The 57,671-nt window shown below is 69.4% G+C and carries 48 protein-coding genes, 1 tRNA gene and 1 other RNA gene (1 of these 50 running past the window's edge); 30 read left to right on the top strand and 20 right to left on the bottom strand.

Features of this window, described 5'->3' with window-relative positions:
- The 7 genes from PV646_RS44055 to PV646_RS44025 all read left to right on the top strand — a co-directional run.
- Nucleotides 1-615, top strand: the 3' portion of a protein-coding gene (locus PV646_RS44055) for a zinc ribbon domain-containing protein (protein WP_500349069.1). The gene continues 123 nt to the left of window position 1, outside the view; only the last 615 of its 738 coding nucleotides appear in the window; its start codon lies off the left edge, out of view; the stop codon is at nt 613-615.
- A 270-nt stretch (nt 616-885) separates the two neighbouring features.
- Nucleotides 886-3,942: an AfsR/SARP family transcriptional regulator gene (locus PV646_RS44050; protein ID WP_500349067.1), complete on the top strand. Its 3,057-nt coding sequence runs from the start codon at nt 886-888 to the stop codon at nt 3,940-3,942.
- Nucleotides 3,943-4,060: 118 nt separating this feature from the next.
- A complete protein-coding gene (locus PV646_RS44045) occupies nt 4,061-4,939 on the top strand; it encodes a hypothetical protein (RefSeq protein WP_500349065.1) in 879 nt (292 codons plus the stop codon).
- 53 nt (nt 4,940-4,992) lie between these two features.
- The gene (locus PV646_RS44040; RefSeq protein ID WP_500349064.1) at nt 4,993-6,444 is read left to right on the top strand and encodes a glycoside hydrolase family 19 protein; all 1,452 of its coding nucleotides are present in this window, start codon (nt 4,993-4,995) and stop codon (nt 6,442-6,444) included.
- A gap of 43 nt (nt 6,445-6,487) precedes the next feature.
- Nucleotides 6,488-7,873, top strand: coding sequence for a CHAP domain-containing protein (locus tag PV646_RS44035; protein ID WP_500349062.1), 1,386 nt, complete (start codon nt 6,488-6,490; stop codon nt 7,871-7,873).
- Between the two features lie 65 nt (nt 7,874-7,938).
- The gene (locus tag PV646_RS44030; RefSeq protein WP_500349060.1) at nt 7,939-8,352 is read left to right on the top strand and encodes an NlpC/P60 family protein; all 414 of its coding nucleotides are present in this window, start codon (nt 7,939-7,941) and stop codon (nt 8,350-8,352) included.
- A 156-nt stretch (nt 8,353-8,508) separates the two neighbouring features.
- Nucleotides 8,509-10,770 carry an RCC1 domain-containing protein gene (locus PV646_RS44025; RefSeq protein ID WP_500349058.1) on the top strand — a complete coding sequence of 754 codons (2,262 nt, stop codon included), beginning with the start codon at nt 8,509-8,511 and terminating at the stop codon, nt 10,768-10,770.
- A 63-nt stretch (nt 10,771-10,833) separates the two neighbouring features.
- Here PV646_RS44025 and PV646_RS44020 read toward each other — a convergent pair whose 3' ends face one another.
- Nucleotides 10,834-11,382, bottom strand: coding sequence for a hypothetical protein (locus PV646_RS44020; RefSeq protein WP_500349057.1), 549 nt, complete (start codon nt 11,380-11,382; stop codon nt 10,834-10,836).
- Nucleotides 11,383-11,483: 101 nt separating this feature from the next.
- Here PV646_RS44020 and PV646_RS44015 point away from each other — a divergent pair, with 101 nt between their 5' ends.
- A complete protein-coding gene (locus PV646_RS44015; protein WP_500349055.1) occupies nt 11,484-12,053 on the top strand; it encodes a TetR/AcrR family transcriptional regulator in 570 nt (189 codons plus the stop codon).
- 19 nt (nt 12,054-12,072) lie between these two features.
- Here the strand turns inward: PV646_RS44015 and PV646_RS44010 are convergent, their stop codons facing one another.
- The 7 genes from PV646_RS44010 to PV646_RS43980 form a co-directional block, all read right to left on the bottom strand.
- Nucleotides 12,073-12,597, bottom strand: a complete 525-nt coding sequence (locus PV646_RS44010) for a hypothetical protein (RefSeq protein WP_500349053.1) — start codon at nt 12,595-12,597, stop codon at nt 12,073-12,075.
- The gene (locus PV646_RS44005) at nt 12,594-13,520 is read right to left on the bottom strand and encodes a hypothetical protein (RefSeq protein WP_500349051.1); all 927 of its coding nucleotides are present in this window, start codon (nt 13,518-13,520) and stop codon (nt 12,594-12,596) included. Before PV646_RS44005 ends, PV646_RS44010 begins: the two co-directional genes overlap by 4 nt.
- Nucleotide 13,521: 1 nt before the next feature.
- A complete protein-coding gene (locus PV646_RS44000; protein WP_500349049.1) occupies nt 13,522-15,612 on the bottom strand; it encodes a hypothetical protein in 2,091 nt (696 codons plus the stop codon).
- On the bottom strand, nt 15,605-16,609 hold the full coding sequence (locus tag PV646_RS43995; RefSeq protein ID WP_500349048.1) for a toll/interleukin-1 receptor domain-containing protein: 1,005 nt from the start codon (nt 16,607-16,609) through the stop codon (nt 15,605-15,607). The genes PV646_RS44000 and PV646_RS43995 overlap by 8 nt, the downstream gene beginning before the upstream one ends.
- Before the next feature lie 128 nt (nt 16,610-16,737).
- The gene (locus tag PV646_RS43990) at nt 16,738-17,574 is read right to left on the bottom strand and encodes a phosphotransferase family protein (protein WP_500349047.1); all 837 of its coding nucleotides are present in this window, start codon (nt 17,572-17,574) and stop codon (nt 16,738-16,740) included.
- Between the two features lie 102 nt (nt 17,575-17,676).
- Nucleotides 17,677-18,624 carry an aminoglycoside phosphotransferase family protein gene (locus PV646_RS43985; RefSeq protein ID WP_500349244.1) on the bottom strand — a complete coding sequence of 316 codons (948 nt, stop codon included), beginning with the start codon at nt 18,622-18,624 and terminating at the stop codon, nt 17,677-17,679.
- 75 nt (nt 18,625-18,699) lie between these two features.
- A tRNA-Leu gene (locus PV646_RS43980) sits at nt 18,700-18,782 on the bottom strand.
- A gap of 59 nt (nt 18,783-18,841) precedes the next feature.
- On the opposite strand from PV646_RS43980, the gene PV646_RS43975 reads away from it, so the two are divergent.
- Entirely contained in the window at nt 18,842-19,915 is a 1,074-nt protein-coding gene (locus PV646_RS43975; protein ID WP_500349046.1) for a bifunctional RNase H/acid phosphatase, read from the top strand.
- A 2-nt stretch (nt 19,916-19,917) separates the two neighbouring features.
- Here the strand turns inward: PV646_RS43975 and PV646_RS43970 are convergent, their stop codons facing one another.
- The gene (locus PV646_RS43970; RefSeq protein ID WP_500349045.1) at nt 19,918-20,190 is read right to left on the bottom strand and encodes a hypothetical protein; all 273 of its coding nucleotides are present in this window, start codon (nt 20,188-20,190) and stop codon (nt 19,918-19,920) included.
- 48 nt (nt 20,191-20,238) lie between these two features.
- Nucleotides 20,239-20,760: an NAD(P)H-dependent oxidoreductase gene (locus PV646_RS43965; protein ID WP_500349043.1), complete on the bottom strand. Its 522-nt coding sequence runs from the start codon at nt 20,758-20,760 to the stop codon at nt 20,239-20,241.
- 174 nt (nt 20,761-20,934) lie between these two features.
- Here PV646_RS43965 and rnpB point away from each other — a divergent pair.
- From rnpB to PV646_RS43950, 3 genes are all read left to right on the top strand, one after another.
- An RNA gene (rnpB, locus tag PV646_RS43960) (RNase P RNA component class A) lies at nt 20,935-21,327 on the top strand.
- A 17-nt stretch (nt 21,328-21,344) separates the two neighbouring features.
- Complete coding sequence (locus PV646_RS43955; RefSeq protein WP_500349041.1) at nt 21,345-22,469, top strand: threonine synthase; 1,125 nt, start codon at nt 21,345-21,347, stop codon at nt 22,467-22,469.
- A 155-nt stretch (nt 22,470-22,624) separates the two neighbouring features.
- Nucleotides 22,625-24,211 carry a DUF6345 domain-containing protein gene (locus PV646_RS43950; protein ID WP_500349039.1) on the top strand — a complete coding sequence of 529 codons (1,587 nt, stop codon included), beginning with the start codon at nt 22,625-22,627 and terminating at the stop codon, nt 24,209-24,211.
- 74 nt (nt 24,212-24,285) lie between these two features.
- Here the strand turns inward: PV646_RS43950 and PV646_RS43945 are convergent, their stop codons facing one another.
- A complete protein-coding gene (locus PV646_RS43945; RefSeq protein WP_500349037.1) occupies nt 24,286-24,474 on the bottom strand; it encodes a hypothetical protein in 189 nt (62 codons plus the stop codon).
- Between the two features lie 230 nt (nt 24,475-24,704).
- Nucleotides 24,705-24,968, bottom strand: a complete 264-nt coding sequence (locus tag PV646_RS43940; protein WP_500349035.1) for a ParB family protein — start codon at nt 24,966-24,968, stop codon at nt 24,705-24,707.
- Between the two features lie 425 nt (nt 24,969-25,393).
- Here PV646_RS43940 and PV646_RS43935 point away from each other — a divergent pair, with 425 nt between their 5' ends.
- The 12 genes from PV646_RS43935 to PV646_RS43880 all read left to right on the top strand — a co-directional run bounded on the left by PV646_RS43935 (nt 25,394) and on the right by PV646_RS43880 (nt 36,529).
- Nucleotides 25,394-25,672 carry a hypothetical protein gene (locus PV646_RS43935; protein ID WP_166055575.1) on the top strand — a complete coding sequence of 93 codons (279 nt, stop codon included), beginning with the start codon at nt 25,394-25,396 and terminating at the stop codon, nt 25,670-25,672.
- 3 nt (nt 25,673-25,675) lie between these two features.
- Complete coding sequence (locus PV646_RS43930; RefSeq protein WP_355304751.1) at nt 25,676-26,152, top strand: hypothetical protein; 477 nt, start codon at nt 25,676-25,678, stop codon at nt 26,150-26,152.
- Nucleotides 26,127-28,988, top strand: a complete 2,862-nt coding sequence (locus PV646_RS43925; RefSeq protein WP_500349033.1) for an ATP-binding protein — start codon at nt 26,127-26,129, stop codon at nt 28,986-28,988. The genes PV646_RS43930 and PV646_RS43925 overlap by 26 nt, the downstream gene beginning before the upstream one ends.
- Entirely contained in the window at nt 28,985-30,850 is a 1,866-nt protein-coding gene (locus tag PV646_RS43920) for a hypothetical protein (RefSeq protein ID WP_500349031.1), read from the top strand. Before PV646_RS43925 ends, PV646_RS43920 begins: the two co-directional genes overlap by 4 nt.
- Before the next feature lie 12 nt (nt 30,851-30,862).
- On the top strand, nt 30,863-31,456 hold the full coding sequence (locus PV646_RS43915) for a hypothetical protein (RefSeq protein ID WP_500349030.1): 594 nt from the start codon (nt 30,863-30,865) through the stop codon (nt 31,454-31,456).
- A 3-nt stretch (nt 31,457-31,459) separates the two neighbouring features.
- Nucleotides 31,460-32,461 (top strand): C40 family peptidase, encoded by a 1,002-nt coding sequence (locus PV646_RS43910; RefSeq protein ID WP_500349028.1) that lies wholly within the window; start codon nt 31,460-31,462, stop codon nt 32,459-32,461.
- A gap of 75 nt (nt 32,462-32,536) precedes the next feature.
- Entirely contained in the window at nt 32,537-32,953 is a 417-nt protein-coding gene (locus tag PV646_RS43905; RefSeq protein ID WP_500349026.1) for a hypothetical protein, read from the top strand.
- Nucleotides 32,950-33,144, top strand: coding sequence for a hypothetical protein (locus PV646_RS43900; RefSeq protein WP_500349024.1), 195 nt, complete (start codon nt 32,950-32,952; stop codon nt 33,142-33,144). Before PV646_RS43905 ends, PV646_RS43900 begins: the two co-directional genes overlap by 4 nt.
- A 24-nt stretch (nt 33,145-33,168) precedes the next feature.
- On the top strand, nt 33,169-34,575 hold the full coding sequence (locus PV646_RS43895; protein ID WP_500349022.1) for an RNB domain-containing ribonuclease: 1,407 nt from the start codon (nt 33,169-33,171) through the stop codon (nt 34,573-34,575).
- 48 nt (nt 34,576-34,623) lie between these two features.
- Entirely contained in the window at nt 34,624-35,292 is a 669-nt protein-coding gene (gene npdG / locus PV646_RS43890; RefSeq protein WP_500349020.1) for an NADPH-dependent F420 reductase, read from the top strand.
- A complete protein-coding gene (locus PV646_RS43885) occupies nt 35,292-36,053 on the top strand; it encodes a helical backbone metal receptor (protein ID WP_500349019.1) in 762 nt (253 codons plus the stop codon). Before npdG ends, PV646_RS43885 begins: the two co-directional genes overlap by 1 nt.
- 50 nt (nt 36,054-36,103) lie before the next feature.
- Entirely contained in the window at nt 36,104-36,529 is a 426-nt protein-coding gene (locus tag PV646_RS43880) for an RICIN domain-containing protein (RefSeq protein ID WP_500349017.1), read from the top strand.
- Here the strand turns inward: PV646_RS43880 and pip are convergent.
- A complete protein-coding gene (gene pip, locus PV646_RS43875) occupies nt 36,526-37,467 on the bottom strand; it encodes a prolyl aminopeptidase (RefSeq protein WP_500349016.1) in 942 nt (313 codons plus the stop codon). The genes PV646_RS43880 and pip overlap by 4 nt on opposite strands.
- Before the next feature lie 18 nt (nt 37,468-37,485).
- On the opposite strand from pip, the gene PV646_RS43870 reads away from it, so the two are divergent.
- Complete coding sequence (locus tag PV646_RS43870; RefSeq protein ID WP_500349014.1) at nt 37,486-38,346, top strand: glutathione S-transferase family protein; 861 nt, start codon at nt 37,486-37,488, stop codon at nt 38,344-38,346.
- A gap of 9 nt (nt 38,347-38,355) precedes the next feature.
- Here the strand turns inward: PV646_RS43870 and panB are convergent, their stop codons facing one another.
- Both panB and PV646_RS43860 read right to left on the bottom strand, forming a co-directional pair.
- Nucleotides 38,356-39,210 (bottom strand): 3-methyl-2-oxobutanoate hydroxymethyltransferase, encoded by an 855-nt coding sequence (gene panB / locus PV646_RS43865; protein ID WP_319980072.1) that lies wholly within the window; start codon nt 39,208-39,210, stop codon nt 38,356-38,358.
- A gap of 138 nt (nt 39,211-39,348) precedes the next feature.
- Nucleotides 39,349-40,188, bottom strand: a complete 840-nt coding sequence (locus PV646_RS43860; RefSeq protein WP_500349013.1) for an alpha/beta hydrolase — start codon at nt 40,186-40,188, stop codon at nt 39,349-39,351.
- A gap of 21 nt (nt 40,189-40,209) precedes the next feature.
- Here PV646_RS43860 and lysX point away from each other — a divergent pair, with 21 nt between their 5' ends.
- Nucleotides 40,210-43,452 (top strand): bifunctional lysylphosphatidylglycerol synthetase/lysine--tRNA ligase LysX, encoded by a 3,243-nt coding sequence (gene lysX / locus PV646_RS43855; RefSeq protein ID WP_500349012.1) that lies wholly within the window; start codon nt 40,210-40,212, stop codon nt 43,450-43,452.
- Here lysX and PV646_RS43850 read toward each other — a convergent pair.
- From PV646_RS43850 to PV646_RS43840, 3 genes are read right to left on the bottom strand one after another with little or no spacing between them, the layout of a single operon-like run.
- Entirely contained in the window at nt 43,446-44,096 is a 651-nt protein-coding gene (locus PV646_RS43850; RefSeq protein ID WP_500349010.1) for a response regulator, read from the bottom strand. The two genes, lysX and PV646_RS43850, sit on opposite strands and share 7 nt — an antisense overlap.
- A 2-nt stretch (nt 44,097-44,098) precedes the next feature.
- Nucleotides 44,099-45,289 (bottom strand): sensor histidine kinase, encoded by a 1,191-nt coding sequence (locus PV646_RS43845; protein WP_500349008.1) that lies wholly within the window; start codon nt 45,287-45,289, stop codon nt 44,099-44,101.
- Between the two features lie 60 nt (nt 45,290-45,349).
- Nucleotides 45,350-47,062: an NAD+ synthase gene (locus PV646_RS43840; protein WP_500349006.1), complete on the bottom strand. Its 1,713-nt coding sequence runs from the start codon at nt 47,060-47,062 to the stop codon at nt 45,350-45,352.
- A gap of 29 nt (nt 47,063-47,091) precedes the next feature.
- On the opposite strand from PV646_RS43840, the gene PV646_RS43835 reads away from it, so the two are divergent.
- A complete protein-coding gene (locus PV646_RS43835; protein ID WP_500349004.1) occupies nt 47,092-48,654 on the top strand; it encodes an alpha/beta hydrolase in 1,563 nt (520 codons plus the stop codon).
- Nucleotides 48,654-50,177: an alpha/beta hydrolase gene (locus PV646_RS43830; RefSeq protein WP_500349003.1), complete on the top strand. Its 1,524-nt coding sequence runs from the start codon at nt 48,654-48,656 to the stop codon at nt 50,175-50,177. The genes PV646_RS43835 and PV646_RS43830 overlap by 1 nt, the downstream gene beginning before the upstream one ends.
- A gap of 3 nt (nt 50,178-50,180) precedes the next feature.
- Here PV646_RS43830 and PV646_RS43825 read toward each other — a convergent pair whose 3' ends face one another.
- Together PV646_RS43825 and PV646_RS43820 are read right to left on the bottom strand one after the other, a co-directional pair.
- The gene (locus tag PV646_RS43825) at nt 50,181-51,662 is read right to left on the bottom strand and encodes an MFS transporter (RefSeq protein WP_500349001.1); all 1,482 of its coding nucleotides are present in this window, start codon (nt 51,660-51,662) and stop codon (nt 50,181-50,183) included.
- A complete protein-coding gene (locus PV646_RS43820) occupies nt 51,662-52,297 on the bottom strand; it encodes an LppX_LprAFG lipoprotein (protein WP_500348999.1) in 636 nt (211 codons plus the stop codon). Before PV646_RS43820 ends, PV646_RS43825 begins: the two co-directional genes overlap by 1 nt.
- 41 nt (nt 52,298-52,338) lie before the next feature.
- On the opposite strand from PV646_RS43820, the gene glnA reads away from it, so the two are divergent.
- Together glnA and PV646_RS43810 are read left to right on the top strand one after the other, a co-directional pair.
- A complete protein-coding gene (gene glnA, locus PV646_RS43815; RefSeq protein ID WP_500348998.1) occupies nt 52,339-53,682 on the top strand; it encodes a type I glutamate--ammonia ligase in 1,344 nt (447 codons plus the stop codon).
- 19 nt (nt 53,683-53,701) lie between these two features.
- Nucleotides 53,702-57,232, top strand: a complete 3,531-nt coding sequence (locus tag PV646_RS43810; protein WP_500348996.1) for an FkbM family methyltransferase — start codon at nt 53,702-53,704, stop codon at nt 57,230-57,232.
- The last annotated feature ends 439 nt before the right edge of the window (nt 57,233-57,671 follow it).

Genomic DNA, 57,671 nt, shown 5'->3' with positions numbered 1-57,671 from the left:
CAGCAGGTGCGCGCGAAGCAGGACGCGCTGGTCGCCGTGGAGACGTCCCTCACGGACCTCGACCGCGACGTGAAGCGCCAGGAGACCGAGATCGACCAGGTCCGCGCCCGCGGTGAGCGCGACCGCAAGCTGATGCAGTCCGGCTCGGTCGGCTCCAAGCAGCTCACCGACCTCGAACACGAACTCGCCACCATCCAGCGCCGTCAGGGCATCCTCGAGGACGACCTGCTGGAGCTGATGGAACGCCGCGAGGCCGTCGACGCCGACGCCTCCTTCGCGCGCGTCGAACTGGACAAGGCCCGCCAGGCGCTGGAAGACGCCTCGCGCCGCCGTGACGAGGCCCTCGCCAACCTGGAGACGACCGAGACCCGCCGTGTCGCCGACCGTTCGGTGATGGCCAAGGGCTTCCCGGACGACCTGCTGAAGCTCTACGACCGCCAGCGCGAGCAGCGCGGCATCGGCGCCGCACCGTTCCAGTCGCGCCGCTGCGGTGCGTGCCGGATCGAGCTCGACCGCGGCGCCGTGTCGAAGCTGAAGGAGGCGGCGGCCGACGAGGTCGTGCGCTGCGAGGAGTGCGGCGCGATCTTGGTCCGCATCGCGGAGCCCAAGGTCTGAGCAACTCTCAGAACAGGTAAAAGGGGACTGCCTCGCCGGCCAGTCCCCTTTTTTGCGTCCGGCGCCCGCCAGCAAGGCACGAACGAGCGGGTGAGCCAGGCCCTCGACCGGATTGCTTGACAGCCTCGTGGCCGGTTCATAGTGTCGATCGGCGCTGGATGAACCACCTGGACGTGTGGGCTCATCCGGTTTTGACGGGGGAATCTGGGGGGTTCCGCCGGGAGTCCGCGTTCGCGGGCGTCTGGTGGCGCGCCCCGTCTTGGGGGGTACATGGAGTTCCGCGTGCTGGGCCCGGTCGAAGCAGTCGTGGCCGGGGAACCGGTGCCTCTCGGCGGACCGAAACCGCGCACGTTGCTGGCGTTGCTCGCCGCGCACGCCAGCAGGGTCGTGCCGCTGGAGCGACTGGTCGACGCGGTCTGGGGTGAGGATCCGCCGGAGCAGGCCAGAGCCGCGATCTACACCTACATCTCGACGTTGCGCCGCAAGCTCGCCGCGGCCGACGGTGCCGACGTCATCGTGCGCACCGGTGGTGGCTATCGGCTCGAAGCCTCGTTGGACCAGATCGACCTGCACGTCTTCCTCCGCGAGATCACGGCGGCCCGGCGGGCGCGGGCCGAGGGCAGGCTCGCCCAGGCGGTCACCCACTTCGAGAACGCGCTCGGGCTGTGGCGCGGAGCCGCACTCGGTGGCGCGCAGGGCACGTGGGCGGACAACGAACGCATGCGTCTCGAAGAACTGAAGCTGGCCGCGCTGGAAGACCGCTTCGACGCCGACCTCGCACTCGGTGGGAGGGAGTCGCTCGTGACCGACCTCGCCACGGCGGTCGCCGAGGAACCGTTGCGGGAACGCCTGCGCGCGCAGCTGATGCTGGCGTTGCACCAGGCGGGGCGGCAGGCCGACGCGCTCGACTGCTACCAGGAGGGCAGACGGGCGCTGCTCGACCAGCTGGGCATCGAACCCAGCGCCGTGCTGCGGGACGCGCACGAGCAGGTGCTGCGAGCCGAGGCGGAACCGGTGACGGCGGCGCAGGACGAGGAGAACACCGAACCGGTGCGGTCCGGCCGCACGCCGAGCCAGCTGCCGTTCGACATCGCCGACTTCACCGGACGCACCGTCGAGGTCGCGACGCTGAACCGCCGCCTGGCGGAGGAGGCGACCGGCTCGCGGCTGTGCGCGATCTTCGGCAAGCCCGGCGCGGGTAAGAGCACGCTCGCGATGCACGTGGCCCACCGCGTTCGCGAGCACTTCCCCGACGGCCAGCTGTACGTGTCGTTGCGCGGCACCAGAACCGTTCGCCCGGAACCGGCCGAGGTGCTGGCCGGGTTCTTGCGGGCTCTCGGCGTCGCGGACACGGCGATCCCGGACGAGGCGGACGAGCGGGCGCGCCTCTACCGCACGATGCTCGCCGACCGGCGGATCCTCGTCGTGCTCGACGACGTGGCCGACGAGAAGCAGGTCAGGCCACTGCTGGCGGGTGGGCACACCTCGGCCGTGCTAGTGACGAGCCGGGAACGGCTCAGCGCGCTCGACGGCGCGACGCACCTCGACCTGCGCGTGCTCGCCGAGGACGAGGCCGTGCACCTGCTCGACCGGGTGGTCGGCGGCGGCAGGGTGGCGGCGGAACCCCTTGCGGCACAGGAGATCGTGCGCTTGTGCGGCCGGTTGCCGCTCGCCGTGCGCATCGCGGGGGCCCGGCTCGCCGCACGGCAGCGCTGGCAGCTCAGCCGCCTGGCCGACCGGCTGCGCGTGCAGCAGCGCGTGCTGCAGGAACTCTCCATCGGGGACCTGGAGGTGCGCGGCAGCCTGGCGCTGAGCTACGACGGACTGCCCGAACGAGAGCGGATGGCGTTGCGGCGCCTGGGTCTGCTCGACCTGTCGTCGTTCGGCGGCTGGGTCGTCGCGCCGCTGCTCGGCTGTTCCGCGACGGACGCGGAGGACGTCGTCGAACGGCTCGTCGACGCCCAGCTGCTCGACGTGTCCACATCGGACGCCAGCGACGCGTTGCGCTACCAGATCCACGATCTCACCCGTGCGTTCGCGCGGGAACGCGGCGAGGCCGAGGAGACGGCCGAGACGATCCGCACGGCCACGGCCCGCGCCGCGGAGTGCTGGCTCGGGCTGGTCGAGGTCGCGGGGCGGCGGATGCCGCACGCCACCCTCGACTTCGAGAGGTCGGGACTGCTCGACCGGTACCTCGACGAGGCCCAGGTCGACGAGATCGTCGCCGACCCCGAGGCGTGGTTCGACGCCGAGCAGAGCGGCCTGGTCGGCGTCGTCGAACGGGTCAGCGAGCTCGACCTGACCGACGTGGCGACGCGGCTCGCGGCCGCGCTGTGCTCGTCCCGCTTCTCCGTGCGCAACCTCTTCGGCCAGTGGTACCGGACGCACACCGCCGCGCTGGGAGCCGCCCGCCGCGCGGGTGACCGCCTCGGCGAGGCCCGGTTGCTGGGGGGACTGGGCTGGCTGCGTTACGAGCAGGACCGGTTCGACGAGTCCGCCGGCTACTACGAGCAGGCGCTGACGGCCTACGAACAAGCCGGTGACCGGCGCGGTTTGGCGACCACGCGGCTCGCGCTCAGCACCGTGCAGCGCGAGCACGGCCAGCTCGCCGCCGCGCGTACGTCGCTGGAGCAGGTCCTGGCCGAGCTCGAGCTGCCGCAGGACCGGCTCGCGCTCGTCCAGACGCGGCACGGCCTGGGCCGCGTGCTGACCGAACAGGGCGAGCTCGACGCCGGGCTGGCCGCGTGCGAGCAGGCCTGCGCCGAGTACGAGGAGATCGGTGACCAGCGCGGGTGGGCCATCGCGCTGCGGTCGGTCGGCATCGTGCACCGGGCCGCGGGCCGTCTGGAGCAGGCCGAGCACTGGTCGGCGCGAGCGGTCGAGGTGCTGTCGGGCCTCGGCAACGTGCTCGCGTCGGCGTACGCGGTGCAGGCGCTCGCGAAGGTCCGGGTCCGCCAGGGCAGGGGCGACGAGCTGCGCGACGACCTGCTGGCCTGCCTCAACACCTGCAACGAGATGCAGGACGGGTTCGGCCAGGCGCTGATGCTGCGCACGCTCGGCGAGCTCGACCTGGCCGCGAGCCGGTTCGCCGACGCCCGCCGGCACCTCGATCGCGCACTGCAGTGGTGGGACGCACTCGGCCTGCCGGTGTGGCGGGCCCGCACCCTGCGCGACCTGGCAGCGACACTGGACGGTCTCGGCGAGTCCGTCGCGGCGGACCGGGCGTGGGCCGAGGCGCTGGGCGTCTTCCAGCTGCACGGCTGCCGCGAGGCGCAGGAGCCGAGGCGCGTTCCGGCGCCAGGACCTCGGATTTTGGAAGTCTTTTAGATCTTTTTTCAGATCGGCAGACGGGTTTCAGATTCCGCTTCAGGTTTCTTTGAGACCTCGCCGCGAAGCTTCTCTCATCCCAGCAACGGGAAATGACGAGGGGTCAAGGGTGAGGGTCATGAAGAAGTCAGTCGGTCGAATCGCCACCGCCACGCTGATCGCCGGAATCGCACTCGCGGGCACCCAGCTCACCGCCTCGGCGGGGGAGCTGCCCGCCGGTGCCGACCGGATCGGCGTGCTCCAGGACGGGCACCTGTCCGTCAAGCAGGGCAGCGTGTTCGCCTCCTGGTCGAGCCAGCTCGGCGACGTCACGAGGTTCGAGATCGCCGGCGACAGGGTGGGGGCCCTGGCCGCGGACGGCACGCTGCACGTCAAGGAGGGCGCGCTCGACGCCTCCTGGACCGTCCAGGCCTCCGGTGTCCGGGACTTCCGCCTCTCCGGCAACCGGATCGGCGTCCTGCGGCACGACGGCTCGCTCGCGGTGAAGGAGGGCCTGTCCGGCTCGTTCGTCGAGCAGCTCTCCGGGGTCACCGACTTCGAGCTGACGAACAACCGGATCGGCGTCGTCACCACCGCCGGAACCGCGCTGGTCAAGCAGGGTGACCTCTACTCCTCCTGGACCGAGCAGGCCTCCGGCGTCAAGGACGTCGAGCTGACCGCCACCCGCGTGGGTGTCGTGCGCACCGATGGTTCTGTCGCCGTGAGGGACGGTCTCACCGGCACCTTCGTCGAGCAGCTCACCGGTGCGCGGCAGCTCTCGCTGGCCGGTGACCGCATCGGCGTCGTGCGCACCGACGGGTCGGCCGTCGTGAAGGACGGCGTGTTCGGGGCGTGGTTCGAGCAGGGCACCGGCATCGCCTCCATCGACCTCGCCGGTGACCGCGTCGGCCTGCTCCGCGCCGACGGCACCGCCGCCGTCAGGACCGGCGTGCAGGGCGCACCCGTCGAGCAGGCCTCCGGCGTGCGGCAGATCGGTCTCGCCGCGCCCGGCGCGTGAATTCTCCCTGCTCCATTTCCCCGGTCCTCGCACAAATCGTCAAGGAGTCGATGATGCGCTCTCTCAAGAACGTGCTCGCCCGCTTCACAGCGGCCACCCTCGTCACCGGAATCGCCCTCACCACCATGCACACCACCGCCTCGGCGGGTGAGCTCCCGTCCGGCAGCCACCGGCTCGGCGTGCTCGCCGACGGCAAGCTCCAGGTCAAGGAGGGCACCCTCTACGCGGGCTGGGTCGAGGAGATGGGAGGCGGTGTCCAGAAGTTCGACATCGCCGGCGACCGCATAGGCGTGCTGACGAACGACAACAAGCTGTTCGTCAAGGAGGGCAACCTCTGGAGCGGCTGGACCGAGCAGGCGACGAACGTGAAGGACTTCCGCCTGACCGGCAACCGGATCGGCGTGATCCGGCAGGACACGACCCTCGCGGTCAAGGAGGGCGACCTCAACGCCTCGTGGGTCGAGCAGACCAGCGGCGTGAAGGACCTCGAACTGTCCGGCAACCGAGTGGGCGTCGTCCTGGACAACGGTCTGGCCACCGTCAAGGAAGGCACCCTGTACTCGTCCTGGGTCGACCAGCTGGGCGGCGTCGCGGACATCGAACTGTCCGCCGACCGGGTCGGTGTGCTGCGCACGGACGGCACCGTCGCGGTGAAGGAGTCCAACCTCTGGTCGAACTGGGTCGAGCAGATCGGCAACGTCGCCAAGCTCGAACTGTCCGGCTCGATGCTCGGCGTCGTCACGAACGACGGCCTCGCGACCGTCAAGGAGGGCAACCTCTACGCACCGTGGGTGAACCAGACCTCGGGCGTCGCCGACCTGCAGATCGCCGGTGACCGCATCGGTGTGCTGACCACCGGCGGCCTGGTGACGGTCAAGGAGGGCGGCCTGTACGGCTCCTGGGTCAACCAGTACGGCGGCGCGCAGAGCTTCCGGCTGGCGGCCGCGACCTCCAGCCAGGGCGGGAAGCACGTGTCGCAGCAGGACGTCGTGAACATCTACGGCTCCGCCTACGCCACCGACACCGTCGCGGCCGGCCTGCCCGGTCTCAACGAGCAGATGGAGGCGGCGGGCATCACCTCGCCGACGCGCAAGGCCGCGTTCGTCGCGACCCTCAAGCACGAGAGCGGTTTCCGCTACAACGCGGGAGAAGCGGGCAACGGCGCCGTCTACAAGGGACGCGGCTTCATCCAGATCACCAACGACTTCAACTACCAAGCCATCACGAACTACTTCGGCCACGACTTCATGAACCACCCCGAGGACGCGGCGAAGGCCGAGTGGAGCGCCAAGATCGCGCGCTGGTACTGGACGGTCGCGCGCAACATCAACGCCTCCGCGGACGCGTACGACATGGGCGGCGTCGGCCGCGCGATCGGTTACTCCTACGACCTCGACCCGACCGAGTCGCAGAACCGCTGCACCTCCTACAAGAAGGCGCTCGCCTACTTCAACGGCGGCTCGCTCCCCGTCGCCGAGAGCTCCATCAAGTGCCTGCGCCGCTGACCACCGCCTCCCCGCACACCTCCGACTCCCCAAGGAGCACAACGTGTCCATCAAGACCACGGCCAAGCGCACCGCCACCGCAGTCATCGCCGCCTCGTTCATGGCCCTCGGCCTGATCCCCGCCAGCGCCGACACCCGCACCGACATCCGCGACCTCGCGGCCGCGAACATCAGCAAGAAGACCTGTGACACCAACAGTCTCGGCGGTCAGGGCTTCATGGGCAGCTGCGCGGCACGACATGCCTGGTGCTCGGACTTCGCGAGATGGGTCTGGGGCAACCGCAACCTGAACGTCGACCGGCTCACCCCGTCCGCCGGAACCTTCTACACCTACGGCGAGCGGCACGGCACGTTGCACAAGGACTCCGGCTACGTCCCGCAGGTCGGTGACGCGGTGGTGCTCAACTACCAGGGCAACGCCTGGGCCGACCACGTCTCGCTCGTCGACGCGGTGTACGCCAACGGCACGATCCGCACGATCAACGGCAACTTCGGCGGCAGCGGCCCGACGAGCTCGTCGGTCCAGTACGCCACGGGTGGTGGACGCGTCGGCCAGGTCATCGCCGGCCAGACGATCTCCGCGTTCGTCAGCCCGGCGGGCGTCAGCGACGTGAAGCCGACCACCGCCCGCCTCGGCGTCCAGTTCAACAACAGCTCGGTGCACGTCAAGGAGGGCAACCTCTACGCGCCGTGGGTCGAGGTGCACGGCGGTGGAATCGCGAAGTCCGAGACGCACGGCGACATGGTGGGCGTGCTGACCACCAGCGGTGACCTGTACGTCAAGCAGGGCAACCTCTGGCAGGGCTGGCTGCACATGGCCGGTGGCGTCAAGGACTTCGCGCTGGAGTCGGAGAAGGGCCGCGTCGCCGTCCTGCGCACCGACGGCACCGTCGCCGTCAAGGAGGGCGGCCTGCAGGGCACGTGGGTCGAGCAGGCGGGCAACGTCAAGGAGGTCGAGCTCTCCGGTACCTACATCGGCGTCGTCACCAACGACGGCAAGGCGTTCGTCAAGGAGGACAACCTCTGGGCGTCCTGGACCGAGCAGCTGGGCAACGCCGCGAACCTGGAGCTCAACGCGAGCAACGGTCGCATCGCCGTGGTCCGCACCGACGGCACCCTGACCGTCAAGGAAGGCGGCCTGTACGCGAACTGGGTCGAGCAGACCGGTGGCGTCAAGGACGTCGACCTGTCCGGTGAGTACCTGGGCGTCGTGCTGGACAACGGCCTGGCCACCGTCAAGGTCGGCAACCTCTACTCCGCCTGGATCGACCAGTTGGGCAACGCCGCCAACATCGAGGTCGACGCCAAGACCGCTCGCATCGGCGTCCTGCGCAACGACGGTTCGCTGACCGTGAAGGACGGTGGCCCGTACAGCAGCTGGGTCGAGCAGACCAGCGCCGTCACCGACTTCTCGCTCACGAACTACTGATCCGTTCTCACTGAGGGGCCACTCCTGGGGGTGTGGCCCCTCAGGCCGTTTCCGGGGTAGGAACCATGAACGACATCCTCCGCCGCGCAGCCAGCTGGACCGGCGTCCCGTACTCGCAGCACGACTTCCACACCAACGAGCACGGGACCTACCGCACCGACTGCTCCGGCTTCGCCTCGATGGCCTGGGGCCTGCCCGGCAGGCCACAAGACCCCCGCGGTGGCCTCAACACCGTCGACCTGGCGGGCATCAGCGCCCTGATCGCCAAGGACGACCTCCGCCCCGGCGACCTGCTGATCACCCTGACCGGGGACCGCACCACGCGGCACGTGACCGTGTTCAGCCGCTGGGCCGACGTCACCCGCTCGCACTACTGGGCCTACGAGCAGTGCAGCGGCCACGGCACGGTCCACCGCATCGTCAGCTATCCCTACCCGCACAGCACTTCCGGCTACCACCCCTACCGCCGCCGCGACTGATCCTCCAGCCAGGGACGATCTCCACCAGGTCCGGGGCGGCCTCGACCAGGTCAGGAACCTGCAACGCTCCTGCTCGAACCGGCTCTCGTCGGCACGACCGGGAGGTACGCTCCGCGCCAGAATCGGCATGACCATGGGGGAACCGGAATGACCGGAATGAAGAGACGTCTCGTGCTGCCTGTGGCAGCGCTCCTGCTGTCGGCGCTGGCCGTTCCCCTGCCCGCTGCCGCCGCGGTCGAGCCGGTCGCGTCCGCCTACACCCCGGTGACGCCGGTGCGGCTGCTGGACACGCGCTCGGGGCTCGGTGCGGCGGGGCCGGTGGGAGCCGGGCAGAGCATCGTGCTGGACCTGTCCGCGCGGACGCCGGTCGGCACCACGGCGGTGGTGCTCAACGTGACCGCGACCGAGCCGACGTCGGGCACGCACGTGGTCGTGTGGCCCTCGGGCAGCCCGCGCCCGACCGCGTCCAACCTCAACGTCGTCGCCGGGGAGATCCGGCCGAACCTGGTCACCGTGCGACTGGACCAGAGCCGGAAGGTGAGCCTGTTCAACTCGGCGGGGTCGGTGCACCTGCTGGCGGACCTGGCCGGCCACTACACGTCCGGTGCCGGCGCGCTGTACCAGCCGCTGCCGCCCACGCGAGCTCTGGACACCCGCACCGGGACCGGTGTGCAGCCGCGGAACCCGGACGGTTCGCTGCCGTTGAGCCTCGCCGGTCTGGTGCCCGCCGACGCGACCGCCGTGACGTTCAACCTGACCGCCACCAACGTCACCGCCGGCACGCACGTCATCGCGTGGCCGCACGGCAAGCCCAAGCCGGTCGCGTCGAACCTGAACCTGGCGCCGGGGGAGACCCGCGCCAACCTGGTGACCGTCGAGCTGGGCACCGACCGCACCGTCGACCTGTACAACAACGCGGGCGGGATCGACCTGATCGCCGACCTCGCCGGCTTCTACGTGCCGGGCGAAGGCCTCGCCTACTACCCGCTGGACCCCAAGCGGGTCGCGGACACGCGCTCGTCCGCGACGATCCGGCCGGACAACCCGCTGAACCTGTGGCTCGACGCGGACGACTCCGTCCCGGCCAACGCGTCTGCGGTCGTGATGAACGTGACGGCGACCGAGGCGACGGCGAACACCCACGTCAGCGTGTCGCCCACCTGGGACTTCAGGTCGTCGACGCTCAACGTCACCCAGGGCGGCACGGCGCCGAACCTGGCGGCGGTGGTGCTCGGGATGTACGGCACGCTCAACATCAAGCCCGACGCCGGCGCCATGCACCTGATCGTCGACCTGGCCGGGTACTTCGCCCCTGCGCCGTCCACCTGCACGACCGGGTGCGTGCTGGCGTGGGGCCAGAGCAACAACGGAGCGCTGGGCTCGGGCGGTGGCCTGGGCGAGAACCAGTACTTCGGCGAGCCGACGGCGCGGCCGGTGTCCGGTCTGAGCGGCGTGACAGCCCTCGCCGGGCGCTACGCCCTGCTGGCGGACGGCACGGTGCGGGCGTGGGGCCAGAACAACTGGGGCGAGCTCGGCGCGGGATGGCACACGTACAACGGGTTCGCGTCGGTCCCGGTCCGGGTCGAGGGGCTGTCCGGCGTCACGGCGATCACCTCGTCGCGGGACAACGGTTACGCGCTGCGCTCCGACGGCACCGTGTGGGGCTGGGGCCAGAACTACAGCGACCAGGTCGGACCTCAGACGACCCCGGACCGCACTGTCGACCTGCCCATCCGCATCGCCGGCATCGACGACGTGGTCGCCATCGCCGCGACCTTGGGTACCGGCTACGCGTTGCGCCCGGACGGCACGGTGTGGTCCTGGGGGAGCAACTTCTCCGGTGAGCTCGGCATCGGCACGACGGGCGGCTCCTCGCCGACCCCGGTCCAGGTGGCCGGTCTGACGGACGTCACGGCGATCGTCGCCGGCGACGACACCAGGTACGCGCTGCGCTCGGACGGCACCGTGTGGACGTGGGGCAGCAACGCGGAAGGGCAACTCGGCAACGGCACCATGACCGGCTCGACCGGCACGGCGGCCCCGGTGCGGGACCTGACCGGTGTCGTGTCGGTGGCGGCGTCGTCCCGGACCGGGTTCGCGGTGCTGGCCGACAGGACCGTCGTCGCGTGGGGCGCCCACACCCACGGCACGGCCGGTGTCGGTCTCACCGGCGACCGGTACGTCCTCGTGCCGAAGCGGGTCAAGAGTCTGTCCAATGTCACGAAGGTCGTCGGCATGGGTGGCAACGCGTACGCGCTGCGAACCGACGGCAGCCTGTGGGGCTGGGGGATCAACGCCTGGTCCCAGTTGGGCGTCTACGGCATCTCCAGTTCTTCCGAGCCGAAGCTGATCCCCAACCTTCCGCCGGTCACGGCGTTCAGCGCGACCGGCACCGGGGCCTTCGCGATCACCGGGTGATCGCCACACCGCTCGAAGCATGAGAAATGGCGGGACGGGGCTTCGGCCCTGTCCCGCCATTTCTCATCGGGCGTCGCGACGCAGCCGCAACGCCGACACCAGGAAGAACACCCCGCCGATCGCCGCGTATCCGGCGAGGTTGCGCAGGTTCGCGTCCGGCGCTCCCGCCTGCAGGAAGAACGACGTGCCCGCGAGCGTCGAGATCGCACCGCTGAGGATCATCGGCCACTGCCCGCCGAGGCTCCGCCGCACGAGCGCGACCGCGAGCTGCGCCACGCCGGACACCACGGCCCAAACACCCCACACCTGCAACACCGCCGGAATCCCGGACGTCACCGCGAACGCCAGTCCCGCCGCCGCGAGCGTGCTGACGGCGATGTTGGCGTAGAGCGCCACCGAAGCCCGGCCCTTCCGGGACGCGCGGCTGTCGACCACGATCGCCGCCACGTCGAAGAGCGGGTAGAGCACCAGCAACGTGCCGCTGACCGGCCCGATCTCCGTCGCGGTGAGGAACAGCAGCACCGCCCACACGACCGCGAACCCGAAACGGACGAAGTAGAGCGTGCGGAGGGCGGGGGCGAGGGTCGCGGTTGGTGCTGCGTCGATGCTCACGGCATGTCCTTGAGGTAGGGAGAACGTTCTTTCTACTTCGAGACTGGCAGCGCGCCGCGAACCTGTCAAGACCGAACGTTCTCTCTGCTACCGTCGGAAGGGTGACCCGCACCGTCTCCGACGCCAGAAACCGCCTGCTGGGAACGGCCAGCCGGCTGTTCTACTCGGAGGGCCTGCACTCCGTCGGCGTGGACCGCATCCTCGCCGAGGCGAAGGTGACCCGCGCCACGATGTACCGACACTTCGCGGGCAAGGAGGACCTGGTCCTCGCCTACCTCGCCGAGGCCGACCGGGCGACCCGGGACAACGTCGAGGCCGGCGTGGCCGCGGCGACGACCGACGAGGACGCGGTGCGCGCCGTCGCGGCGGGCATCGCCGGGCACATCCAGAGCCAGGGATTCCGCGGGTGTGCGTTCCTCAACGCCGTGGCGGAGTACGCCGACCCCGAACACCCGGTCCACATCGCCGTGCAGACCCACCGCCGGTGGTTCCTCGACACCGTCACAGACCTGCTGGCCCGGGTCGGCACCGGGCCCGCCGAACTGGACGGCCGCCACTTCGCCATGCTGCGCGACGGCGCGATGGCGGCCGGCTGCCTCGCGGATCCCGGCCCGGTCGCCGACACCTTCCGCGAGGCGGTCGACGGCATTCTGCGCGCACGTTCCTCCTGAACCGTCCTGCGGCCGACGATCAGGGTTGCGAGGTGGGGAACGAGGTGGTCCATTGCGTCACGGGGGAGACGCACTCAGGGCCAGGCCCGCACTCCTCGCTGTTCCACACCAGGAATCCCGCCACGAGCAGCCCGGCGAGCAGCAACCCGTGCACGCGCTGAGTGATCGCGAGTGCCGGCAACGCCTTGCGCGCCAGTTCTTGCAGACCGTCGGTCGCCGCCATGACCACGGAACCGTAGGCGTACACGACCTCCGGTGGCACGCGGTCGAACCCGCGGCGCACCAGCTGCGCCATCACGAGATCCGGTAGCAGCAGGACGACGCGCAGCCCGTCGATGAGCCACACGACGGGTGCGACGAGCAGCGAACCCACCCAAGGCAGAACGCGCCTGGCGAGGAACCTGAGCAGGAGGTACCCGAGCACGGCGAGCAGCACGAACTCCAGGAAACCTCGCAGCCACAAGGGGAACTCGAGTTGCGCTATCGCCGTGTCGAGCAACTCGACCAGGCCACCGACCACCGGCAGCCCAGCGAACGGCGTCATTCGTCGTCCTCCTCGTCGTGTGGTTCCGGGGCCGCGAGCAGGGGTTTCGGGCCCTGCACGCCGCTGACGATCGCGGCGCCGGCGTTGTTCATGATCGAGGCGACGTCCCTGCGGTTCACGAGGTTCGCGTTGAGCAGCTTGTCGAGCATGTCCCGGGCGGCGTCGAACTGGAGCTGCTTCTGCTGCATCATCAGGTTGATCACGGCCGTGGCGTCCTCGCCGTGGCCGGCCAGCATCAGCGCCAGCACGTTCTGGTCGTCCTCGCGCAGCGCGTTGGCGTAGACGCTCATGCGTTTCGTCTTCATCCGCAGTTCGTGCTCTTCCTCGTCCTGCGCCAGAACCCGCCGTTCGCGGGCGATCTCCCGTTCACGTTCCGCCGCCTCCATCGCACGGAGGTGCTCGGTGCGGCTCGCGATGTGCACGCGTGCGTCCTCGTCGAGCTTCAGCACGACCTTGCAGCGTTGCACCTGAACCGCGTCGTCCACGGACATGACCCGATCGCCGTAGTCGAGGTTGATCTGGCGCTCGGCGTCGACGGCGTTCTCCACGTCGAACCCGCGTGCGAGTTCGCGCAACCTCTCCTCGACGTGGTGCTGGACAGCGGGTACCGGGTCGGCCAGCTTGACGCGGACGGCGGCGACCGGGTCGACGATCCGCCACGTCACGCGCACCTCCGCGGTGAACGAGAACGCCTGTTCCTTGGAGGGCAACAGGAGCGTGAACGTGTCCTGGTGCGGCGCGATGTCGACGCTGTAGAGCTCCTTCGGCGTGTTCAGCCAGATCTCACCCATCGTGAGCCTGCCGGCGCCGAGCACGTACTGGCCGCGTTTCGTGACGTAGACGATCGAAGTGTGGCCGGAGCTGACGGGGTTGAGCTTGCGCAGGCTCGCTCGGTCGATCTGCTGCTGCTGCACGACGTTCACGTCATGCCCCTCTCTGCTTGAAATACCGCAGTACCGCACGTGCGGCGTCAGCCGGCCCGTCGTGTTCGTCGCGCCAGTACTCGACGTAGTAGCGGACGCTGTCCAGCTCGCCGGCCTTCTCGCCGATGTCGAAGAGCAGCCTCGCCAAGGGTTCTCGCATGGACACGTCCTTCTGGGCGACCCTCGTCCAGGCGCGCAGCGCGAGGTAACCGCGCCTGTTGAACTCGGCCGCGATCAGCATCCGGGCGTAGAGCAGCACGATCTGCTCGCGCCGCTCCTCGTCGGTCTCCGCCTCCCAGACCAGTGCCGGCCACTTCTCCGAACCACCGTCGACCGACACGACGAGATACGCGGACGCGATCAGCACCGCCAGCAACGCCGTCTCGCGGCGCTTGGGGTGCTCCTCGTCCCGCGACCACCGCACAAGAGCACCGAGCACGGTCCCGCGGTCGTCCACGCGCGCCAGCAGGTCGGTGACGCTCTCCCCGACGGCATAGGCGATGCCCCAGTCCGCGAACCTCGCGAGCTGCCGCAGCAGGCGCAGGCACGCCGTGGTGCTCATGGCCGACGTGCTGCCCAGCGCCTGGGCCGCGGTCGTCCGCAGTTCGAGGTCGCGGCTGCGGCTCCACTTCTTCAGGACCTCGCACACCACGCGCGACATCGCCGGATGCTGCCCGGGAATGGTGAGTGCGGCGACGGCGGCCCAGCGTGCGTTCTCGTCGCCGATGGCCGCCCACGGTTCGATGAGAGTCTCGTAGATGCTGGGAAAGTCCTGCAGACTCAGCAGTCCGGCCGCCATGCCCGCACGGATGCGCACCTGCTCACCGGGAATGCCGCCGAGCCCGAACAGCCAGTCGCGCACCACCTCGTGCGCCTGGTCGTACTGCCCGCAGATGAGCTGCAGCACCCGGTAGGGATACCTGTCGTCGCGGAATCGAGCCTTGCGGACGGGCACCGCACCGAAGATCGTCTCAGCGGTGTCGTCGACGAGTTCCGCGTTCGCTTCGGTGATGCGGCTCTGCAGAGGCAGGGAGAACAGCTGCCGGGCCCGATCCGTGCGCCGCGGTATCTCGACCGCCTTGATGCGGTCGGCGAGCATGGTGGCGGCCTGGGACACGATCTGCACGGGTTCGTCGTTGAACACCGCCAGCGCGATCACGAACGCGCGCTGCTCTATGTCCGCCTGCCGGTCGAACCACTCGATGAAGTTCGCCTCACCGGCGCGGGAGAACCGTTCCTTCACCGCGTTCAGGTTGGTCCGTCCGTCCGCGACGTCCTTGAGCAGTTCGGCCAGCTGAGCGAGTTCACGACGGGGGATGTCGCCGGTGAGCTCGGCGACGATCTCCTTGACCTCGGGCTGCTCCAGCAGCGCGTCCTCGCTGAGATGCCGCCGCAGCAGCAGTTCCGGCGGCACGTGACCGAGGTCGTTGACGACCAGGTCCCCGATGTCGTGCAGTCGCAACGGCGTCGACTCGTCGACGATGACGATCAGCCGGGCGCCCTTCTCGTCCATCAGCCGGCCGAGGCGTTCGATCTGGAACGCCTGCAGTTCGCGGGCCTGGTCGGCCTCCAGCGACTCGAGCAGGTAGCCGTGGTTCTCTTCGAGGTCTTTGTCCTGCAGCGTCTTCAACGTCGCGTCGGGGTCGAGCTTGCGCACCCCGGCCGCGCAGAGCTGGTCCAGCAGCCGCAGGGCCGTGGTGGTGCGACCGGTGCCGCTGCGCATCCGGAACAGCACGACCTGCGTGCTCATCAGCTTCTGCTTGACCACGGAGTAGTGCGGGGGCTCCACGTAGGACTCGCGGATCCGGTCGAGCACGTGACGCGGGACGGGACCGCTGCGCACGACGACACCCAGGTGGTGGTTCGCCCGCTGACCCCGGTCACCCAGCTGCCCGACCGAGGTGGGCCCGAAGAACAGGTTGGCCGTGCCGCCCACCAGGGCCTGCAGAGCGATGTCGACCTCGGAGCTGCGCTTGCGCCACCTGTGCGCGTTGTCGGGGTCGCCGGCCTTCTCCTGGGCGTCCTGGCCGGGATCGGCCTCCTTCGGTTGTTCTTCCGCCTTCTCCTCCGCGGCCTCGCTCTCCTCAGCCATGGCGGTCCCCGAGGTGCTCGACCCTCGTCGGCGCGTAGAAGTTGTTGGTGGTCGTCTTCTGCGGACCCGGAGCAGGAGCCGGAGTGCTCTGGGGGCTCGGCGGTTTCAGGTAGCCACGCACGCGCACCCACCCCGTACCGGCGCCGATCGGGACGCCGACGTAGCCGCCGCGAGCGGCCTTGTGCCGGACGGCCTCGTCGAACAACCGCTGCGAGACCACGACCGCGCAGTCCGCGTTCGTGGCGAGGGCCAGCACCTCGTGCACGGACGGCTCTTCGGTCAGGCTGACGGCGTGCTGGACGTCGACGCTGCTCCAGTCCCCCTCGGCCACGGCGCCCTTGTGCACGGCGATCAGCAGGCTGGCCCCGGTGCGTTCGCCGAAGGCGTGCTCGATCGCGGGCACCAGCCGGTCGAGCACGTGAGAAGAGGAAGCCTCGATCATGCACAGCACCCTGGCGCCGTCGTGCAGGCGAGTCCCGGCCTCGACACCCGAGTCGGCCTGGGCGATGTCCAGGACCCGGCTGAGGTCGACGTCCCGTTCCGCGGCCAGCACCAGCACCGTGACGGGACGGACGGGTTCGCGCGCGTCCATGCCGAGCTTGAGCAGCAACTGCTCCACGACCTCGCCCGGTGACAGGCGTCGTCCGTCGAGGTGGCCGGTGGACTCGCGCAGGCCCGGGATCTCGGTGTCGTCGAGGCGCACCGGCAGCACGTAGTCGTCCCGCTCTCGCAACAGCCTGTCCAACGCGCTGGCGCGCTCGTGGTGCGTCCACGTCTTGCGCACGTAGTCCGCGGAGGCGAACAGCACGCAGTACCTCGATCGTTTGCGGTAGATGTCGTCCAGGTAGGTCGCGAGGTCCTTCCCCCAGAGCGTCGCCACCTCGAAGTCGTCGTAGAAGACCTTGACGCCGTTGTCGCGCAACAACCGCGCGACCTCGTCGACATAAGGCCGCTGCTCTCCGGCGAACGAGAGACAGACGTCGTACGACTCGGCCATCAGCGCCACACTCCTGATCCGATCGAACCATTGAGAGCGCCCAGAAAACGCGAACCGGGAGGCGGCTGTGCCAGTTGTCCACACACTGTCCATGAACTGGCCACAAACGACCGGGGCGCCGAGGGTTCTCAGGCGTGACCGGCGTTGATCTCCAGCCAGGGAACGATCGCGGAGACGAAGCCGTCGGGGTTCGTCATCGGGCGGCCGTTCATCGTGGCGACCAGGTGCCCGACACCGAAAAGGGCGTCCCAGGTCCGGGCGCGGTGGTACGTCGACGCGGACACGGCCCGTCGGACGTTGTCCCAGCCGTGCCAGGCCATCTGGGCCGCGTCGACGGCGGGGTCGCCGGGCATGGCCATGTCCCAGTCGAGGACGCCGAGCAGCTTCCCGTCCGAGGACCAGTGCACGTTGGCACCGCTGAGATCACCGTGCACCAACGCATCCGGCACGGGTTCCAGCGCGAGCGCGGCATCCAACCGCCGCTGCCCCTCGGCCCGCCAGCGAGCGGGCAGCCGGGGAATGATCTCCCCGGCGACGATCGCCGACCACGACGGCCCCTGCGCCCGGTCGTCCAGAACCTCCAGCAACGGATCGTCCAGCGGCACCGACCGCACGGCCTCCAGCACCTCGGCGACCTGCGCCGGATCACCGGCCCCTTCGGGCAACGCGACCCCGTCGATCCACGACACGGCGACAGCGGCCTGCTCGCCGAACATCGTCACCGGCGTGAGCGGCTCCGGCACCCGGAACGGCAGCCCCGCCCCGGAGAGCCGCCGCAACACCTCGATCCGGCGGGGCATCGACGCGGCGCCCAACGGCCTCTTGCTGACGCGGACGGCGGCGACGCCGGGGATCAGCAGCACGTGGTGGACGTTGCCGTCGGGTGCGACGAACGCGTCGTCCAGGCGCACGCCGGGGAGCAGGGCGGACGCGATCTCCCGCAGGTCCGGGGCGGCGTTGGTCATGATCGGAACCTACCCACACCCCGAGAACGGAAGAGGGACGCTCACCGGGAGCGGCCGGCACCCTTGCCGCGCGCTTCCTCGGCGACTGGGCACCGGGCTCGCTCAGGCCGGGGTCGAACTGTGGGGTCCTTCGTCTGCCAGGGCTTGGGTGATCTGGCGGGTGGTCTGCTCGGCGACGCGGGGGTTGACCGCAGCGTGGTGGACGTAGGCGTTCAGGCCGGTGGCCAGCGCCCAGCCACGGCCGCGCGTCCAGGTGGCGTCGTCCACCCCGAGCGCGGCGCGGAACGTGGCTCGAGTCCCGGCCGACAGGAGCGTGAAGGCGATGATCAGGTCGAGCGCCGGATCACCCACCCCGAACTCGCCGAAGTCGATGACGGCACTGAGCCGTCCCCCGGTCGTCAGCAGGTTGCCGGTGTGGAAGTCGCCGTGGCGCCACACCGGATCCTGTCGCGGGGCAGCGAGAGCCGCGTCCCACAGCTCGGTCATCCGCGCGCGGTCGAACGGGACCTCCGCGATGGCCGACCGCGTCGCCGCGTCCCGTGCGGACAGCGGCGCGGCGATGCCGGCAGGTTCGGCGTCGAACCGGTGCAGCGCCTGGAGGAACTCGGCCAGCGCCTCAGCGGCCTCGTGCGAACCGGACAGCGCCTCGACGGTCGCCACCTCGCCGTTCAGCCAGCGCGACACCGCCCACGGCCACGGATAACCGAAGTCCGGTTCCCCCACCTCCACCGGCACGGGCACGGCGAGCGGCAGGTGCGGGGCGAGCCGGGGCAGCCACTCGGCCTCCTTGCGCGCCTGGTCGATCGCGCCGTCGTGACGGGGCAACCGGACGGACAGCTCGTCGCCCAGCCGGTAGATGACGTGATCCGAACCGGCCGGGTCGTGCGGCCGCAGCGGCAACCCGGCCCATCGCGGGAACTGCGTGTCGACCAACCGCCGCGCCAGCGCGTGGGGGAGCCTGGCATCGTCCCGCAGGTTCCACCAACGGGTTATCGGAGTGCTCGAGACAGGTGTCGACCCTGCCGAGCCGGAGGAGTTGCACGACGGCATGGACCCGCAGGTCCGGTACAAGCAAAAACCCCCACGAAGCTGATGTCTCCATCAACCCCGTGAGGGTTCGATCAGTGTCCGAGGGGGGACTTGAACCCCCACGCCCTTACGGGCACTAGCACCTCAAGCTAGCGCGTCTGCCATTCCGCCACCCAGACTGATGTGAACAGAATACAGGGCGTCCGGAGGCCCTCGAACGCGGGGTTACGATCGGCCCGTGAAGGTGATCGTCGAGGCTGATGGCGGCTCCCGGGGCAACCCCGGTCCGGCCGGGTACGGCGCGGTCGTGCGCGACAAGCTCAGCGGCGAGACGCTGGCCGAGCGCAAGGGGTTCATCGGCGTCGCGACCAACAACGTGGCCGAGTACCAGGGGCTGATCGCGGGGCTCAGGGCGGCCAGGGAACTGGGTGCCGAGACCGTCGACGTGCGGATGGACTCCAAGCTCGTCGTCGAGCAGATGTCCGGGCGCTGGAAGATCAAGCATCCTTCGATGCAGCCGCTCGCGAGGGAGGCGCAGGAGGTCGCACGCGACCTCGGGAGGGTCACGTACGAGTGGATCCCGCGCGAGCGCAACAAGCAGGCCGACCGGCTCGCGAACGAGGCCATGGACGACGAGGCCACACCCCGGACCGAGAAGGCCGAGGGGGCCAAGCAGCCGCACTGGAGTGGCGCGATGGGGGAGCCCACGCGGATCATCCTGCTGCGGCACGGGCAGACGAAGCTGTCGGTCGACCGGCGCTACTCGGGGCGGGGTGATCACCCGCTCACGGACCTCGGGCTGGAGCAGGCCGAGAGGGCCGCGGCACGACTGTCCAAGATGGACGGCATCGCGGGCGTCATCTCGTCGCCACTTCAACGAGCCCAGCAGACCGCGCGGAAGCTCGCGGACAAGCTCGACCTCGAGGTCGTCACGCACCAGGGGCTCATCGAGACCGACTTCGGCACGTGGGAAGGGCTGACGTTCGCCGAGGCGAGCGAGCAGGACCCCGAGGTGCACCGGCGGTGGCTGGGCGACACGAGCGTGAAGCCGCCGAACGGCGAGAGCTTCGACGAGGTGCACGCGCGGGTCCGCAAGGCGCGCACGGACATCATCGCCAAGTACGGCGGCAAGACGTTGGTGCTGGTCAGCCACGTCACGCCGATCAAGACGATGCTTCGGCAGGCACTGGACGTCGGGCCGCAGTTCCTGTTCCGGATGCACCTCGACCTCACGGGCATCTCGATCGCCGAGTTCTACCCCGACGGGCACGCGTCGGTGAAGCTCGTCAACGACACCTCGCACCTCGGCTGAGGTCAGCGCGGGGAGTCGCGGCGGCGGACCAGCAGCAGGATCGCCGCCGCCAGGACGACGCCGCCGATCACCAGGGTTTCGACGCCGGGGCCGGCCGTCATGTCCGCGCCGCGGGCGTTGCGCATCTCCTCCTCGGTCCAGCCGGCGCCGGGTGAGCCGGACGGCACGGTGGTCGAGGTCACCTGGGTCGAGGTCGGCTTGCCGGCCAGCAGGAACGCGCCTGCCGCCAGAGCCAGGACGGCCACGGCCAACGTGATGCGGAGCGGTGTCGCCATCCGGTCCTCCCCAGGGTGCACACCCAGTGTTCCAGGGAGGCGCCGGTGTCAGCTGACCTTGCGCAGTCGCGGGGTCAGCGCCCTGGTGAACCGGTCCGCGGCTGCCTCGAGTGCCAAAGCCGTGGCGGGCGTGCCCACGTTCTGGTCCAGCACGAACTCGCCGCGCACCACCTGGTCCGCGCCCTTGGCCGCGAGCAACGGGTGCAGCGCGTAGTCCATCGCCACGAGGAAACCCTGGCTGCCACCCGTCGCCAGCGGTAGTACCGCCCGCCCCCGCAAGGCCTTCTTCGGCAGCAGGTCGAGCAACGCCTTCACCAGTCCGCTGTAGGCGGCGCGGTAGACGGGCGAAGCGACCACCACGCCGTCCGCCCCCAGCACACCGCTCACGGCCTCGGAGATCTCCGGATCCCGGAGGTCCTCGGTGAGCAGCGACAACGTCGGCAGCGCCCGCACGTCGAGCAACGACACGCGGTGCCCTGCGGCTCGCAGCTGTTCCTCCACGAACGACACGACGAGACCGGTCGGCGCGGAGTGGGACGGCGCGCCGGAGATGATCAGCAGATCGGACATGACGGGGCACTCCCTGGGGTGGCGGACGGGACCAGCGCACTCAGAGGAGGCAACACAGGCTTGCTGCCACGCGGCCGTAGTCGACGTGGCGACGTCGTGTCATGGCTGAAGTGAACCAACGTCCGGACCGGTGGACAACCGGTTCCAGACGCTGGGATATCCTCGGATCGCGGATGAGTCGGCAGGGCGGCCGCGGCACGCGAGTGTCGAGGAAAGTCCGGACTCCACAGGGCAGGGTGGTTGTTAACGGCAACCAGGGGCGACCCTCGGGACAGTGCCACAGAGAACAGACCGCCGCGGCGTCAGTCGCGGTAAGGGTGAAACGGTGGTGTAAGAGACCACCAGCGCCCCAGGTGACTGGGGCGGCTAGGTAAACCCCACCCGGAGCAAGGCCAAGAGGGTGCCGGATCGCAAGAGAAGGTGCCTGCGCGAGCGTTCGAGGGCTGCCCGCCCGATGCTCGCGGGTAGGCCGCTAGAGCCTGTCGGCAACGGCAGGCCCAGATGGATGGCCGCCGACTGGGACCTCGGTCCCACGAACAGGATCCGGCTTACATGCCGGCTCATCCGCCTGTATGCATGAAGCCATGCTCTCCCATCTGGAATGCGCCCGTTGCGGCCGCGAACACGACGCCAACGCCGTCCAGAACCTCTGCCACGAGTGCGCGTCGCCGCTGCTGGCCCGCTACGACCTGACGAAGGTCGGCAGGCCGACGAGCGAGAACTCGCTGTGGCGCTACCGCGACGTCCTCCCGGTCCGCGACCCCGACCCGGCCTTCAGCCTCGGCGAGGGCATGACGCCGCTGGTGCCGTTGCCCGCGCTGAGCCGGGCGCTGGACGCGAAGATCCTCATGAAGGACGAGTCGCTCATCCCCACGGGCTCGTTCAAGGCCAGGGGAGCGGCCGTCGGCGTGGCGCGGGCCAGAGAACTCGGCATCGAGGGCATCAAGATGCCGACCAACGGCAACGCGGGTGCCGCCTGGGCCCTGTACGCGGCGCGTGCCGGCATCCGCAGCGTCATCGCGATGCCCGAGGACGCCCCGCTGATCACCCGTGAGGAGGTCGAGGCGAGCGGCGCCGAACTGCGGATCGTGCCGGGCACCATCGCCGACGCCGGCAAGGCCATCGCGGACGTCGACCTGTTCGACGCCTCCACACTCAGGGAGCCCTACCGCATCGAGGGCAAGAAGACGATGGGATACGAGATCGTCGAGCAACTCGGCTGGCGGGTCCCCGACGTGATCGTCTACCCGACCGGCGGCGGGGTCGGCCTGATCGGGATCCACAAGGCGCTCCAAGAGATGCGCGAACTCGGCTGGATCGACGGCAGGCTCCCGCGACTGGTCGCCGTCCAGTCCACCGGGTGCGCGCCGATCGTCCGGGCGTTCGAGGAGGGCGACGACGAATCGCGGTTCTGGGACGGCGCGTACACCGACGCGTTCGGCATCAACGTGCCGAAGCCATTGGGGGACTTCATCATCCTGCGAGCCATCAGGGAAACCGATGGCACGGCGGTGGCGGTGACCGACGAGCAGATCGCGGCCGACCGCGCCGAGACCGCCCGTCTCGAAGGCGTGTTCCTGTGCCCGGAGGGCGCCGCGACGATCAGCGCGGTCCGGGCGTTGCGCGAGAACGGCTGGCTCGCGGCGAACGACGAAGTGGTCGTGCTGAACACCGGGGCGGGCATCAAGTACCCAGCTGTCCGCCTCTAGATCCCTCACTGCCCCAAGGGTGTTACAGAATTTCGGCCGTTCGAGTGGTGCGCCGGGCAAGAGTGGCCACTGTCGGTATCACGGCGAATAGCCCCTGATCCTCCTGTCAGACGGTCGGCCCCTGCAGCCGGCCGTCCCCAAGGGAGGGAAGAGACATGCAACGCAAGCTGACGGTGGTGCTGGCCCTGTCCAGCCTCGTCACCGCTGGAGCCGTCGGGGTCGCGACCGCCGACGTCGCGGAGTTACCCGTCTACGGGGTGAAGAGCTCCGGTCTCGACCAGGAGCAGGCGCAGAAGCTGCAACGGGCGTTCGGCCTCAAGGACGTCCAGAGATCCGAGTCCGGCGCGGTGTCCTTCGCCGACGAGCAGCGGTACCAGTACCTGCCGACCGTCGACAAAGGACAGGGCAAGCCGGACGAGGACGGCAACGCCACCACGCAGACCGCGCTCGACACCGAGGCGATCAAGCGCATCAAGACCGTCCCGACCGAAGAAGCGGCGAAACGCGCGCAGGAAGGCCTGAGGGCCGCCGGAGTGCTGCCGGGCAACGCCTCGCCCACCGCGCAGTACACGACGTTCGAACTCGCGGACCCCAACGGCCGCAACGCACTCACGGCCAACCTCGACACGAGCGTGTCGTACACGTTCCAGCTCGACGGCATCCCGCTGGAGGGCGAGGGCGCGAACATCCGCGTCTCGTTCGACGCACAGGGCGTGACGGCGGTCAGCCACGCCGCCCGCACCTACGACAAGGCCGGCACGGTCAAGGTCAACGACCTCGCCTACGGCACCAAGCTGTGCCAGAAGTACCTGGGCGCCGGCGTCAAGGCGGAGGCGAGCTACGTCTACGCGGCCCCGTCGCTGGACGAGAAGGTCGACAAGATCGAACCGTCGTTCCGCTGCGCCGGCCGCAACGACGACGGTGGCGCACCCCAGGCCATCACCCTGCCCGCCGCGGTCGGCGCCGAACTGCCGCAGCCGGGACCGGGCCAGGAACCGCGCCCCGACGCGCAGTTCAAGACGCAGGCCGCCGGCACGCAGGTCGGCAGCGAGGGCACCGGCGTCTGCTCGGGCCTGCCCAACACCGTGGCGAACATCGGCACGTTCAACACCGAGGCGAGCAACCACGGCATCTCGCGCTCGTTCAGCTGGCTCGACCAGAACGCGTGGGAGAGCGACTTCAAGGACCCGGCCTTCGCGGGAGGCCAGGACACCCAGTGGGCCGACGACGTCGACCTCACCTACTGGCAGGGGCACGGCAGCGGCACCGGCTTCTACTTCAGCGGCTGCTCCAACCACAACGACACCAAGCTCGCCAACACCGATGCGCGCTGGGGCAACAACGACGTCGAGTGGATGAGCCTCTTCACCTGCCTGATCCTCGAGGACAACACGGGCGGCCAGACCTGGGCGCAGCGCTGGGGCCAGGCGTTCCGCGGCCTGCACCAGATCAACAGCTTCACGACCGTCAGCTACAACTCGTCCAACCACGGCGGCAAGTTCGGGCACTACATGTGGCGCTCGCCGTTCCTGTGGTGGAACAACCCGATGAAGGTCCGCGACGCGTGGGCGCAGGCCAGCATCGACACCCAGCCGGCGTCCGTGCGCTGGGCGACGATGGGCGTCTACCTGCCGGCGACCGGTGGGCTGGGCAACTACAACGACTACTTCTGGGGCAAGGGCTCCGTCGGCCCTGACTACGCCTCGACCGGGTGGTTCTGGCGGATCACCGGCTCCTCCTGACACCCGGCACGACCAGGCCCGGTGACCCTCGTGGTCACCGGGCTCCACCCGTTCGCGGGTAACGAGTCGGAGGCTCACGCCGAGCAACGGGCATGGAAGCTGAGCGTGCCGGTGAGGCCGATGGTGGAACGGATCTGGGCCTCGTGTTCGGTGACCGTCAGCTCAGCCGTGCTGGGGTTCGGCATCGACCGCAGGAGCGGAGCGCTGCTCCTGGTCTCCCCGCTGGTCTCGCTGCTGCTGGGAACGTTGATCCTCTTCCACAACGTGCAGATCGCGGAGATCTCGCAGCACCTCCGCAGACGGTTCGAGGCGCCGCTGGCCGAGCGGGTCGACGGCTTCGTGGGCTGGCACGTGTACAAACGCGAGCCCCGGTACCACTTCGCCCGGCGGCTCGTCCCCTACCAGCTGTCGCTCGCCCTGATCGCGGTGGCGCCGGCGGTGGTGGCGATGCCCCTGGCGCTGGCGAACGCGGACTGGGTCGCCTGGGTGGTCCTCAGCGGTTCGCGGGTCTCCCCGACGGCATCCTCAGCACCGGCCGGAACGGCTCCCCGTTGTTGTACAGCTCCTCCAACTCGGTCACGTAGGCCAGCACCGCCGGGTTCACGATGTCCGCCAGCGACCGCACCCCTGCCTGAGGCTCGTAGGACCCGAGGTAGGTGGCCGCCGCACGTGCCCTCTCCAGGACCGACCGATCGAAGTTGATCGTCCTTTGGACCCGACGCCGGGATTGCGTGCCTTGCCCGGTAGGCTCGTCCACGCCTGGAGCACTAGGGGAGGCTGTGATTCCGTCCACACTTCCATCCGGCACGAGGTCAGGTTCGAGCATGGGCGAATCTCCTCGGAGTCGTGGCTCCGGAGCGCGCCCGCTGTGTCCGTCGAGGGGGTCGCAAACCGGCCGTTGAGGGCGTTCACATGGGTGTACACGTGCGCGTGTTTGAGACACACGCACTGTGGGTGACCAGGGCGTTCGCAGTCGGGTGAACCTTGCCAGCGACGGAGAGAATCTCGATCCGGGTGTTCCCCACTGACCTCTCCTCAGTGATGATGTGTCGGCCAGATTAGACGTAATTCCTCCCAGGGGGAACGGCCAGATGATCTACACCCAGCAGCAACAGCCCCACACGACGTGACGAACTCGTGTTCTACTCGTAGCGCAAGCCCCAGCGCACTCTGGAGTAAGAAATGACCGCCATGGACCTGGTGACACTCGCTCAGCAGCAGCCGACGGTGCCGGGCACAAGCAACGTCCGTGACTGGATCCTGGGCAACATCGTTCCACTGCTGCTGCTGACCGTCGCGCTTCTGCTGCTCTGGCTGGGTGGCGGCAAGGGTGACAACGCTGGTGTCATGCGCCGTCTCGGTGGCGTGATCGTCGCATTGGCCATCATCGGCCTCGCGGTCACGACCGACGCGGGGTCGAACATCGGCAAGTGGCTCGCCGGCTTGTTCGTCGGAGGCTGATCCGTGCGGGTCCGCACCGACGACGAGGTCTACCGGGTCGACGCCGTGTGGCTCGGTCCGCCCAAAGCGACATTTCCCTGGCGCGCGCGATACGTCGCGTGGGGCGTCGGGATTGTCGTTTTCCTCGTCGTACTCACTATCGAGCGGCAGATGGGCATCGGGTTCGGGTTCTTCTCGACCGCGTGGGCCCTCGTCGCGACGATCATCCTCACGCGCTTCATCACCCAGCGGATCAGCCATGAGCGGCCACTGACGGCCGTCGGCACGATGTGGGTCCGCGAGCTCACCGCACCTCGAGAGCGCACGGCCAGCACCGGTGGAGCGGCCAGCGCCGCCCGGATCCGGGTCAGCTCGCAGCGGCCTCGTCCCAAGTTGAGCAAGAAACAACAACTCCGGGCGAGACAGCAGGCCCAGCCCCGCCGGACGCCAGACAGCCGTAAGAAGGAGGTTCGCGGTGTTCGGAAGCCGGCGAGACCGTGACCGTCGCTCCGCCCAGCACATCGCCCAGCACGCCGCTGCCGACCCGCGCGACCGCGACCGGGCCGCGTACTCGAAGCGTGGCCGCCGCCTGCCCGGTGAGCAGGCCGTGCCGAGCTACACGCCGTCGATCGCGGCCCGCAGCATCGACGGTCACCTGCTGCGCACCGGCCAGGAGGTCTACGCCTGGTACCGGCTCGCGCCGCAGCGCTGGTCGTTCCGCAGCGACTCGCAGCGCCAGGACCTGATCGCGGCCATCGCCGGTCAGTACGCCGAGCTGCAGGGGCGCTGGATGCACCTTCGGGTGACGACGCGGCCGTACCCGATCCGCATGTGGGCCGAGGCGCACGTGCACAACGCCGTCAAGCGCCTGCCGGACACCCCCGGCACGCTGTCGTTCGACGACTACATGGTCGGCGAGCAGCAGCAGCTCATGGGCCGCTCGATGGCGGAGAAAGAGGTCTACCTGGGCGTCCAGGTGCAGACCCGCAACATGATGGACCGCGCCGTCGAACGCGCCGCTCCCGTGCTGCGCAAGGTCTTCCCGGACGCCGTGGACGCCGAGCTGGTGGCCCTGGACTCCGAGGTGGAGCACCTCGACCAGGTCATCGGGTCCGCCGGTCTCGAAGGCCGTCCCGCGACGGCCGAGGAGATGTCCTGGCTGATGCACCGGTCGTGCTCGCTGGGCCTGCCCGCGCCGCGCAACCTGCCCGCCGTGCCCGGTGCCGCGTGGGAACCGGAGGACCTGGCGTCGTTCACCGACGCCGCGGACTTCCACCAGGAGCCCTACTCGCCGACGGTGACGGTGCGCGGCCGCACGGGCTCGAACGCGGGCATCAAACGGCACGTCGCGGTGCTCACGGTCGGGCTCATGCACGGCCTGCAGATCCCCGAGGTCGACGACCCGTGGGTGCAGCGCGCCGACCGGCTCCCCGCGAGTGTCGAGTGGTCCGCCCGCATCTACGTGCGCAAGCCCGAAGAGGTGTCGGGTGAGCTGTCGCGGCAGATGAGCAAGGTCCGCTCGCAGGTCCGCCACTACACCGACGAGCACGAGCTGGAACCGCCGCAGTCGCTGGCCCGCCAGGCCGGTCGCGTGCTGGAGATCGACGACGAGATGACGTCGGGCTTCACCGCGCTGGGCACCCGCGTTCGCTCCTGGTGGCGGCTCGCCGTCAGCGGACCGACCGAGCGCGAGGCCCTCAGGCTCGCGCAGTCGTTGCTGGAGCTGTACAAGCCGAAGGTCTCGATCGACCACCCCGAGGCCCAGTACGCGATCGCCCGCGAGTTCATCCCGGGTGAGCCGCTGTCCAACGGCGCGTACCTGCGTCGCGGCAGCGTGTTGTGGGCCGCGTCCGCCGTCCCCACGGCCACGGCCGAGGTCGGTGACCGGCGCGGCATCCTGCTCGGCGAGACCGTCACGGCCACCCGCCGCCCGGTCGCGTGGGACCCGTGGATGGCGCAGGAACTCCGCGACGCCTCCGGTCTGACGGCCATGGTCGCGGGCCTGGGTGCCGGCAAGTCGTTCCTCGGCGGCGGCATGGTCTACAAGACTCTGCGGGCCGGCGCGCACTGGACGCTGCTCGACCCGTCCGGCCCGCTCTCCGCGCTGTGTGAACTGCCGGAGCTGCGGCCCTACGCCCGTCCGATCAACCTGCTCAACGCCCAGCCCGGGATCCTGAACCCGTACCGGGTGGTCGCCGAGCCGATGATCGAGCACTTCCTCGACGAGGACGACCCCGAACGGGCCTGGCGCCGGGAGAAGGCCCTCGCGGCCGCCACCCGCCGCCGTCTCGTGCTGGACGTGCTCACCGGCCTGCTGCCGTACGAGGTCGCGCGCCTGCCCCAGACGCGCATCGTGCTGCTGCGTGCCGTCCGCACGGTCGGTGGCCGCTTCGACGCCCACCCCGGTCTCGTCTTCGAGGCGCTGCGCCGGGACGCGTCCGAGCACCACGAGCATGCCGTCGTCGTCGCGGACTTCCTCGACGAGATGCGCGAGCGCATGTCGTTGCTGATCCCCGAGGAGAACCTGGACCCGTACAACGAGGTGCGCGACGACCGCCTCACCGTCCTCACCATGGCGGGCCTGAACCTGCCGAAGGACGGCGTCGGCCGCGAGCACTGGACGGACGCGGAGTCGCTCGGCGTCGAGATGCTGAACCTCGCCGCCTGGCTGACCCAGCGGTCGATCTACGAGAAGCCGAAGGACCAGCGCAAGGGCGTCTGGATCGACGAGGCGTTCTTCCTCTCCGAGGTCCCGACCGGCCGCGTGCTGATGAACCGCTTCGCGCGTGACTCGCGCAAGTGGAACGTCCGCGTGCTGCTGTCGTCCCAGATCCCCGCCGACTTCCTGAAGATCCAGGGCTTCGTCACCCTGCTCGACTCGGTCTTCGTCGGCAGGCTCGACGACGACTCGGCCCAGGCGGACGCGCTGCGGCTGCTCAAGGTGCCGATCGGCGCCGGGTACGAGCAGGTCATCGCGTCACTCGGCCGCCGCCCCGGCGGTGAGCGCAACGCGACCGAACGCGACCGCGCGCCGCGTCAGTTCATCTTCGGCGACGGTGCCGGTGGTGTGGAACGGATCCGCATCGACTTCAGCGGTCCGCACCTGGAGCACCTGCGCAACGCCCTCGACACGACCCCCGACGCCAAGCGCGACAACGGCAAGGGCGAGCTCGTGCCGATGGACGACGACGCGGCTCCCCAGCCGCCCGCCTACGTGCCCGACGAGATCGACGACGAACTGGCGGCGGACATGGAGCTAGGACTCACAGAGGAAGAAGAGGCCCAGTTGGTGGGCCACGGTGACGGCACCAACCGCCGCCGGGACGGCGGCGCATGACGGCGCTGACGATCGTGCTCGCGATCGCCGCCTTGCTCTGGGCAAGGCGGCGGTTCGCGCTGCGCGCGTCAGCACGCACCAAGTCGGTGACGATGGTGGCCGCCATCCTGGCGCTGCAGTGCGTCATCGGTGCCCCGATGGCGCACGCCCAGGCGTGTGGCGACCCGCCCAACCCCGAACGGCCCGGCGCCGGCATGGTCGGCGCGCTCGACCCGCCCGTCGGCAACGGCCTGCCCGGCTCGCCGTACCTCGAGTACGGCTACGCGGGCATGGTCTGGCACCAGTACCAGGCCAAGTGCGGTGTCCTGCCGGACGCCAACGCCACGCTCGACACGTGGGCGGGCAACGAGCTCTTCAGCATCGGCAAGAACATCGTCGGTGCCACGAACGCGTTGCACTACACGGTGATGGGCCGCGGCCTGCTGGTCCCGCTGGACGACGCCGTGAAGAACGGCGTGCAGAAGGTCTACGACAACGTCTACCTGCGCTGGTTCGGCCTGGTGGCGTTGCTCCTCGCGATCCTGATGTTCCGGCAGATCTGGACCGGCGACTTCGCCGCGATCTCCAAACGCGGGCTCTGGGCGCTGGCGGCCATGTGGCTGGCGACGTCCACACTGGCCCTGCCGCAGTTCTACAACCTCCTCGACAACACGCTGGTCTCCAAGACCTCGGAGATCCAGGCGGGGTTCATCGAGGCGCCTGAAGAACAAGGCACACTTCACGTACTACCAACGAAACTGCACGACGCCGTCGTCTACCAGAGCTGGCTGAGAGGCGCGTTCGGCACGCCGGAGGCACCACAGGCCGCCGAGTACGGCCCGCGCATCCTGAAGGCGCAGGCGTGGACCACGGCCGAGATCGCCGAGGGCAAGGACGCCAACCAGGCCGCCCTGGACGCCAAGAAGAACGAGTGGAAGGCCCTGGAGGGCCAGCTCGGCACCGCCAAGGGCTACTTCGACGGCACCGACGGCAGCCGCACCGGCGCCGGGTTCCTGGCACTGCTGCAGTCGATCGCGTTCTCGCTGTTCCAGTTGTTCGCGAAGGCCGCGGTGCTGCTGGCCCAGCTGCTGCTGCGCATCCTGACGCTCGCCGGACCGCTCATCGGCCTCGTCGCGCTGCTGCACCACGACCTGCTGCGCAAGGTCGCCCGCGCGGCCGCCGTGACGATCTTCAACGTGCTGGTGCTCGCGGTCCTCGCGGGTGTGCACGCGCTGCTGCTGCAGGCGATCTTCAACGCCACAGGGCTCTCGTTGCTGACGCGCACGTTGCTGGGCCTGATGCTGACACTCGTGTGCTTCGTGATCGGCAAACCGTTGCGCCGCATGTGGCAGATGGTCGAGATGTCCGTCGGCTCGGCGAGCAACGTCCTGCCGATGAGCGGTGGCGTCTGGTCGAAGATGGTGAACCGCAAGAAGCAGGCCGGTCCGACGCCGCAGGACGAGTTCTGGGAGTCCGTGCGGGAGAACGAGACCGACGGCGACGAGGTGCCGCAGCGCGGTCGCGGCCGGGTGCGCCCGGAGGCGTCCAACCCGGTCATGGCCACGGCGCAGCGGCTCGACCGCGACTCCCGTCCCGGCCAGATCGTCGGCGGTGGCGACTCCTCGTCGGTGCGGGCCGGCGCGTTGCCCTCGGGTTCGGGTCCGGTGGCACTGCCCCCCGCACGGTCGCGCGTGGTGGACAGCCCGACGGTCACCGACCGGCAGTGGGACCGGGTCGACGACGCGGTGCTCGTGCCGTCGCGGTCGGCCGCCTACTCCGCTCCGGTGCAGGAACCCCGCAGGGCCGAGACGGAAGTGGTGGCAGGACGCCCGGTGCACGTGATCTACCGGCCTTCGCGCGGTTTCGAAGTCAGGGACAACTGAAGGGAGGCGTAGGTGCCGATCCGTACCAACCGCGGCCGTGCCGCGGTCTACCGCAGGCTCTGGGGCTGGCCGCTGCGTTCCCCGCGTCACCTGGCCGCCTCGATCATCATCTTCGTGGTGCTCGTGGTCTCGCTCGGCGTGATCATCCCCAGGGTGCTCGACCGCAAGGCCGCTGACCCGTCCGCGGCCGGTCCGCCCTCGTCGTCGTCGCAGGGCACCCAGGTCGGCCAGCTGCCGTCGAGCGGGTCCTCGTTGCCGACCAAGGCGCCGTCGCCGTCCAACTCGGCGAAGGCGGCACCGCCCCCGGCCGACGCGCAGCTCGTCGCCGAGCTGTGGGCGGAGAACTGGGTCAAGCCGCCGCCCGGCAACGACGTCACCAAGTGGCTCAAGCAGCTCGAGGAGTACACGACCCCCGAGTTCCTGGCACAGATGGCCACGATCGACCCGAGGAACGTCCCGACGTCGTTCGACAAGGTCAGGGCCGTGAAGTCGACGACGTCCTCGATCGACTTCGAGACGACCACCAGCATCGGCAAGGTGCGCATCACGGCGGTCAAGGCGCCGAACGGCGAGTGGCTCGTCAACAGCTACACGAAGGTGGACTGAGCCATGCGCGTGATGTTGCTGCTCGGGGCGCTGGCGATGATCGTCGTGATCGCGGTGACGACGTCAGGCGTGTCGCAGGTGGTCAGCAACTCCACGAACCCCGGCGCCGGCGCGAACCTCATGCGGATGAGCTGCAACGCGGCCATCGGCCCGTGGGACGCGGGCGGCGGCGACAAGGGCCGCCACGACGCCTCGCGGCTCAACGAGGAGCAGCGCAACATCGTCGCGCGCATCATCTCCATCGGCCAGGAGCGCAAGCTGCCGCCGCTCGCGTGGCAGGTCGCGATCCAGGCGGGCATGACCGAGTCGGGTCTGCGCCCGTTGAACTACGGCGACCGCGACTCGCTGGGCATCTTCCAGATGCGTCCGTCGATGGGCTGGGGAACACCGGCCGAGGTGACCGACCCGACGTACGCGATCAACAAGTTCTACGACGTCCTGGTGAAGGTGCCGGACTGGGAGAACAGGCGGCCCGGCGACTCGGCGCAGGCCGTGGAGCGGTCGGCGTTCCCGGACCGGTACCACAACTGGGAGGCCATGGCGGCGTTCCTGCTGGGTGAGCTGGGCGCGGTCGCGGACCCGGCGGGCTGCGGCGCGGGCGCGGGCCAGTTCCTGCTGGCGTCGAACGCGGCGGGCATCGCCATCCAGTTCACCAAGGAGCAGTTGGGCGAGCCGTACCTGTGGGGCGGCAACGGCCCGGACGCGTGGGACTGCTCCGGCATCCTGGTCAAGGCGTTCGGCGCGGCCGGCGTGAGCATCCCGCGCGTCGCGAACGACCAGTACGAGAAGGGCGGCGCCCACCTCCCGGTGCGCGACGCCCAAGCAGGCGATCTGATCTTCTGGGCGACCGACACGGCCAACTCCCGAACAGTGCACCACGTGGCCATGTACCTGGGCGGGGACGAGTACATCCATGCCCCCCAGACGGGTGATGTCGTGAAGATCAGCAAGATCAACTGGGACTATTACGAGTTGATGCCGCTGGCCGTCCGGCCGGGCGTGTAGATCGCGGGGAGGCGCTCCATGTTCAATCACGACCCCATCCCGAGGCCTTCAGGACCGCCCGCGTCGAGCACACCAGTGCGTGACTACGTGGCGGCCGGAGCACCGGGGGTCTCGGGCGACTACGTGGTGATCCCACGTGCGCTGGCCGAGGCCATGCCGTTGCCGTTCCAGCAGCACCTGGTGCACCTGCTGGCGGACTTCCACCGCACGTACGGCCACCTCAAGTGGCCGGTGTACCGCGTGGTGCCGTCCCGCTACGAGAAGCTGGGTGATCTCGACGAGGAACAGCTCGCCGAGGTCGGCGCCATCATGGAGATCGACTCCGACGGATCTCTCGTCTACCGGGACCGTGCCGGACGTAAGATCGAGAACGCCGAAGACCGCACGGTGCTGGTCTCATGTTTGGATCCGATCCCGTCGGAGTACGCCAACGCCAACCAGTCCACGCCGCCGCGGGGATTCCCGGCGCCTTTGGGAGGCGAACGCGTATGAGTGACAGCAGCGGTTGGTACTACTGCCTGACCCACCAGACGGTGGAGCAGGGCAAGGGCTGCAAGGGCGGGGACCGCATGGGTCCGTACCCGGACGAGGCCACCGCGGCCCGCGCCCTGGAGATCGCCAGGGAGAAGACGAAGGCGGCCGACCAGTCCGACAAGAAGTGGCGCGGCGACGACGAGGACTGAGTTGCGAGTACCTAGTCTGTGCGGGTGGCTTCCCTGACGATCCGCACGGGCCGTGCAGACCTGTCCTTCGACGGCATCCGCACCGAGTTCGGTCTGTCGGCGAGTTATCCGCCGGCCGCGCTCGCCGAGGCTGAGGAGGCGGTCTCCCGATCTCCGGGTGACCGCCCCGACCTCACCTCGATCCCGCTGGTCACGATCGACCCGCCCGGCGCGAAGGACCTGGACCAGGCGCTGTGCGTGACGAAGTCCGGTGACGGGTTCACCGTGCACTACGCGATCGCCGACCTGGGGTTGTTCGTGACGCCCGGCGGTGCGCTGGACGTCGAGGTCCGGCGCCGTGGGCAGACCAACTACCTGCCTGACGGCAACGTGCCGTTGCATCCGACCGTGCTGTCCGAGGGCGCGGCTTCTCTCTTGCCGGGTGTCACACGTCCCGCCGTGCTGTGGACCTTCGAGTGCGGTGCCGACGGCATCCCGGTGGAGGTCGAGGTGCGCCGGGCGCTGGTGCGGTCCACCGCCCAGTTCGACTACGCCTCGGTCCAGGCCACGTTCGACGCCGGGAACCCGCACCCGTCGGTCGCCGCGCTGGCCGAGTTCGGTCCGCTGCGCCGTGCCTACGCCCGTGAACGCGGTGCCATCGAACTGCAGCTGCCCGAGCAGGAGATCGAACCGGACGGCGACGGCTGGAAGCTCGTCACCCGGCCGCGCGCCGCCGTGGACTCCTGGAACGCCGAGATCTCGCTGATGACCGGCATGGCCGCAGCCGCGATCATGCTGGAGGCGAAGGTCGGAGTCCTCCGCACGCTGCCCGACCCGGACCCGGCGGCCGTCACCTCGCTGCGCAGGTCCGCGGCGGCGCTGAAGGTGAAGTGGCCGGCCGACCTGTCGCCGGGCGCGTTCCTGGCCGGGCTCGACCCCGCGACGCCCGAGGCGCTGGCGCTGTTCACCGACGCCACCCGGCTGCTGCGGGGTGCGGGCTACTCGGCGTTCTCCGGTTCGGTGCCGGAGGTCACGACGCACGCGGGTGTGGCTGCGCCGTACACGCACGTCACCGCACCGCTGCGCCGCCTGGTCGACCGCTTCGCCACCGAGGTCTGCCTGGCCGTGACGGCGGGGGAGGAGCTCCCGTCGTGGCTGGCCGAGGCCCTCCCGCAGCTGCCGTCGGAGATGGGCTCGTCGGACTCCCTCGCCTCCAAGGTGGACCGCGCGGCCACGGACCAGGTCGAGGCCTGGGTGCTGGCCGGACGTGTCGGCCAGGAGTTCGACGCCGTCGTCCTGCGCGCCGGGGACAACGAGGCCGAGGTCTTCGTCTCCGACCCGCCGGTCCTGGCGAAGTGCTCGGGCCGGAACCTCCCGGAGGGTGACCACCTCCGCGTCCGCCTGACCGAGGCCGACCCGGTGGAGCGCAAGGTCCGCTTCGAACGCGCCTGAGTCGCACGCCACCACCAGCCCGGTGCCGCCCCGTGTGAAGATGCAGGGGTGACTGAAATCCGTGACCTCACAGTCGGAGTCCTCGGCGGCACCGGAGCCCAGGGCAAGGGCCTGGCCGTCCGCTGGGCCCACGCAGGCGTCAAGGTGATCATCGGTTCCCGCAGCGCCGAGCGGGCCGAGCTCGCCGCGAAGGAGATCGTCGAGGTCGCCGGCGGCACCGTGAGCGGCGCGGACAACGCCGACACCGCGGCGAACTCCGACATCGTCCTGGTGGCGGTTCCGTGGGAGGGCCACGGCGACCTGCTGTCCTCGCTGCGCGACCAGCTGGCCGGGAAGATCGTCATCGACTGCGTCAACCCGCTCGGCTTCGACAAGCAGGGCCCGTTCGCGCTGCCGGTCGCCGAGGGCAGCGCGGCACAGCAGGCTGAGCTCCTCCTGCCGGAGTCGAAGGTCACCGCCGCGTTCCACCACGTGTCCGCCGTGCTGCTGGCCGACCTGGCGAACGTGTCCGAAGTGGACATGGACGTCCTCGTGCTGGGCGACGACCGCGAGGCCACCGACACCGTCCGGGAACTGGCCGAGCTCGTGCCCGGCTTCCGCGGCGTCTACGGCGGCCGGCTGCGCAACGCGCACCAGGTCGAGGCGTTCACCGCCAACCTCATCGCGGTCAACCGCCGGTACAAGACCCACGCCGGTCTGAAGATCACGGGCGTCTGATGCTCCCCGCCGACGACCTCGGTGAGCCGGTCGCGCTGGACCAGCCACGACGAGTGGTGAGCCTGGTGCCGTCGATCACCGAGGCCGTCGCGCAGAGCGTGCCCGACTCCCTGGTGGGCGCCACGGACTACTGCACCCACCCGGCCGATCTCGACGTGCCGCGCGTCGGCGGGTCGAAGTACCCGGACGTCGACAGGATCCTCGCGCTGACCCCGGACCTCGTGATAGCGAACTCCGAGGAGAACCGCGCCGAGGACGTGGACCGGTTGCGCGCCAACGGCATCAACGTCTGGGTGACCGAGGCGCCGAAGACGGTCCCGATGGCGCTGGAGTCGTTGCGCAGGCTCTTCGGCCTGGGCTGGGACCTCGAACCGGACTGGCTCACGCAGGCCGAGGCCCTCTGGCGCGACACGAAACCGGCGAAGCTGACCGCGTTGGTCCCGGTCTGGCGCCGCCCGTGGGTGGTCGTCGGCAGGGACACCTTCGCCACCGACGTGTTGCGGCGCCTGGGAATCGAGAACGTCTACGCCGGGCACGAGGAGCGCTACCCGCGCCCGTCGCTGGAGGAGCTGAACGACCAGCGCCCCGACCTGGTGATCCTGCCCGACGAGCCGTACGTGTTCACCCACGAGGACGGCCCGGAGAGCTTCCCCGGCCTGCCCTACGCGTTGGTCAACGGCAGGCACCTCACCTGGTACGGGCCTTCGCTCGTGGAAGCAAAGCCTGGGCTCCAGAGGGCACTGGACTACGGCCAGGGTTGACAACCCTGGGTGGATTCGCGGAACCGCGTGCGCTGCCAGGATTCTCGCTCATGGGGAAACTAGCCGCGATCATCGCGACAGCCGCCGCCACCGTCACGCTCACGGCCGTCCCGGCCAGCGCCGAACCCGTCGTCGTCTACCAGCTCGCCGGCACCACCCGCTGCCTCGCCGACGTGAGCGGCAACATCGTTCTGCGGCCGTGCAACGAGCTCGCGGACGAACAGCGCTGGATCGTCCCGATCAGCGGTGGTGTCGACTGGCCGCACAACATGGCCACCGACAAGTGCCTCGGCGCGACCACCTCCGGCGACGTGCTCGGCCAGGCCTGCACGTCGGGCTCCGGCCAGCGGTGGCGCCGGGTGCCGACGGGGACCTCCTTCCAGTTCCGCAACGTCGGCACCGGCAAGTGCCTCACCGCCCAGGTGACGCTCGCGGCCTGCACCACGGCCAGCGCGAAGTGGAACGGCCTGCGCTAGTCGCGGAACCGATCCGTCGCCGCCAGCAGCGCAGACAGGATGCCGGGCTCGTCGTAGGCGTGCCCGGCGTCCGGCACCAGCACCAGTTCGGACTCCGGCCACGCCTTGTGCAGGTCCCACGCCGACACCGCCGGAGTCGCGATGTCGTACCGGCCCTGCACGATCACACCCGGAATGTCCTTCAACCGCACCGCGTCCCGGATCAGCTGCCCCTCCTCGAACCAGCCGTGGTGCACGAAGTAGTGGTTCTCGATCCGCGCGAACGCCAGCGCGTACTCCGGCACGGCGAACTCCGCCACCAGTTCGGGCCGGGGCAGCAACGTGACCGTCGCGCCCTCCCACGTGCTCCACGCGACCGCGGCCGGTCCGTGCACGGCGGGGTCCGGGTCGGCGAGCAGCTTCGCGTACAGCTCGACGGGATCACCCGACTGACCGGCCAGCGGCGCCGTGAACCGCTCCCACAGGTCGGGGAAGAGGTTGGCCGCCCCGCCGCGGTAGTACCAGTCCACTTCGGACGAACGCAGCGTGAAGATGCCGCGCAGCACCAGTTCCGACACCCGCGAGGGATGCGTCTCGGCGTACGCCAGTGCCAGCGTCGACCCCCAGGACCCGCCGAACACCTGCCAGCGGTCGATCCCCAGCGAGGTCCGCAGCAGCTCCATGTCGGAGACGAGGTGCCAGGTCGTGTTCAGCGACAGGTCACCGGACGTGGAGGCGTGCGGCCGTGAACGCCCGCACCCGCGCTGGTCGAACAGGATGATCCGGTAGGCGGACGGGTCGAACAGCCGGCGGTGCGACGGCGAGCAGCCGCCGCCGGGGCCGCCGTGCAGGAAGACGACGGGCTTGCCGGACGGGTTGCCGCACTCCTCCCAGTACACGAGGTTGCCGTCGCCGGTGTCCAGGCTGCCTGACGCGTGGGGCTCGATCTCCGGGTACATGGGCCTATCGTCGGACACATGGCGCAGTTCTCGCAGGAGACCTCCACCACCACGGGGGCGTTCGTCCGGCAGCCGAACCGCTTCACCGCACGGCCGGAGCCCGAACCGGGGCGCTACCGGCTCGCGGTCAGCCTCGCCTGTCCGTGGGCACACCGCGCGGTCGTCGTCCGCAAGCTCCTCGGCCTCGAAGAGGCCATCTCACTGGCGGTCGTCGACCCGATCCGGGACGAGAAGGGCTGGCGTTTCCCCGAGACCGATCCGGTCCTGGGCATCGACTACCTCGAAGAGGCCTACGTCAGGGCCGACGAGCACTACGAGGGCCGGGTCACCGTCCCGGCGCTGATCGACACCACGACCGGCGAGGTCGTCACCAACGACTACCCGCAGATCACCCTGGACTTCAGCCTCAGGTGGCGCCCGGAGAGCACCCTCTACCCGGAGCACCTGCGGCAGGAGATCGACGCCTGGATCGAGCCGATCTTCCACAACGTCAACAACGGCGTCTACAAGGCCGGTTTCGCCACGTCACAGGAGTCCTACGAACAGGCCTACACCGACCTGTTCGCCGAACTGGACCGCATCGAGGCCCACCTCGCGACGCACACGCACCTGGTCGGGGAGCAGCTCACCGAGGCCGACATCCGGCTGTGGACCACGCTGGTCAGGTTCGACGCCGTCTACCACGGCCACTTCAAGTGCAACCGGAACAAGCTGACCGAGATGCCGAACCTGTGGGAGTACGCCAAGCGCCTCTACGCGCAGTTCGGGGACACCGTGAACTGGGACCACATCAAGCGCCACTACTACGTGACGCACCACGACATCAATCCGACCGGGATCGTGCCGGCGGGCCCAGACCCGGAGGTCTGGACCCGCTAGGACGAACGATCAGTGGAAGGTGTGCTCGGGACCGGGGAACTGCTGCCCGCGCACCTCGTTGGCGAACTCGGTGGCGGCGCCCAGCATGATGTTGCCGATGTCCGCGTAGCGCTTGACGAACCGGGGCGCCTTGCCGCGGTTCAGGCCCATCATGTCCTGCCACACCAGCACCTGGGCGTCGGTGTCCGGACCGGCGCCGATGCCCACGGTCGGGATGACGAGGTCGTGCGTGATCTGCTTCGCGACCTCGGCGGTCACCATCTCCAGCACGACCGCGAACGCGCCCGCCTCCTGCACCGCCAGCGCGTCCTGCACGACGACGTCGTGGTTGTCGTGACGCCCCTGCACGCGGTAGCCGCCGAGCTGGTGCTCGGACTGCGGGGTGAAGCCGATGTGCGCCATGACCGGGATGCCCGCGGCCGTGATAGCGCGGATGTGCGGCGCGAAGTAGGCGCCACCCTCCAGCTTGACCGCGTGGGCCTGGCCTTCCTTCATGAACCGGACCGCCGTCGCGACGGCCTGCTCGACCGACACCTGGTACGAGCCGAACGGCAGGTCAGCGACCACGAGAGAGCGCTTGACCGAGCGCGTCACCGCGCGCACGAGCGGTACGAGCTCGTCCACGGTGACCGGAAGCGAGGTCTCGTTGCCGTAGACGGTGTTCGAGGCCGAGTCGCCGACCAGCAGGACGGGGATGCCGGCCTCGTCGAAGATCGAGGCGGTGAAGGTGTCGTACGAGGTGAGCATGGGCCACGCCTCGCCGCGTTCCTTCATCTCACGCAGGTGGTGGACGCGAACGCGCTTGGCCGGGGGCTTCTGGCCCGCTCCGGAGCCGTAGGGCGCGGAAACATCGGCAGTGGTCATCGTCGACCGTTCCTTTCCTCGAGGCCCACATCAGTGGGTCCCCGGGCGCTTTGTGCACGGTTGCCGAACACCAGAGTGGCACCGTTGGCGACAAACGGAACACCGATGCGGTCACCGTCACACGCCTGGCCCCTCGAATCACTCCTCGGGCACTCCCTTGAGCGATTCACGAACCGCCATGACCACTGCGTCCGGCCGATCCATCTGAATCATGTGGCGGCTGCCGGGCACCGGCACGTTGCGTCCCCACGGCACGAGAGCGGCCAACGAGCGGTGCTCCGGCCACACCTTTCGTCCGGCAGTGAGGACCAACCAGGGCACCCGAGGCAACGGCCGCCGCTTCCGCAGCCGTTCGAGCGTCGCCACCTGACCGGGGTACGACGCGAGCTCCCACAGCACCGCCCGCCCGACGCCAGGCCGTCGGTAGACGAGTTCGACCAGGTCAGAGGGGGCGGGATCGGTCATGCCGAGGGTCGAGACGGCGGTCAGCAGGTTGCGGAACGAGTGCCCGTACCGCTGCGTGATCCGGGCGCCGAGCCAGCGGCTGCCGATCGCCCGCACGCCCTGCGCGATCACCGCCGACATGTCGAACGGGGCTCCCGCGCCCGGCGCCTCGGCGTCCGGGTCCAGCAGGACCACCCCGTCGACCCGGTGCGGTCGCAGCCGCGCGTACGCCTCGACGTGCATCGACGCCATCGAGTGCCCGACCAGGATCGCCCGCGGCACCCCGCGCAGCACCGCGTCCAGCACGGCCACTTCGCGCGCCAGTGACGGCCCGCGCCGGGCGGGACCGCTCAGGCCGAGGCCGGGCCGGTCGAACACGATCACCCGTGCGTGTGGTTCGAGCAGCCGCACCGTGCGGTCCCAGTCGAACCACGCCCCGCCCAGGCCCGAGCTGAGCACGACGACGGGCTGGTCGACACGCCCGGACGTGGCGACATGCACCCGCCCGGCCGAAGACGGAATCATGGCGGTCATCAGCTGACCTCGGGAGTGGTAGTGGCACCGGCGTGGAAGTGGAAGACCGCGGGCGCGATCGCGACGATCGTGCAGCTCGCCGGGGTGTTGTCGCTGCTCAGAGTCATTCTGCCGGAGGACAGCTGGTTCACCGACGTCGCGGACGGCATCGGGTACTTCTTCGGCCTGCCGATCGACGGCAACCTGTTCATCGCCATGGTGTTCTTCGTCCTCGGCGCCGCCCTGCGCAGGCACAAGCGAGCGGCGCTGTGGACGCTGCTGCTGTTCCAGGTCATGGGCCTGGTGCTGGTCGGCTTCATCATGGTCATCTTGGCCCTGGCGCCTGAAGAAATCCTGGATCCGGGCGAGCGACCGCACTGGGTGTTCCTCGGTGTCGGCGTGGCGACCTCGGTGTTGTTCGTCGCGCTGCTGGTCGCGGTGCGCGAGGCGTTCCCGGCTCGGGTGGCCCGAGGGGCGTGGCGGCGGGCGCTCGTGTCGTTCGTGCTGGGCATGATCGTGCTGATCGGGGTGGGCTGGGGCCTCACCGAGATCTTCCCCGGCAAACTGGTCGCGCAGCTCGACAAGCTCGCGTGGGCGGCGAACCAGGCGACGGGTGAGGTCGTCCGGCTGGGCCGCCTCGACATCCCCGAGGGTCCGCAGTGGCTGAGCGTCGTGCTCGGCCTGTTCGGTGTGCTCGTCGCGATCCGGGCGATGTACCTGTTCTTCCGCGGTGTCCGCAGCCAAGCCATGATCACCGGTGACCAGGAGCTCGACGTGCGCCGCCTGCTCGCGGCCGACGGCGAGCCCGACTCGCTGGGGTACTTCGCGACCCGGCGCGACAAGAGCGTCGTGTTCGCGGCGTCCGGCAGGGCGGCGCTGACGTACCGGGTGATCGGCGGCGTGACGCTGGCCTCCGCCGACCCGATCGGCGACGAGGAGCACTGGCCAGAGGCCGTCCTGGCGTGGCTGGCCGAGGCACGCACCTACGGCTGGACGCCGGGTGTGCTCGGCGCGTCCGAACGAGGCGCGCAGGTCTACTCCGACGCCGGACTCAAGGCGCTGGAGATCGGTGACGAGGCGATCCTCGACGTCCGCCGGTTCGTCCTGGCCGGTCCGGAGCGGAAGGGACTGCGCCAGGCCGTGTCGCGCGTCGAACGGGCCGGGTACACCACACGCGTCCGCCGGCACAGCGAGATCGCGCCGGACGAGATGGCGTCCATCCTGGACCTGGCCGAGGCCTGGCGCGGCGCCGAGACCGAACGCGGGTTCTCGATGGCGTTGGGGCGCCTGGGAGATCCGAGCGACGGCCGGTGCGTGATGGTCGAGGCCTACGACGCCTCGGGTGCGTTGCGCGGTCTGCTGTCGTTCGTGCCGTGGGGCCGCCGAGGGGTTTCTCTTGATCTGATGCGCCGGGACAGGGCGGCGGAGAACGGCCTCAACGAGTACATGGTCGCCCAGCTCGCGGCCGCCGCCGGACATCTTGGTGTGCAACGGATCTCGCTGAACTTCGCGATGTTCCGCGCGGTGTTCGAGGAGGGCGAGAAGATCGGCGCCGGTCCGGTGCTGCGCGCGTGGCGGCGGGTTCTTTCTCTGGCGTCGCGGTTCTTCCAGCTGGAGTCGCTGTACCGCTCGAACGCCAAGTACCTGCCGGAGTGGGAGCCGCGTTTCCTCTGCTACCAACGCTCCCGCTCGTTGCCGAGGGTCAGCATCGCCGCCGGTGTCGCCGAGGGTTTCGTGCCGTCACTGCGATCGCTGCGCAAGCGGGCGTTGCAGAAGACGGACGTCAGCGACGAGTTCGCCCTGAAGGTGGCCGAGATCGACGCGATCCGGGTCGAACCGAAGTCCCTGCGCAGGCCGGAGCAGGTCCGCGTGCGCATCGCGAAGGTCGAACGGCTGGTGGCCGCGGGAGTCGACCCGTACCCGGTCGGCTTCGACCGCACGGATCTCCTTGCCGGAGCCCGGGAACGCTTCGGCGAGGAGGTCTCGGTCACCGGCCGCGTGGTGGCGTTGCGGGAGATGGGCAAGCTCTGCTTCGCGCGGCTGCGGGACTTCAGCGGCGAGATCCAGCTGATGCTGACCGTCGACTCGCTCGGCTCGGGCCTGGCGTCCTGGAAGGCGGACGTCGACCTCGGCGACCACGTCGGTGTCACCGGACGCGTGGTCAAGTCCGACCACGGCGAGATCTCCGTGCTGGCCACGTCCTGGACGATGACCGCGAAGTGCCTGCACCCGTTGCCGGACAAGCGGAAGGGCTTCACCGACCCGGAGGCCCGCGTCCGCCAGCGCTACCTCGACCTGGTGGTGAACCAGGACTCGGCGCACCTGCTGAAGCTGCGCAGCGACGTCATCCGCAGCGTGCGCGAGTTCCTGCACTCCCACGAGTACCTCGAAGTCGAGACGCCGATGCTCCAGGCCGTGCACGGCGGCGCGAACGCACGCCCGTTCGTCACGCACATCAACGCCTACGACATGCGCATGTACCTGCGCATCGCACCGGAGCTGTACCTGAAGCGGCTCTGCGTGGCGGGCGTGGACCGGGTGTTCGAGCTGAACCGCAACTTCCGCAACGAGGGCGCGGACGCCACCCACAACCCCGAGTTCACGATGCTGGAGGCCTACCAGTCCTACGCGGACTACCGGGTCATGCTCGACCTGGTGCGCACGCTGATCCAGCACGCGGCCCGCGAGGCGTTCGGCTCGGAGGTCGCCATGCGACCCGAGGGACAGTTCGACATCTCGGGGGAGTGGCCGGTGGTTCCGGTCTACACGGCGGTGTCCTCGGCGTTGGACGTGGAGGTCACCCCGGACACGTCGGTCGCCGACCTGCGTTCGCTGCTGTCCGCGCGGGGCGTCGAGATCAACGAGGACTGGGACCACGGCCAGCTCGTTCAGGAGGCCTACGACTCGTTCGTCGAGGCTTTCACGGTCGGCCCGACGTTCTACATCGACTTCCCGACCTCGGTGTCACCGCTGACCCGCCAGCACCGCGTCGACCCGCGCCTGGCCGAGCGGTGGGACCTGGTGGCGTTCGGCGCGGAGATCGGCACGGCCTACTCGGAGCTGACCGACCCGCTGGAGCAACGGCGACGGCTGGAGGCCCAGTCGCTCAAGGCCGCGTCCGGTGACGTCGAGGCGATGGAGCTGGACGAGGACTTCCTGCGGGCGCTGGAGCACGGCATGCCGCCGACCGGTGGGCTCGGCATGGGCGTCGACCGGTTGCTGATGATGCTGACCGGTACGTCGATCCGGCAGACCGTGCTGTTCCCCTTCGTCCGCCCTCAGTGATCCAGGTACGCGAGGACGGCCTGGACGCGTCGGTCGCCTGTGCCGTCCTCGCTGTTGAGGCCGAGCTTCAGGAAGACGTTGCCGATGTGCTTGTGCACGGCTCCCGCACTGAGAACGAGCTTCTCGCCGATGGCGGCGTTCGACAGACCTTCCGCCATCAGCCCGAGGACCTCGCGCTCTCGCGGTGACAGCACGCTGAGCGCGTCGTCCGCCTTGCGCCGCACCAGAAGCTGCGACACGACCTCGGGGTCGAGCGCCGTGCCGCCGTTCGCGACGCGGTGCAGCGAGTCGAGGAAGTCCGCGACCTTGCCGACGCGTTCCTTGAGCAGGTAGCCGACGCCGCCGCCTCCCGCACCGGCGAGCAGTTCGTGCGCGTAGCTCTGCTCGACCCACGCGGACAGGACCAGCACCGCCAGCTTCGGGTGCCGTCGCCGTGCTTCGACCGCGGCCCTCAGGCCTTCGTCGGTGAACGTCGGCGGCATCCGCACGTCGACCACGGCGATGTCCGGCTCGTGCTCGGCCACGGCCTTCAGAAAGTCGTCCGGGTTGTCCGCGGCCGCTGCCACTTCGAGACCTTCGTTGCGCAACAACAACGTCAGCCCCTCGCGGAGCAGCGCGTCGTCTTCTGCGATCACGATGCGCATGGTCACCTCCCCACCGGCAGCACGACGGTGAGCACGGTCGGCCCGCCCTCGGGACTGCTCATCTCCGCGTTGCCGTCCAACGCCGCCACCCTGCCTCGAATGCCTTCCAACCCCGTCCCCCGCTTCTCGTCCGCGCCACCCTTGCCGTCGTCGTGCACGAGAACGGTGAGCTGATCGTTCTCCACGCCAAGACTGACCCAGGCATGCCTGGCGCCACTGTGCTTGGCGACGTTCGTGAGCGCCTCGGCCACCGCGAAGTACGCGGCAGCCTCCACCGCCGCGGGCAACCGCCCGAGGTGCTCGGCCGTGAGCACGCACGGCACCGGGCACCGCGCCGCCAGCGCCTGGATCGCCCCGTCCAGTCCCAGATCCTCCAGCACCGGCGGATGAATGCTCCGCACGACGTTGCGAAGCTCTTCCAACGCGTCGCCCGCCGCGTCCTGGGCCCGCAGCAGCGCCTGCGCCGCGTTGTCCGGGTTCTGCTTGAGCGTCCGCTCCGCGATCCCGAGCATCATGACCACGCCGACCAGCTTGTTCTGCGTCCCGTCGTGCAGGTTCCGCTCGATGCGCCGCAGTTCGGCCCCGTGGGCTTGGAGCGCGGCGGCTCTGGTCGCGACGACCTCGGCCAGCCGTTTCTCCAGCGAGGCCTTCGGTGGAGCCAGCATCTTCTTCGCCCACTTCGCGTCGAGGTCGGCCAGTTTCGGCAACTGGAGGAGGATCAGCGTGAGCACGATCGCGATCGGCACGCTCAGCAACGCCTTCGGCCACGAGTCGACGCGGAGGCCGAACGAGTTCTCGATCCCGCCCGGGCTAGCCCACCAGGTCAGCAGCACGATCGGCTGCTGGACCAGCGCACCCGGAATCCCGATGGCGATCGACCCGAACAACGTCCCGAACAGGGCGTGCGTGATCAGCCAGAGTCCGTCGCGCCGGCTGTCCGGGTCGGCCAGCACCCGTTGCGCGCGGTGCAGCCACGGGCCGTCGAGCGGCGGTGGCGACGGAAGCGCGACGCCGGTGAAGCGCGCCAGCCGTCGTCGGTCGAAGTCCACGATCCGGCGGAGGTACGGCGCTGTGATCGGCAGCAGCGGGAGGACCACCACGGACAGCAGCAGGACGCCGATGGCGAGCCACGACGCGATGGCCGTCAGCAGGCCCGACGCCAGGTAGAGCACCGCCGCCCAGATCCGTTTCATGGGGAGAAACGTAGCTGGGCGGCGTGTGTCTGCGCGGTGGAGCAGGCTCCACTCCTGAGGTCAGCCCTCGCGCCACCCGTTCGTGATCGGCAGCCGCCGGTCCCGCCCGAACGCCTTGTTCGAGATCTTCGTGCCCGGCGGGTACTGACGACGCTTGTACTCGGCCTTGTCGACCATCCGCAGCACGCGGTCCACCAGCTCCGGCGAATGCCCGGCGGCCAGCAGGGCGTCGTACCCGCGATCACCGTGGACGTAGTCGTCCAGCAGCGCGTCGAGGATCTCGTAGTCCGGCAGCGAGTCGGTGTCGACCTGGCCGGGGCGCAGTTCGGCCGACGGGGGCTTGGAGATCGAGTTCTCCGGGATGGGCGGGGTCTCGCCGCGCTTCTCGGCCTCGGCGTTGCGCCACTTCGCCAGGTCCCAGACCAGGGTCTTCAGCACGTCCTTGATCGGGGCGTAGCCGCCGACCGCGTCGCCGTAGATGGTCGAGTAGCCGACCGCGAGCTCGGACTTGTTGCCCGTCGCGAGCACCAGGTGGCCGTTCTGGTTCGACAACGCCATCAGCAGCATGCCGCGGCACCGGGCCTGGATGTTCTCCTCGGCGAGGCCCGTGAGCTTGAGCTGAGAGACGTACACGTCGACCATCTCGCCGATCGGCTCGGTGGTGAAGTGCAGGCCGGTGCGTTCGGCCATGTCGGACGCGTCCGAGCGCGAGTGTTCCGACGAGTAGGAGGACGGCATGGAGACGCCGTAGACCGCGTCGGCGCCGAGGGCGTCCACGGCCAGAGAAGCCACCACGGCCGAGTCGATGCCACCGGACAGACCGAGCACCACGGACCGGAAGCCGTTCTTGTACACGTAGTCGCGCAGGCCCGTCACGAGTGCGTGCCACACCTCTGCCTCGTCGGACAGCGGCTCGAACACGCGAGGGGCGGGCAACGGGTCGTAGGCCGGCACGGGGTCGGAGAGGAACACACGGCGCACGTAGAAGTCGCCGATCTGGCCCTGCTCGTACTCGCGGCCGCCCGGCAGGTCGAAGTCCACGAACATCAGGTGCTCGACGAACTGCGGCGCGCGCCCGACCAGGCGGCCCTCCGCGGACACGACGAGCGAGTCGCCGTCGAACACCAGCTCGTCCTGGCCGCCGACCAGGTTGCAGTAGGCGAGGGGCGCGTGGGCCTCGGCGGCACGACGCGCGACGAGCGGCAGCCGCTGGTCGTCCTTGTTGCGCTCGTACGGCGAGGCGTTGGGCGAGACCACGATGTCGACGCCGGCGTCACCGAGAGCGGTGATCGGACCGCCGTCCTGCCACAGGTCCTCGCAGATCACCATGCCGACCTCGACACCGTTGATCCGCACGATGTCGAGCGACGAACCCGGCTTGAAGTACCGGCGCTCGTCGAACACGCCGTAGTTCGGGAGGTGGTGCTTGCACTGCCGCGCGACGACGCGTCCGCCGTGCAGCACGGCGACGGCGTTGCGCGGGCCGACGGAGTCGTGCTCCAGGTAGCCGACGACGGCGGCGACGTCACCCAGGCCGGCCTCTTCCAACGACCCCGCCAGCGTCTCCAGCGCCTCCGACGACGCGCGTGCGAACGAGGTGCGGATCGCCAGGTCCTCGACCGGGTAGCCGGTCAGCACCATCTCGGGGAACACGGCGACGTGGGCGCCACCCTCACGGGCCTTGCGCGTCCAGTCGACGACCAGCGACGCGTTGCCCTGAAGATCACCAACAGTGGCGTTGACCTGGGCCAGCGCGATCCGAAGCTGCGGCATGCCCTCATCATCTCCCATACCATCGGGCTGTGGCCCGTCTCTTGAGCGTGTTGCTCGTCATTCCGCTGCTCGCGTCCTGCACGTCGATCATCGAAGGGGCGGCCAAACCGGGCGTGACCTTCGAAAAGGTCGGTCCGGCGGGCGTCGTTCCGGCCGGTTTGGAGGAGTTCTACGGCCAGCAGCTCGCCTGGGAGAACTGCGAGCCGTACGCCACGACGGGGTCGAGCAGGGACGCGTACGGCAAGAGGCGCGACGTCGAGTGCACCCGCGTGAGGGTTCCCCTCGACTACAGCAAGCCAACCGGCGACACGATCACCATCGGTGTCCTCCGCTACAAGGCCACCGGGCAGAAGATCGGCTCGTTGCTCACGAACCCCGGCGGCCCCGGCGCGTCCGGCATGGCGTCGGCCGCCGGCATGGTCGCGGCCTACCGCAAGACCGAGCTCGCGGCGAAGTTCGACCTCATCGGATTCGACCCGCGGGGCATCGGCGCGAGCGAACCGGCGGTCAGTTGCCTCACCGGACCGGAGCGCGACGCGGAGCGTTTGGACCTTGACACGGACACTTCTCCGGCCGGAATAGCCCAAACGGAGCAAGAGAACAAGGCGTATGCCGAGAAGTGTGCCGCCGGTACAAAATTCGGGGCATCAATGCTCGCCAATTTGGGCACGCGGGACGTAGTTAAGGACATGGATGTCCTCCGCTCTGCGCTCGGCGACGCGAAGCTGAGCTACGTCGGGTACTCGTACGGCACCCGCATAGGCACTGAATACGCCGAGACCTTCCCCCAGAACGTGCGCGCGCTCATCCTCGACGGTGCCGTCGACCCGACCCAGGACCAGCTCGCGTCGCTGGTCGCACAGGCGGCCGGCTTCCAGAAGGCCTTCGACGAGTTCGTGAAGTGGTGCCGAGGCAAGAAGGACTGCCCTCTCGGCGCCGACGCCAACGCCAGCTTCCGGCAGCTCACCACACCGTTGATCCAGAAACCGGTGGACGTGGGCGACCGCAAGCTGTCCTACAACGACGCCATCACGGCCGCGATCCAGGCGATGTACTCGGAACAGCTGTGGCCGATCCTGCTCAACGGCCTCCAGGAGCTGACGGACGGCAAGGGCACCACGATGCTGCGCCTCGCCGACGCGTACTTCGACCGCGACGAGCAGGGCGAGTACTCGACCATCACGGACGCGTTCAACGCAGTGCACTGCGTGGACGACGCACGGTTGACGGACAAGAACGCGCTGCTCGAGACCCAGAAGCAGTACAAGGCGGCCGCGCCGTTCCTCGACGACGGCAACCCTCCGGGCGCGGCCCTCGACTCGTGCGCGTTCTGGCCTGCCCCGGTCACCGCGCGCACGGGCCCGCCCAAGGCCGCCGGCATCCCGCCGCTGCTGGTCATCTCCACGACCGGTGACCCGGCCACGCCCTACGAGGCGGGCGTGAACCTGGCCAAAGCGCTCAACTCGCGGCTGCTCACGTTCGAAGGCGTCCAGCACACGGTCTTCCTGCAGGGAGACCAGTGCGTGGACTCCGCCGGTGTGAAGTACCTGATCGACCAGACGTTGCCCGCCGACGGAACCCGGTGCGCCTAATGACGAAGAGGCGATCCCGAGTCACCGCGGCCTTGTTCGCCTTGATCGTTCTGCTCGGCACGTCCACGTCCTACGCGCGCATCGACGGCAAGCCCGTCGCCGGCCGCAAGGGCATCGAACGCTTCTACGCGCAGGTGTTGTCATGGGGTGCGTGTCAGCCCTACGCGACCGATGCGAAGAGCAAGGGGCTGTACGAGCGCGAGGGCATCCAGTGCGCGCGCTTGGCAGTCCCGCTCGACTACGAGAAGCCGGACGCCGGAACGATCACGGTCGGACTGCTGCGCCGGCCCGCCACCGAGAAGGACCGGCGGGTCGGCTCGCTCGTGCTGAACCCCGGCGGTCCCGGCGGGTCGGGCATGTCGCACGTCGCGAACATGCAGGCCGGCAACCCGGTCGGCAAGCGGTTCGACGTGGTGGGCTTCGACCCGCGCGGCGTCGGGGCGAGCCAGCCCCGCGTCCAGTGCCTGACCGACGCGGAACGCGACGCGCAACGGCTGCGGCCCAAGGGCGAGAGCGCGAACCAGACAGAGCAGGAGAACAAGTACTTCGTCGAACGCTGTGCCGAACGCAGCGGCATCGACCTGCTGCGCAACGTCGGCACCCGTGACGTCGTACGGGACGTCGACGTTCTACGCGCCGCACTGGGGGAGAAGAAGCTGAGCTACCTCGGCTACTCCTACGGCACGCGCATCGGCACGTTGTACGCCGAGATGTTCCCTCGCAACGTGCGCGCGATGGTGCTCGACGGCGCAGTGGAGGCCAGCGCGGACAAGGTGGCCGCGTCCGCCCGTCAGGCGCAGGGCTTCGAGGAGTCGTTCCAGCGCTTCGCGGGCTGGTGCGCTCAGCGCGACTGTCCCATCGGGAAGGACACGGCCGCGGCGGAGTCCAAGTTCCGCCAGATGATCGAGCCGCTCAAGAAGACCCCGATGCAGGTCGGCGACCGCAGGCTGTCCCACTCGGACGCGAACACCGCGATCATCCAGGCGATGTACACGGACCGGCTCTGGGAGACCGCGCTCAAGGGTCTCCAGGAACTGCGGCAGAACAAGGGCACCACCCTGCTGCAGCTCGCCGACCAGTACCTCGGCCGCGCCCAGGACGGCACCTACAGCCGCATCCAGGACGCGTTCGTGGCCATCCGCTGCGTCGACGAACCGCCGATCAAGGACCGCGCCACCCTGGAGTCCAACCGTCGGAGGCTGTTGGAACTGCTGGGCAACGACACCGTGCCCACCGACGAGACTGCGCTCGGCCCGTGCGCGTTCTGGCCGGCCCCGCACACGTCCGAACCGCACCCGCCGAACGTGACGGGGCTGCCCCAGGTGCTGGTCGTGTCGACGACCGGTGACCCGGCGACGCCCTACCAGTCCGGCGTGGACCTCTCACGGGCACTGGGCGCGCGTTTGCTGACGTACAACGGAAACCAGCACACGGCGTTCCTCGCGGGCATCGGCTGCGTGGACGGCGTGGGCACGAACTACCTGGTGGACCTGAGGCTTCCGGAAACGGACTCCGTCTGCTGAGCCTTACTGTGTCCGACCCTTTTTGGGCAGGAAGACCGACCCCAGCGCTCCGAGCGCGCAAATCACCGCCGTGATCAGGAAGATCTCGTGGTACTCGGTGAGCAGCGCCTCGGTGAGCCCGCGCTGGTACTCGGCCATCTGCCGCTGGAACTCAGCGGGTTCCACACCGAACGGCAGCGGTGTGTTCAGGTCTGCCGTGAGCTCGCGGAACCGGTGGAGTCCCCACGCGGACAACGCCGCCACACCGACGAGCATGCCCGTCATGCGCGCGACGACGACGAACGCCGACGCCACGCCGTGACGCACGGCGGGCACCACCCGCAGCACAGCACCGGACAACGGCGCGATGACCAGGCCCAGCCCGAAACCGGCGATGGCCAGGTCACGCGTGAGCACGAGCCCGCTGACGTCAGCGGGCCACTGCGCGATGAACACGTACGACACCGATGCCATCGCGAGCCCGCCGAACGACACCCAGCGGTCGCCGAGTCGTGACGCGAGGAACCCACCCAGCACAGCACCGACCGGCAACGCGATCAGGAACCGCGTGAGCAGCGTCGCCGCGGACGCCGAGTCGCGGCGCAACACGGTCTGCGCGAACAACTCCACGTCGACCAGCGTCACCATCAACGCGGCACCGGCGGCCAGCGACACCCCGAGCACGGCCCAGAACGGCCGCCACTGCACGCCCTCGGGATCGATGAGCCGCACGGCACTACGGCGTTCCCACAAGAAGAAGCCGCCCAGCACGACAAAAGCGGCGATGAGCGTCGGCCAGCCCCACGACGGCAGCACGGACTCGGCGGGCGTCGGGTTGTAGAGCGCCACCACCAGCAACGACAGGGCAAGAGCGAGCAACACCCCGCCCACGACGTCGATCCGCACCTCGCGCCGTGTGTTCGGCACGGTCCGTTGCACGACCACCATCGCGATGACCGCCAACGGGATGTTGACCCAGAAGATCCACCGCCAGCTCTGCGGCTCCCAGCCCTCGAACAACGGCCACGCGTTGAACAGCGACGCCACCGCGATGCCGTACAACGTGCCGAGGACAGACCCCAGCTCCTGTGCGGCACCCACGGTCCCGAGTGCGGCCGACCGCCGTTGCTCCTCCCACAGGTCCGCGACCAGCGCCATCGTCACCGGCAGCAACGCGCCACCGGCGAGCCCCTGCACGACCCGGCCCGCGACCAGGAGCGGCACGTCACCGGCCAGCGCCGTGATCACCGAGCCCACCAGGAACCCGAGCAGCGAGACCTGCAGCACGAACCGCCGCCCGAGCCGGTCCGACAGCTGCCCGAGCAACGGCATGCCCGCCACGTACCCGAGCAGGTACCCGGTGACGATCGGCGTCGCCTGCTCCAGCTCGTTCACCGCGATGCCGAGATCGCGGACCATGTCCGTGAGGACGCCGACGACGACGTACGCGTCGAGTGCCCCGAGCAGTACAGCCGCGCCGGACGCGGCGAGAGCGACTTTTCGCATTAAGCGGGCGCTGTCACGGTGACGGGCTTGTCGAAGTCCGTCAGGCCGATGTCGACCTTCTGACCACCGGGAAGCTCGAACAGCGCGTTCTTGAGCTTGTTGTCCTTGTCGACCGAGAATGTCGCCTTCACATCCGCGGAGATGCCCGGCACCAGCCCGGCCGCCACGTCCTTCGGCACCGTAGCCTCGACCACCGACACGTCACCGGACGACTTCGTCTTCGCGTCCTTCGAACTGCTCAGGACCTTCGCGACGCCCTTGTCCGGGTTCAGGATGGCCGAGGGGTCGTAGACCTGGCCCGCGAACGCCGCCGGCAGCTTGGTGAACCCGCCGGTCGGGCCCTTGAAGTGCAGGTTTCCGCCGGTCAGCACGTACTCGATCGACAGCAGCTGCCCACCGAACGTCACCTTGGCGTTGCCCTTGGACTCACCGGTGGAGGTGAGGTCGCCGTCGGCGTCCTTCACCGGCACGTCCGGCAGCTCACCATCGACCTTGATGGTGAAGTGCACGGTCTTGACCGACTTCATCGACTCGGCCGACTTCGAGAGCAAGGTCGCACCATCGGGGAGATCTCCCCCGGACGTGCAGCTCGTGAGCAGGGCGAGTGCGCAAACCAACAACCAACGTGCCGACATGCGTTGATCGTAGAGTCACCCCAGCCCTTAAGCTGCCGCATATGGACCGCCAGCAGGAGTTCGTGCTCCGCACGCTAGAGGAACGCGACATCCGGTTCGTCCGGCTCTGGTTCACGGACGTCCTGGGCTTCTTGAAGTCCGTGGCGGTCGCGCCGGCCGAGCTCGAGGGCGCCTTCAGCGAGGGCATCGGGTTCGACGGCTCCGCGATCGAGGGCTTCGCCCGCGTCTACGAGTCGGACATGGTCGCGAAGCCGGACCCCGGCACGTTCCAGGTGCTGCCGTGGCAGACGCCGGAGGGCACCAACTACTCCGCGCGCATGTTCTGCGACATCACCATGCCGGACGGCTCGCCGTCGTGGGCCGACCCGCGCCACGTGCTGCGCCGCACGCTGTCGAAGGCCAGCGAGGCCGGGTTCACCTGCTACGTCCACCCCGAGATCGAGTTCTTCCTGCTCAAGGGCCTGCCGGGCGACGGCAGCGAGCCCGAGCCCGCGGACAACGGCGGGTTCTTCGACCAGACCTCGCACGAGACGGCCACGCACTTCCGCCGCCACGCCATCGAGGCGCTGGAGGCCATGGGCATCTCCGTCGAGTTCAGCCACCACGAGGGCGCGCCCGGCCAGCAGGAGATCGACCTGCGCTACGCCGACGCGCTGACCATGGCGGACAACGTCATGACGTTCCGCTACGTGGTGAAGGAGGTCGCGATCACGCAGGGCGTGCGCGCCTCGTTCATGCCGAAGCCCTTCTCGGACCAGCCGGGCTCGGGCATGCACACGCACTTCTCGCTCTTCGAGGGCGACCGCAACGCGTTCTACGACGACGAGGACCCGTACCAGCTCTCCGACATCGGCAAGCAGTTCGTCGCGGGCATCCTCAAGCACGCGCGCGAGATCTCCGGCGTCACGAACCAGTGGGTCAACTCGTACAAGAGGCTGATCGTCGGCGGTGAAGCACCCACGGCCGTGTGCTGGGGTCACGCGAACCGCTCGGCATTGGTTCGTGTGCCGATGTACTCACCGGGCAAGTCGTCGTCGCGCCGCGTCGAGATCCGTTCGCTGGACTCCGCGTGCAACCCGTACCTGGCGTACTCGGTGATCCTGGCCGCCGGCCTCAAGGGCATCGAGAAGGGCTACGAGCTGCCGCCGCCCGCCGAGGACGACGTGTGGTCGCTGACGGACCGCGAGCGCCGTGCCGCGGGGTACTCGAACCTGCCGCAGAACCTCGGTGAGGCACTCGCCGAGATGGAGAACTCGGAACTGCTGCCCGAGGCACTGGGCGAGCACGTCTACGACTTCTTCCTGCGCAACAAGAGGACCGAGTGGGACGCGTACCGTCGTAGCGTCACCCCTTACGAGTTGCGCACACTTCTCCCCATGCTGTGAGGCCAGGTACGTGCTCTCCGTGACTGAGGTACCCGAGTTCCAGCCGACGATCTGCGCGTGCACCGTCGCCACGGCGGCGGAGCTGCCCGCGGTCAAGGTCCTGTCCAGCTCGTTCCTGGCGGAGCACCCCGAGGGCCGGTTCGTCGCGCTGATCGTCGACGCGCAGCCGGAGCACTCGGGGCCGGGGCTGATGACGCCTCTCGACATCGGTGTCGCCGAGGTCGAACTGCACGAGCTCGCGACCGCGCTCGACTCCGGCGCGCTGAAGGCAGCGTTGGTGCCGCGGCTGCTGGAGGCGTTGCTGTCGCAGGGCATGCCCGTGCTGTACCTCGACCCGTGGGTGCAGGTGTTCGGGTCGGTCACGAAGCTCGTGCTGGAGGCGTTGCGCACCGCACCGGTCGTGCTGCTGCCACGCACGTTGCGGCCGTTGGCGTCCGACGGCCTGCAGCCGGGGCCCTCAGACCTGCACGACCTGGGCGCGTTCGACCCCGGGTTCATCGCCGTTGGCCCAGGTTCTGAGCCCTATCTGACTTCTCTGGACATGCCGGCGATCGTGCCGCACCACGTCGTGCGTGACGCACGGGTCGGACTGTCCGTGTGGAACGTTGCCGACAGGCCGTTGCACCGCACCGAGTCCGGCGCACTGGCCGTAGTCGGTCAGGACCTGCTGACGGTGCACTTCCGCGGGTTCGACCCTCGTCGGCCCTGGTTGCTGTCCGCCGAATTCGCGGAACGTCCCCGTGTGCTGCTCTCGGAGCACACGGAGGTCGCCGAGCTCTGCCAGTCCTACCGCGCCGAACTGGTGCGGAACGGCTGGTCCGCGCTGCCGGTGCCGTACCGGTTCGACGCGCTGATCGACGGCACGCAGATCCCGTCCGAGCTGCGGGCCGACTACCGGGCGTCCGTGCTGACGCCGCCGCCCGCGTTCGGCGAGGACGGTGGCGGCGGGTTCCTCATCTGGGCGTGCGAGCCGACCGAGAGTGGCGGCACGCGCTGGGCCGACGCGGTCTGGCGTGCGGATTCCGCGCTTCAGAAGCAGTTCCCGGCGCCCTTTGGCGCGGACGCGGAGGCCTGGCGCGAGTGGTGTGCCGGTGTCGGCGTCGCCTCCGGGCGGTTGCCCGCGCCCGCCGTGCCACAGCCCCGGTCGGAGGGGCCCGCGCTGCTCGACCAGCTCGGCGTGTCCGTCGTCGGCTCGGGGCCGGTGGCGGAACTGGTGCTCGCCGCCGCGCGCGCGTCCGGCCTGCCGGTATCGGCCTCCGCCGGATATCCCGTGGTCGTGCGCGCTTCTTCCGCGGACGAGGTGCCTCCGGGACGGTTCGTCGTCGAGGTCGCGCTGGACGCCACGGCTGCGGACGACCGCACAGGCGTGAACGAACTGTGGCTTTCATCTGAGGTGTCGCGAGCAGCCGCCGAACGCATCGGCGGGCCCATCGTGCGTGTGGTGCCTGTGCCCGTGCGCGACGTTGGCGCGCGTGAGTTCGAGTCCGGCGAAGTGGTGGTGTTCGCGGCGATCGCGGACCATGACCTCGACCGGCCCGGCAACGTGCTCGGCGCCGTGTCGGCGTTCCTGACCGCATTCCCCGATCGCACCGATGTCGAGCTGCGGATCGCGGTGTCCGGTGCCGCCGAGCACCCGGAGGCGGCCGAGCGCCTGCGCCTCGCCACGGCCTCCGACCAGCGGATCTCGCTGGTCGAGGACCTGGATGTGAGTGCCGTCGCCGATGCGGTGGTGTCGTTGCACCGGGGAGGCGCGGACGACCGGATCGCGTTGCGCCTGGCCGAGCTCGCGGTGCGGGGAGTCCCCGTCGTCGCGTCCGACCACGGTGCCGTTGCGGAGCTGTTCGGCAAGACGGCTGTTCTCGTGCCGTGTCACCAGGGCGCCGAACCGGATGTGCAGGCCGCCGCGAAGTTACTGCGTTCCCTGGCTGATGACCTGCCCACGGCTGCGGCGCTCGGTACGGCCGGCCGTCAGCACGTGTTGTCCGCGCGGTCCGTCGCACGTGTTGCGGAAGTCCTGCGTGAACGCGTCGAACACGCGTACCGCGGGTGGCGTGCCCGTCGGCCGAAGCCGAAGGACGAGGTCGACCCGATGCTCGCCCTGCAGTCGGCCAAGCACGCCTTACTGCGGCAACCGACCGTGGACGGTCCCAGCCGGACACCGATGGCACCCGCGCTGCGCAAGGTCGTGCTGCGCGCGCTGGACCACTACGACAACCACATGCGCCAGGTGCTGCACACCCTGATCGACGGGGTCGAGCGCACGGTGTCCGAGCTGGTCAACCGGCAGGACGCGCTGAAGGCGGGCGTCGGTGCCGGTGAGCTCGAACTCCTCCGCGCCGAGATCGAGCAGGTCGCGGCCCGGCAGTCGCACTTCGTCGACCAGCTGGTCGGGGTCGACGACGGGGTCGTGCGCGTGCGCGCGGACATGGCCGGTCAGGGCCGCCGGCAGCGCGACGTCGAGGACGCGGTCGTCGCCGAGGCGGCCAAGCGCGCGAAGTCGGACGAGGTGCTGGCCGAGCGGATCGACAAGCTGACCGTGGCCCTGGACCGGACGCTGGACCGGATCGACGGGCTGGAGTCCAAGGTCGTCGAGGTGTTCCGCGAGCGCGACTCCCGGCTGGACGCCGCACTGCGCACCGCTCACCAGGCACAACAGACCGCCGACGCGTTGCGTCGCGTGGTGGTTCGTCAGCACGAGTCCGCCGATGACGCGCCCGCGGTGCGTTCGTCGCTGGTGTTGTGCGACGCCGGAATGATGCGGCTGCCCTCCGACGACGCGTTCATGCTCCCGCTGTTGTCGTCCAACGGCGTGTGGGAGCCCGACCTCGCTGAGCTGCTCGATTCGGTGCTGGAGCCGGACGGGATCTTCCTCGACGTCGGCGCGTACGTCGGCTACCACTCGATTCGCGTGTTGTCGCGGCTCGGGCTGATGGGCGCCGTTGTCGCCGTGGAGCCGGACGCTTCCGCCGCCGCGCTTTTGAGGCACAACGTCTCGGCGAACCTTCCCGCTGCCGTGGCTGCACGTCTCACCGTGGTCGAGGGCGCGGCGTGGGAGAGCGCGGGCGAGCTGGCGGTGTCACCGACTTTGACCGGTGGTGTGTCCGTGTCGCCGTTGGCGGACGGCGCAGGCGAGGACGTCGCACGGGTGAAGTCGCTGCGCTTGGACAAGACGCTCGAAGACATTGCCCTGGTGCAGGGGATGAAGCTTTCGGTCGTGCGGGTCGACACGCCTGGACGCGGCCATCGCGCCCTTGCGGGACTCGTCCGGTTGTTGCGCCGCGACAGGCCGCACGTGTTCCTCGAGTTCTCCGCGACCGCGACGGCCGATCTCGGTGACGATCCGGTGACGGTGCTCAAGGAGTTCGGCGTCTGGGGTTACGACCTGGTGCCGGTCGCGACCCGTCAGCCTGCTCCGGCGGACCAGATCGTGCGGGCGATGGAGGGACTTCGTTCCATCACCCTGTGGCTGCGACCGCGTCCGATCGGGGCCAAGCCGGCTGCTCCTTCGCCGTCCGTGCCGATCAAGCAGCCCGCTGACCAGGCGATTTGACTTTGATCCTCCCCATCAGTAACTTTCTCCAGGTCGCAAGCGAGACCCCGGAACGAGCGGTTGACACCGCGGATCGGGCCGGATAAAGTCTCACGGCGTCAAACCCCCAGAAGTAAATAAGCGGCCTAACGTGCTGTCCGGGATCTGAAAATGACCCCGATTTGACACCGGGAAAGCCACTCAGATAACTTCTGAACACAAGCAAAACTGAATGCGAAGCGAGTTTGCGCCGCGAAGAAGAAGCCGAAACGGCCGATTTGACAAAGCGAAAACGAACTGGCTAAGCTTTCAACACAAGCCCCGAGAGAAAGCCTCCGGAAACGGAGACTGGAACCGGTGAGCGCGTGTTCTTTGAGAACTCAACAGCGTGCCGAAACACAGCCAGTAATATATGAATTACCTCCTCGTCGAGGTAGTTCCTTTGAGGCAAGACTAGATT

Origin of the sequence: Streptomyces sp. ID05-26A (assembly GCF_033794685.1) — a bacterium.
GTDB lineage: Bacteria > Actinomycetota > Actinomycetes > Mycobacteriales > Pseudonocardiaceae > Lentzea.
This window is presented reverse-complemented; position numbering and strand designations above follow the sequence as displayed.

Excerpts from the sequence above, each read along its gene's own strand:
- PV646_RS44050 (WP_500349067.1), top strand. The coding sequence starts at position 886 with ATGGAGTTCCGCGTGCTGGGCCCGGTCGAAGCAGTCGTGGCCGGGGAA.
- PV646_RS44045 (WP_500349065.1), top strand. The coding sequence starts at position 4,061 with ATGAAGAAGTCAGTCGGTCGAATCGCCACCGCCACGCTGATCGCCGGA.
- PV646_RS44040 (WP_500349064.1), top strand. The coding sequence starts at position 4,993 with ATGCGCTCTCTCAAGAACGTGCTCGCCCGCTTCACAGCGGCCACCCTC.
- PV646_RS44030 (WP_500349060.1), top strand. The coding sequence starts at position 7,939 with ATGAACGACATCCTCCGCCGCGCAGCCAGCTGGACCGGCGTCCCGTAC.
- PV646_RS44025 (WP_500349058.1), top strand. The coding sequence starts at position 8,509 with ATGAAGAGACGTCTCGTGCTGCCTGTGGCAGCGCTCCTGCTGTCGGCG.
- PV646_RS44010 (WP_500349053.1), bottom strand. The coding sequence starts at position 12,597 with ATGACGCCGTTCGCTGGGCTGCCGGTGGTCGGTGGCCTGGTCGAGTTG.
- PV646_RS44000 (WP_500349049.1), bottom strand. The coding sequence starts at position 15,612 with ATGGCTGAGGAGAGCGAGGCCGCGGAGGAGAAGGCGGAAGAACAACCG.
- PV646_RS43995 (WP_500349048.1), bottom strand. The coding sequence starts at position 16,609 with ATGGCCGAGTCGTACGACGTCTGTCTCTCGTTCGCCGGAGAGCAGCGG.
- PV646_RS43990 (WP_500349047.1), bottom strand. The coding sequence starts at position 17,574 with ATGACCAACGCCGCCCCGGACCTGCGGGAGATCGCGTCCGCCCTGCTC.
- PV646_RS43985 (WP_500349244.1), bottom strand. The coding sequence starts at position 18,624 with ATGCCGTCGTGCAACTCCTCCGGCTCGGCAGGGTCGACACCTGTCTCG.
- PV646_RS43970 (WP_500349045.1), bottom strand. The coding sequence starts at position 20,190 with ATGGCGACACCGCTCCGCATCACGTTGGCCGTGGCCGTCCTGGCTCTG.
- PV646_RS43965 (WP_500349043.1), bottom strand. The coding sequence starts at position 20,760 with ATGTCCGATCTGCTGATCATCTCCGGCGCGCCGTCCCACTCCGCGCCG.
- PV646_RS43955 (WP_500349041.1), top strand. The coding sequence starts at position 21,345 with ATGCTCTCCCATCTGGAATGCGCCCGTTGCGGCCGCGAACACGACGCC.
- PV646_RS43950 (WP_500349039.1), top strand. The coding sequence starts at position 22,625 with ATGCAACGCAAGCTGACGGTGGTGCTGGCCCTGTCCAGCCTCGTCACC.
- PV646_RS43935 (WP_166055575.1), top strand. The coding sequence starts at position 25,394 with ATGACCGCCATGGACCTGGTGACACTCGCTCAGCAGCAGCCGACGGTG.
- PV646_RS43920 (WP_500349031.1), top strand. The coding sequence starts at position 28,985 with ATGACGGCGCTGACGATCGTGCTCGCGATCGCCGCCTTGCTCTGGGCA.
- PV646_RS43910 (WP_500349028.1), top strand. The coding sequence starts at position 31,460 with ATGCGCGTGATGTTGCTGCTCGGGGCGCTGGCGATGATCGTCGTGATC.
- PV646_RS43900 (WP_500349024.1), top strand. The coding sequence starts at position 32,950 with ATGAGTGACAGCAGCGGTTGGTACTACTGCCTGACCCACCAGACGGTG.
- PV646_RS43885 (WP_500349019.1), top strand. The coding sequence starts at position 35,292 with ATGCTCCCCGCCGACGACCTCGGTGAGCCGGTCGCGCTGGACCAGCCA.
- PV646_RS43880 (WP_500349017.1), top strand. The coding sequence starts at position 36,104 with ATGGGGAAACTAGCCGCGATCATCGCGACAGCCGCCGCCACCGTCACG.
- pip (WP_500349016.1), bottom strand. The coding sequence starts at position 37,467 with ATGTACCCGGAGATCGAGCCCCACGCGTCAGGCAGCCTGGACACCGGC.
- PV646_RS43870 (WP_500349014.1), top strand. The coding sequence starts at position 37,486 with ATGGCGCAGTTCTCGCAGGAGACCTCCACCACCACGGGGGCGTTCGTC.
- panB (WP_319980072.1), bottom strand. The coding sequence starts at position 39,210 with ATGACCACTGCCGATGTTTCCGCGCCCTACGGCTCCGGAGCGGGCCAG.
- PV646_RS43860 (WP_500349013.1), bottom strand. The coding sequence starts at position 40,188 with ATGACCGCCATGATTCCGTCTTCGGCCGGGCGGGTGCATGTCGCCACG.
- PV646_RS43850 (WP_500349010.1), bottom strand. The coding sequence starts at position 44,096 with ATGCGCATCGTGATCGCAGAAGACGACGCGCTGCTCCGCGAGGGGCTG.
- PV646_RS43845 (WP_500349008.1), bottom strand. The coding sequence starts at position 45,289 with ATGAAACGGATCTGGGCGGCGGTGCTCTACCTGGCGTCGGGCCTGCTG.
- PV646_RS43840 (WP_500349006.1), bottom strand. The coding sequence starts at position 47,062 with ATGCCGCAGCTTCGGATCGCGCTGGCCCAGGTCAACGCCACTGTTGGT.
- PV646_RS43830 (WP_500349003.1), top strand. The coding sequence starts at position 48,654 with ATGACGAAGAGGCGATCCCGAGTCACCGCGGCCTTGTTCGCCTTGATC.
- PV646_RS43825 (WP_500349001.1), bottom strand. The coding sequence starts at position 51,662 with ATGCGAAAAGTCGCTCTCGCCGCGTCCGGCGCGGCTGTACTGCTCGGG.
- PV646_RS43820 (WP_500348999.1), bottom strand. The coding sequence starts at position 52,297 with ATGTCGGCACGTTGGTTGTTGGTTTGCGCACTCGCCCTGCTCACGAGC.
- glnA (WP_500348998.1), top strand. The coding sequence starts at position 52,339 with ATGGACCGCCAGCAGGAGTTCGTGCTCCGCACGCTAGAGGAACGCGAC.